Source organism: Rathayibacter sp. VKM Ac-2928 (assembly GCF_022815545.1).
Taxonomy (GTDB): Bacteria; Actinomycetota; Actinomycetes; order Actinomycetales; family Microbacteriaceae; genus Rathayibacter; species Rathayibacter festucae.
In genome coordinates this window covers 498,611-554,633 of record NZ_JALGRU010000004.1, presented here as the reverse complement: position 1 = coordinate 554,633, position 56,023 = coordinate 498,611, and the positions used below count along the sequence as shown (strand labels likewise).

Sequence of the window (56,023 nt, the reverse complement as noted above, 5' to 3'; positions counted from 1 at the left end):
GACTCGTGGTCCGAGAGTCGACCTTTCCGCCGGCCGACCGAGGCGGGGGCAAGGCGAATCGGTGACGGGGCGAGCCCTTGCGAATGGTCCGCTTCCGGCCTCGCGTCATTCCGCGCCGTGGCGACCTCCGTACGGCCCCGACCAACTCTGCTTACTTACCACCCTGGACCTGGCACCCCGGTCCCCGAGGAAACTTCGACCGTCCTCCGATGAGCACGACGGAGCAACGCTCCCTTACGACCTCGGAGCGGCACCGCGCTACCGGAGCGGTCCGAACGGCGAAGGGGCGTCTCAGTTCGCCGTGGCGAGATGAGCGGGCTTTCCAGAATCATCACCTCTCCGTGCGACGGCGGCGGTTCTCGCGCCATGGACGATTATGAGCCCGGAGCCGATGATCGCCCAGCAGGCGAGGACGAGAACGGACTGCGAGACCGCGCTGCCGTCGAAGTACCCTGCAGACTGGAGGGCGCGGACCGCCGCACCCTGCGGTAGGACATCGGACAGGAACTGCGCCCATCCCGGCAGCAGATCGAAGCCGATCGAGGCACCACTGGTCGCGTTCCCGGCGACCGTCAGCAGCAGGACGGCGATGCCGATGCCGGGTGGACCGAGCCAGGTGACAAGAGCCTTCGTGCCGAACGCGCTCGCTGCCGAGAGCAGCACGAGGACACCCGCGAGCTCGGGCAAGGGAGTCGTCACCGCGCCGTAGACGGGGCCGGCGAGCGTGGCGGCCGCGATCCCGATCAGTGCCGCGAACGCACTCAGGATCACGAGTCGGTGTCGGAGACGCACGCGTGCAGCATTGGCGCTCAGCGACTGGGCGAGGATGAATGAGGAGAGCGTGACACCGAAGACGACGTAGAAGCTGACGAGACCACGGCTGTCGAACTGAACGAGTGGCACGATATCCCGCTCAGCCAACGTGAGGTGAGCTGCCGCCGCGATCCCCTGCACCATCGAGCGGACGGCGCCGGACTCGCTCAGACCCGCTGCACTCGCGTAGTCGAGTTGCATGCTCCCCGCCCCGTCGCCCGCTATGACACCCACGGCAGAGCCGCGTTCGACGAGGCTGTGGCCGGCCGAGAGTGAATCCACGTTCGAGATGTCGACTCTCTCGCCGAGCCCTGTCGCAACCTGGTCCTGCAGGCTCGCCCCCACTACAGCAACGGGGATTCGAAAGGGTTCCGGAGCTCGTTGCAGGCCGACGTAGACGGCCACGAAAGCCATGCCGACGACGAGCGCCGTGACGGTCGGCGCGATCCACGCCCGGTGCAGTGTCCGAGTCGAACCGTCCTTCGAGCGGTATCCGCTCATGGCATCCTCCAGCTATCGTGGTTTGAATGGCAAACCATTCTGATAGTACCGAAAGCGGTTTGGAGATCAAACCGAACGCGGATGCGCTGAGTGTTGCTCTCGACGCGGTCAGCGATCGCTGGTCGCTGCACATCGTCCGAGTGCTCGCGCTTGGGGCGCACCGGTACACGGAGATGATCCGAGCGCTCGGGATTCCTCGAGACGTCCTCGCCGGCCGATTGCGACGTCTCACCGAGGAGGGCATCGTGCGACCGGTTCCGGGCGGCGCAGGCGGTCGTCCTCGCGGTTACGAGTTGACCGAGAAGGGGAACGATCTCGGTCAGGTGATCCTGGTGCTCAAGCGCTGGGGTGACCGCTACGGCGCTCCAGACCTGACCCGTCGGACGATCCTGCACGTGCAGTGCGGTCATCCGTTCGTCGCCGACGTACGCTGCCAGGAATGCGGGCACGGCCTGGGTGTCCGAGACTTGCAATCGCCGGAGGCGACCTGAAGTCGCCCGTGACCCCTGACTCGCCCTTGACCAGTGCCACGGTGCGACCATGACGAGCACGACCCTGTCGGTGCTGTCATCGGTACGTCGCTACCCGCGACGCCTCACCTGTGCTCCTAGGCGCCGGCCTGCGAGCCGGACGTCGCAGTCGGGGCGAGCTCGGTCATCGCGATGGTGAAGGCCGGGGACGCAGCGACCTTAAGCCACTCCGTGGCGTGCTCCGGCGTCGGAGCACTTACAGTCCCTCCGCAGTCACCCGGCCCGTCCGCGCTGGAGGCACCGTATTGCTCGTCTACTTCTGGCGCTGGAGCTGCGGAGGGGGGGGCTTAACTAATCCAGCATTGTGGGATAACGTTCCCGTGCAAGCCCACCAACCGCGGGAGAGCCGCGGCTGCAGTGGAGGCTCGGACGCACTCGATGGAGAGGCAACGGATGACCAAGAACATGCTGACGACCGCGACGGAACCGGCGAGGGTTTCTCCTACGGGGACGATCAGAACGAAGCCGCAGACCCTCAGAAAAGTGACGCTCGCCGCTTCGGTGGGGTCCGCGATCGAGTACTTCGAGCTCGTGATCTACGGGGCGATGGCTCCGTACCTGGCGGAGGTCTTCTTCCCGTCCGACGATCGCACTGCCGCCCTTCTCAGTACCTTCGTCGTCTTCGCCATCGCCTTCTTCGCACGACCGCTCGGGGGCCTGATCTGGGGTCCGATCGGCGATCGTGTCGGACGGAAGAAGGCGCTGGTCGCGATCATCATCCTGATGAGCCTCTCGACGGCAGTGATCGGCATCCTTCCCGGCTTCGACGCCATCGGGCCGCTGGCGCCGGTCCTCCTCGTGCTCATGCGGCTCCTTCAGGGGATCTCGGCCGGAGGGGAGATGCCGGGAGCAGCGACACTCGTCGGGGAGTACGCGCCGAACGATCGTCGCGGACTGCAGACGAGCTTCCTCCACTGGGGAGTCGTCAGCGGACAGATCCTGGCTCTTCTCGTCGGTGCAGCACTCGCCATCGGCATCCCCGCCGAGCAGATGCAGGCCTGGGGTTGGCGGCTACCGTTCCTTCTCGCCATCCCACTCGGCGCGGTCGCTCTCGTCATCCGGTCCCGGGTCGACGAGTCTCCGGTCTTCGAGCGGCTCGCTGCTCTGAGCACTGCCCGCGAGAACCCGCTGCGCACTCTGCTCACCACAGCGCGCGGATGGAGGATGCTGGGCCGAACGGCCTTCATCAACCTTCCGGCCAGCGTCCCGGCGTACATGCTGATGACGTTCATGCCCGCCTTCCTCCAGAACAGTCTCGGCTTCGGGAGCTGGCAGGCCCTGATGGCGGTGCTCGCCGGGGTGCTCTTCACCTTCCTCTTCGTGCCCCTTTCCGGCACTCTCTCGGACCGCATCGGTCGACGCCGGATCCTGTTCGCCCTCTGCCTCCTGCAACTCGTGCTCGCGTGGCCGACCTTCGCGATGCTGACGTCCGGCAACGCGGCGCTGGCGGTGCTCGGTCTCGTGCTGCTCGGGACGATGAACGGGACGGCGATCGGAGCGCAGTCCGCACCGCTGCTCGAGACCTTCCCGACCTCGATCCGCTACAGCGGATACGCACTGGCGCTGGGACTCTCCACCGCACTCATCGCGGGCCCGACGCCGTACGTCGCGACATGGCTGGTGGACACGACCGGCAGCACCATGGCGCCGATGTGGTTGATCATCGGATGCGCCGTGCCCTCACTCATCGGTTCCCTCTTCCTGCGCGAAACCGCCGGCAAGCCGTTGGTCACCGACCTCTCGCCGTCCGACGCTCCGTGAACCAGCGGGACTTCCGCGCCCCCGAGCCGACCTTCTGAAGGAGGAGAGATGCCGACGATCACCGCCGTCGAGACGATCCCGACGACCATCCCCTACCACCACGCGATCGAGGCGTCCTCGGGCGTCCTCGACCGGGCGGAGCACGTGCTGATCCTCGTGCGCACCGACGTCGGCGCCACGGGCATCGGCGAGGCCGTATCGAGGTCGTTCGTCTACGGAGAGTCGCAGGAGTCCATCGTCGCGGCAGTGCAGAAATGGATCGCACCGATCCTCGTCGGCGAGGACCCCTTCGCCGTCAACGCGCACCACGAAGCGCTGGCCTGGATCGCCGGCAACAACACCGCGCTGGGGGCCGTCGACATCGCTCTCCACGACCTCCGCGGCACGCTCAGCGGGCTTCCCGCGTGGAAGCTCCTCGGTGGCGAGAAGCGGCCGATGCGAGTCACCCGCATCCTGTCGATGGGCTCGCCCGCCGACAGCGCTCGCGAGGCCCGAGCGGCGGCCGAGACCCACGGCATCAGCAGCTTCAAGGTCAAGGTCGGAGACGACGTCGCCGACGACCTGAGCCGCGTGACGGCCGTCCGAGAGGCCGTCGGCCCGCAGGCGACGGTCTACGTCGATGCGAATCACGGCTACACGGCGGAGCAGGCCGTGGAGATGATGAACGCGGCGGCCGAGTTCGGCGTGACGCTGATCGAGGAGCCGACGCCCGCGGAGGACCGCCTCGGTCGGCGCCGATTCGGCACTCACACGACGGCCGCCATCATGGCGGACGAGAGCGCACCGACCCTCGCCGCCACCGCCGCGGAAATCCTCGAGGGCGGCGCCCGGGCGATCAGCATCAAGACCACGCGGACGGGATTCACGGAATCGGCCCAGATCGTCGCCCTCGCCCGAGCTCTCGGAGCCCGAACCCTCCTCGGCAGCCAGGCCGACAGCATGATCGGAGCGGCCGCGTCCCTCTGCTTCGGCTCGGCGCATCCCGCCGTCGTCCGAGAGCCCGCGGAGCTCGACTACTACACCACGCTCACCGACACCCTCACCTCGGAGCGCCTCGTGGTCTCGAACGGCGTCCTCCATCCCTCCGACCGTCCCGGCATCGGCGTCCTCCTCGACGAGGAGAAGGTCCGTCGCTACCGGGTCGACTGACCGACGGCCGGTCAGCCGAGGGTGACGACGACCTTCCCGGCGGACCTGCCGGTGCGCAGGTGCCCGAGCGCGTCGGGCGCGCGCTCGAAGTCGTACGTCGCCGCGACCACGGGCCGGAGCCGACCCGCGACGATCGCGGGCAGCAGCGTCCGGGCGAGGCCGTCGAGGAGATCGCCCAGCACCTCGGGCGGGGTCAGCCCGTACGACACCGACCGGAGAAGGACGTGGCGGCGGGCGAGAGCGAACAGGTCCAGAGCGCCGGTCCCACCAGCCAGCCGTCCCACACTGACGACGGTGCCGCCGTCGCGGGCGGCTGCGACGGCGGAATCCAGCGCATCGCCGCCGAGGTGGTCGAGGACCACGTCGGTACCGACTCCGTCGGTCGCCTCGAGGGCCGCCGCGGCGATGCCGTCGTTGGCGGTGAGGAGCACCGCGTCGGCACCGGCGTCGGCGAGTGCGCGGATCTTGTCCTCCGATCTGGTGGTCGCCAGGACGCGCCGCGCCCCGCGCTCCTTCGCGACCTGCACGGCGACGAGTCCGAGTGCCGAGCTTCCGCCGGTGACGAGCACGGTGGATCCCTCCCCGATCGCCGCCGTCTCAGCGGCGCCGAACTCGGTCGTGAAGGCCGTGGGCGTCGCGGCGGCGTCGACGTCGCTCAGCGCGTCGGGAGTCACGAGCACGTGGCGGTGGTGGGCGACGACGTACTCCGCGAGCGTCCCCTCCGCGATTCCGAAGACCCGGCGGCGGAGGAGATCGGCCGGAGCGGTGGCTCCGACGGCGACGACCTCGCCGGCGAATTCGAAGCCGGCGACGTGCTCCTCCCCCGCTGCGGTGAGGTCGCCGTTGTTCAGGGCCGCGGCACGCACCCGGATCAGCAGCTGCTCGGCTTGCGGGACGGGAATCGGCAGGGTCGCGCGCTGCAGCGGCACGCCCTCTGCGCTGGTCCAGGCCTGCATGGAGCCGTCGGGCGTGGTCGGGGTCGTGTGCGTCATAGGAGTCCTCACTCACGTCGTCTCCTCGAGTGAAGCAGCCGCACCCACCGGGAGACAGGTTCAGGCAGAGCCCCCCTCGTCGCCCTCGGACGAGCGATTCGGAGGTCAGTCGTTCTCGAGAGAGAACGAGAGGATCCGATCGTCGTCGGTCTCCGGGTCGCCGCGACCGTCGGTGTTGCTCGTCGCGACCCACAGCCGCCCGTCCTCGGCGACGGTGACGTCGCGCAGCCGGCCGAACTCCCCCACCGCGTGGTCGGTCGAGGTGCTGGGCGCGTCGACCGGCACGGCACGCAGCACCTGGCCGCGCAGATTGGCGAGGAAGAGCGTGCCGCCGATCTCGGCCATCCCGCTCGGGCTCGCCTCGTCGGGCCCCCACTGCTGCACCGGGTCGACGAAGCGGTCGTCCTCCGCGATCCCCTCCACCGTCGGCCAGCCGTAGTTCGCGCCGGGCGTGATGATGTTGAGCTCGTCCCAGGTGTCCTGGCCGAACTCCGTCGCGAAGAACGTGCCGTCCTCGGCCCAGGCGATGCCCTGAGGGTTGCGGTGGCCGGAGCTGTAGACGAGCGAGCCGGGGTACGGGTTGTCGTCCGGGACCGTGCCGTCCGGCGTCATCCGGAGGATCTTCCCGCCGAGCGAGTCGAGGTCCTGCGCTCGCTCCGAGCGGCCCGCGTCGCCGACGGTGGCGTAGAGCATGCCGTCGGGGCCGAAGGCGATCCGCCCGCCGTCGTGGTAGCTCGCTGACGGCAGTCCGTCCAGCAGCGTTTCTGCGGGGCCGAGCTGCAGAGCACCGGCCTCTCCCGTCACCTCGAAGCGCTGGATGCGGTTGCCGTCGCGGCCTGTCGAGTAGGCGTAGAGGCGGTCCTGGTAGACGGCGAGGCCCAGGAGGCCGCTCTCGCCCCGCGCGAGCACGCCGTCGATGCCACCGACCACTCGACTCGAGCCGTCGGCACCCAGCTCGAGGACTTGCGCGGTGTCCCGCTCGCTCACGAGCGGAACACCGCGGAGGGACACGATGGACCAGGGTGCTTCGAGTCCGTTGGTGACGACCTCGGGCTCGCCCAGCGAGAGCGGCGCGACCGTCGGCTCGGCCGTGGCGCTGGTCGGAGCGTCCGGAGTGGTCGACGGCGCGGTGCACGAAGCGAGAACGGTGCCCAGTGCGAGAGCGGCGGCGGTAAGCACGACGCGGACGGGCGTTCTGGTCATGAGCGTCTCGATTCTGATGAAGGAACGATGGAGGGGAAGGGAACGGCGTGCCCTAGGGGACTCGATGGCCGCGCGGGATCGCCGCGATCTCGATCCCGAAGACGCTTCTGAGAAGCGAGGCGAAGCGTCGTTCGAGCTCGGAGCAGATCGGGTCGCCCTCCGCCCAGATCCGTGCTGCCCTGCAGGCGTCCTCGAGTCGTTCTGCAGTCACCGTGGACCACCAGGCGGGCTCAGCAGCGGCAGCGAGGAGGAGTCGTGCGGCATCGACCTCGAGTCGGAAGCGGGCGAGAAGGCGACGCATCGAGTCCGGGTCGGACTTCGCCGCCCAGAGGTCGTCGATGTGCGCATCGAGCTCTGCGTCGCCGAGGCAGCATGCGTCGACGACCACCTCGCGTGCTCTCCGGCGCGACAGGGAGGAGGTCTCTCGGAGGTCGGTCACGGTCAGCATCGCTCGTCGGTGATGCGCCAGATCATCTCACCAGTGGTGGATTCACTTGAGGACGCAGAGGCCACGCTCTGGCCGATCGACCCCATCGCCAGTACTCCGAAGACTGCTGCCGCAATTGCGACGAGCACCCACAGAGCGGCTATGGACGGGCGGGGCTGCCGGGACGTCGTCATGAGTCTCCTTAGGGACGGAGGAACGCGAGCGGCGGCACCGGAGCCCCTGTCCGAGCCGCCGCGAGAGGGATAGGGGTCTCTCCCGCGGACTGGGACACGATGCTCTCGTCACCGGGGCCTTCACGCGACGTCCGCGCCATGGGAAACGCGAACGCCGTCCTGTGAGGCCGAGTGGGGGTGTGACGGTCGATGGCTCCGGTGCCGCTCATCAGCGACGGTATCCGGGGCCTCTCTCAGTGAGCGAGGGGCTGACAGAGCCTCCCTCCCGGGCCGTGCACTCAGGTGTATGCCAGGAATCGTCCGGCGAAGACCACCCCGGTCCAGGCGATCAGCGACAAGCCGGCGGCGACCAGAGCGGCGGGCGGAGGAGAGGCCTCCGCCCAGTCCTCGACCCGGCGGTAGGCGCCCCGGTGGAACACCAGGACGTTCAGCCCCGCTACGAGCAGGAGTCCCAGCTTCCAGGGCGCGGCGGCGGAGCCGGCGACCACGGTCGTCTGTGCGCTGAACAGCGCGACTCCTGTGAGGAGGGCGACCGCCAGGCCGACGTGGGAGACCGGCAGGAGCGAGCGGGCGGCCGTGGTGACGGAGACGAGACGGCGCCCTACTCCGAGCAGGCGGAGATCGAAGGCGAAGGCCGGGCCGATCAGCAGGGCGATCCCGACGATGTGGATGCTCTCGAGCGTGGGGTACAGGAACGGAGTGCCCCGCACGGCCTCTCCGACCGCCGTGCTCTGGAGCCATGCGAACGCCGTCTCGAGCCACTGCGGCATCTGCGAGCCGCTCAGCTCTGCCCGGCGCGGCGTCGCAGGTAGAGCAGCCCGCCCACGGCCGCGCCGAGGACCACGGCGCCGAACGCCACCCAGACGCCTGTCGTCGCGACACCGTTCTGTCCGGACGCCGCTTCGGCGTCGGACCCTGGGGACTCCTCCGCGTCCTCCATCGGATCGGCCGCGGTCGATGTCGAGGCGGGCGCAGGCGTCGACTCCGCGCCAGACGACTCGGGCAGCGGTGCGCGGACCGGGAGCATGTCGCCGAGCACCTGGTTCACCGGCACGTCGTCGTCTCCGTACCAGAAGGCGACGGGGCGGAACAGGGCGTCGTCCGTCCGGTCGATGTAGCCGACTCCCTGGAATCGCTCTCCGATCTCGAGCGGCCGATCGAGTCCCCATCTGCCGGTGTAGGCGGGCGGAGCGATGGTCACTTCGAGCTCGTCCTGCGAGCCGGAGTACGCGAGCGCAGCCTCGACGCGGACGCTGTCCTCGGGGCCCTGCAGCTCCTCGGGGATCGTCAGCTCCGGGGTGTCGGCGGGGAGCTCGCCGTCGAGGGTCGTGTCGAAGTACGAGTGCGGTTCGCCCCAGCTGCCCTCGGAGGAGACCGTGCCCGCGATGTACACCAGGTGGTCGGTGTCGAAGCCGTCCCAGCCGTGATGGGCGGCGGCAGGTGCTGCCGGTACCAGGACCAGCGCTGCGGCGGCGGCGCCAGCGAGGGCGGCGCCCGAGAGCCTGTTCGGGGGAAAGCGGGTGGGCGTCGTCGTGGCCATCGTCAGTGAACCTTCCAAGTCGGTTGTGGACAAGGCCGACGCTAAAGGGCCTCCAAGGGTTTCTGAGAGGTTCTCTCAGAACCCCTCACTTCACTGAACCCGGACCTCCACAGAGCCGTCGCTCGCGTCTCGGAGCGCGTCGACGTCGTCGAAGACGCCGAGCGGCACGATGCCGGAGTACGCCCCGACGCTCTCGTAGTAGAGGACGAGGCCCTGGTCGGGCGCGTAGTAGCCGAGGGTTCCGGCGGGCGCTGCCGCCCGATCCGTGGCACCGGTGAGATCGAGCGGCGCGGAGAGCGTCGCGATCTTCTCCTGCCCGCCGTAATCGCTGAAGTCGAGGGTCGCCGGCAACTGAGCGAGGAGAGAGCGGGAGGCGGCGGAGTCCTCCAGGGTGGCCCGGATCTCGCGGTCGCCGAACCGGAGCGTGAGAGAGGTCCGGGTGTCGGACGGCGCGGTCGTCGTGGGAGCTGCAGCGGTGGCCGGGGCGGACTCCGTGGGCGGGGCCGACGTCGGACCGGTCGGCGCGCCGGACGACGGGCCCGCGGGGACCGAGGAGCCGTTCATCGCGGGTTCGGCACTGCCGTCCGAAGCACTGCACCCGGAGACGGACAGGACGAGACCGACCAGTGACGCGAGGAGGACAGGAGTCCTGCGGCGGGATCCGGGTCCGGCAACGGTTCTCTGGCAACGGCGGTCGTTTCTCATGGCTCCTCCTCAGGATCGTGACGATCGAACGGCCGTTCGTGTCACTCCCCCATCGAAGTCCTCACCCAGCAATCCAGCGAGGTGCTGCCGTGACGGGTCACGGCAGCGCCCCGCTGGACGATCGCGTCGCTGTCGCCGACTCGTCGCGTCAGGTCTCGGCGGGTGCGGCCGCGTTCACCTGCGCGAGCGCGTTGAGGGTGCGCGGGTAGCCGATGTACGCGACCAGCACGGTCAGAACCTCGAGGAGGTCGCCCCGGGTGCTCCCGACCTTCAGGTTCGCGGTGACGTGGCTCTTGACCTGACTGTCGGCACCGCCGAGTGCCGCGAGCAGCGCGAAGGTGACGAGCTCGCGCTGCTTCACATCGAGACCGGTGCGGGTGTAGTGGTCGCCGAAGCAGTGGCCGGCGAGGAACTCGGAGAAGCGCCGGGTGTCGGCCGGCCCGGCGAAGAGGCCGTCGACGACTTCCGGTCCGAAGATGCGTGTCTGCACGTCGAGCCCTGCCTCGCGCCGGGTCTCGGGAGTGGTGGTCGACTGTCCCTCGAGGGGCAGGGCGATCCCGTGCGCGGTGAGGATCTCGTTGCTCAGAGCGATGAACTCGATCCCCCGCGCGCTGCCGACGTAGGCGACGGCCTGATAGGTCACCTCCTTCACCTGGACGGGAGGGACTCCGACCTCGAGCGCGACGCCGAGAAGCACCCGGAACTCACCCGCCGCCCCGACCGCGATGCAGGCCGCGAGCTGGTAGAGAAGCCGCTCTCGCCGATCGAGGTCGACATGCCCGAGCGTCTCGCCGAACGCGAAGTCCCGGTAGAAGGCGAAGAACTCCGGGTCGGTCGCACCGAGCGAGGTGCCGTCCGGGTCGGGTCGTGCAGGGAACAGGATCGCGAATTCCGCGAGAGCGTCCTCGTGGGCGGTCATGACGACGTCCTTCCGGTGAGCGGGTCTGCGGCGTTCACGCATCGGCGCCGAAGCACTCGGCGTCGGTGACGTGCTCCAGCCAGGTCGTGGTCGTGGCGGGATCGTCTCCGTTCTCGGTCATGGCGATGTGCTCCATGAAGCGGTCGCGGGGCGCCGAGTGCCAGTGCTCCTGGCCGGGCGGGGTGTAGACGGTCTCTCCGGGGCGGGCCTCGATGACGACCCCGTCGCGGGTCCCGAACCGGCCCACGCCCTCGGTCACTCGGAGGTACTGCCCGCGGGCGTGCGAGTGCCATGCGGTCCGAGCGCCCGGGGCGAAGCGGACGGTGGCGACGGTCATGTGCTGGCCGTCCTCATGCGGGACGGCGATCATGTCGAGCCAGACGTCGCCGGCGAACTGCTCGGGAGGATTCTTGGTCGTCGGGAGGGAGGGTTCGATGTTCACAATGTTCTCCTTCATCGTTCCGGAGGTGAGGGGAGCAGGCGGTCCCACTCGGTGCGGGGTCGCAGCGTGATCAGAAGGTGATCATCGCCTTGAGCACCTGGCGGTCGTCCATGGCGCGGTAGGCGTCGGGGACCTCGTCGAGTGCCACGGTGCGGTCGAACACCCTGCCCGGGTCGATGCTCCCGTCGAGGATCGCGGGCATGAGCTGCTCGATGTAGCCACGGACCGGGGCGGGCCCACCGGTCAGGGTGATGTTGCCGCCGAAGAGGCTCCCGAAGCCCACGGGAGCGTCCTCGTACTGCGGAACACCGACGCGGCTGATGACACCGCCGGGCCGGACGATCTTGTACGCCTGCTCGTAGGCGGGCATGTGACCGACGGCCTCGAGGACCTTCCGCACTCCGACACCGCCGGTGAGGTCCTTGACCCTCGCGATGCCCTCCTCGCCGCGCTCGGCGACGACATCGGTGGCTCCGAACTCGATGCCGAGATCGGTGCGAGCCGTGTGACGGCCCATCAGGATGATGCGCTCCGCGCCCTTCTGCTTCGCCGACAGCACGGCCATGAGCCCCACCGCTCCGTCGCCGATCACCGCGACGGTGTCGCCGGGCGAGACCTGGGCGCTGGTGGCGGCGTGCCAACCGGTGCCGTACACGTCCGACAGGGTCAGGAGCGAGGTCAGCAACGGCGACGACTCGTCGACGCCGGGAACCTTCACCAGAGTGCCGTCCGCGAGAGGCACCCGGATGGCCTCCGCCTGCCCGCCGCCCATGCCGGGCATGTCCCAGAAGCCGCCGTGCACGCAGGAGGTGAAGAGCCCCTCCCGGCAGAACTCGCAGGTGCCGTCCGAGAAGGAGAACGGAGAGATGACGAGGTCGCCGACCGCCAGCGTGCGGACCTCCGCACCGATCTGCTCGACGACGCCGATGAACTCGTGACCCATCGAGACTCCTTCGGAGCTCTTCTCCATCCCGTGGTACGGGTGCAGATCGGATCCGCAGACACAGGCGCGGACGATGCGCACGACGACGTCCGTCGCCTCCTGCAGGACCGGGTCGGGTGCGTCGATGATGCGGACATCGCCGGCGCCGAACATATAGGCGGCCTTCATGGGTGACTCCTGTCTTTCGGGCGGCGCGCTGACGGTTGTCAGCGGGCGTGTCGGAGGGTGACGCGGGTTCCGTCGGCGAGGTCTTCGACGGGGCCGAGGTCGTCGAACTCTCCGAGCGGCACGATCCCGGAGAACGTGCCGACGTGCTCGTAATAGAGCACGAGGTTCCGAGTGGGGCTGTAGTAGCCGATCGTGAGCGGCTGAGCATCGCTGCGCGGCGGTGCGCCGTCGAGGCTGAGAGCCACTCCGAGGTCGGCGAGCTTCTCCTGCCCACCCATGTCGCGGAAGGACAGTGTCAGCGGGAGCAGGGCGAGGAGGGACTCACTCGTCGCGCTGGCATCGAGTCGCCCGGAGACCTCGACCCCGTCGATCTCGAGGACGATCGGCGTCGGGGCGCCTGGGGCGGTTGTCATCGGCAGACTCCTGTCCAGGAGTGTCAGCGCGCGTCGAGGTGGTCGACCGTGAACGCGGACCGGCGGCCGTAGAGGGTGATCAGCAGAGCGACCACTCCGAGCCCCGCCATCAGCACGGCGAGGGCCAGGGCGTCGACGCTCTCGAGCAGCACCGCGCCGAGCACCCCCGCGGCGAAGATCGCGAGGTTGAACGCGACGGGGAGGAACGAGTTCGCGACGTCGGAGTTCTCGCGACCGGAGCGGCTGAGGGCCGACTGGAGCTGCGCGGAAGCGCCGCCGAAGGTGACGCCCCACAGCACGCTCGCTGCGAGGACGGCCGGCGGGGCGCCGCGGCCCAGGAGCAGGACGAGCGCCGCGACGATGAACAGCGCGAGGCTGCCGTGCAGCAGGCCGCGAGGATAGCGGTCGATGGCCGCCGCCGTGATCGCGACTCCGACGATCGAGGAGACGCCGTAGACCAGCAGCACGAGGTCCGGGGCGAGGCCCGAGCCGCCCTCGCGCAGGAACGGCGCGATGTAGGTGTAGATCGTGTTGTGCGCGAGCATCCAGACGAAGATCGTCAGGCAGACGATCGCGACGCCGGGCATCGCGAAGACGCGGGCGAGCGGCAGGCTCCCCGCCGCGGTCTTCGGCTGGCCGGGCGCGTCCGGCACGAAGAGGGCGATCAGCACGAAGGTGATCAGCGCGATCAGGCTCAGCCCGCCGAAGGACCAGCGCCAGTCGAACGTCGTCCCCAGCCACGCACCGAGGGGTGTGCCGAGGGCGAAGCCGACGGGAGCGCCGACCGAGACGACCGACAGCGCCAGCCCCGAGCGGTTCCGGGGGCTGATCCGGCGGCCGTAGGCGGCGAGCATGCCCCAGATGATCCCGGTGAACGCGCCCGCGAAGAAGCGGGACACCAGCGACAGCACGACGTCGCTCGAGAGGGCTGTGACGGTGTTGGCGGCGATGAGGCAGGCGATGGTCACGAGGATCAGCGGCTTGCGGCGGAGTCCGCGGGTGAGGCTGATCGCGGGGATCGTGACGATCACCGTGCCGAGTGCCCAGACGCTGATGAACTGACCGACAGTGCCCTCGCTGGTGCCCATTCCGTCGGCGATCACAGGCAGGAGGCCTGCGGGCATCGTCTCGGCCGCGACGAGGACGAACCCCATCGTGGCCAGAAGAGCGAGGGCGAGCCACGGCATCTTCCGCGGCTCGGCGCGATCGCTCGCATCGGGGAGGAACACCGGCATGGTGGAGGTCATTGCATCCTTCGAGATCGGGGTCGGGGCGGGCGGCGCCGCGGAAGACGGGAGCTGTCCGCTCGCCGGCGGGAGCGCGTTCAGCTCGCAGAGCTGGGGGCGAGGCGCGCGATGTCCTCGGTCGCAGCCCAGGTGGCGAGCAGCCGCAGCTTGTCGTCGGTCGGGCTGCCCGGCACTGCCGGGTAGACGGTGATCGAGTGACCCGGGTCGTCCTGCAGCTCGGTCGCCTGGAACGTCAGCTCCAGCAGGCCGACGACGGGGTGGTTGAACTGCTTCAGGCCCGTGTAGTGCCTGCGAACGTTGTGCTCGGCCCACCGCGCACGGAAATCATCGCTGCGCATCGAGAGCTCGCCGATCAGGGCGGCGAGTCGCTCATCGTGCGGGTTGCGTCCGGCGTCACGGCGGAGGATCGCGACGTTCACGTCTGCGGCCCGCTCCCAATCGGGATAGAAGACGTGCGCGCGCGGGTCGAAGAAGATGAATCGGGAGTGGTTCGCGGGCCGGGCGCTGCTCTTGTACATCTCCGAGTAGAGGGCGAAGCCGAGCGCGTTCGCCGCGACGATGTCCATTCGGGTGTTCGAGACGAACGCCGGAGCACCGGTGATCGCGTCGAGCAGATACTGCACCTCGGGTCGGACCTTCACTGCCGCGGCGGGTCGTCTGCGCGAACGCAGGCCGGCCTCGTTCGCGGTCCGGGCGAGATCGTGGAGGTGGTCGTGCTCGGCCTGGTCCAGCTGCAGAGCCCGCGAGATCGCGTCGAGGACGGAGTCGGACACACCCGAGAGATTCCCCCGCTCGAGACGCGTGTAGTAGTCCACGCTCATCCCCGCGAGTCGCGCGACCTCGTCTCGGCGCAGACCGGCGACCCTGCGCCGTCCGCCGGTGGGCTCGACTCCGGCCTGCTCCGGTGTGATCCGTCCACGGCGCGTGGCCAGGAATTCGCGTACCTCGACTCGGTGATCCATGGCTGTCACGGTACGAGCACCAGGGCAGCGCGTGAAGGGTTCTGCTGGTACCTGCCTGGGCAGGACACCCTCCCGGACGACCTCTCCCGGATCCTGATGCCGGAGGCTGCCGTCGAGGAGGAGCTCGCTCGCTCGCCCCTCCTCGACGTCCGGGTCACGCGAGCGTGGCCGCGTCGATCACGAAGCGGTAGCGGACGTCGGAGCGCAGGACGCGCTCGTACGCGTCGTTGATCTCGTCGGCGCGGATGAGCTCGGTCTCAGGGACGATGCCGTGCTCGGCGCAGAAGTCGAGCATCTCCTGGGTCTCGCGGATGCCTCCGATCGCCGACCCCGCCCAGCTGCGGCGGGCGGGGATGAGGGCGAAGGCGGGGACGGAGAGGGGCTCGGAGGGGGCGCCGACGTTGACCATGGTGCCGTCGATGTCGAGCAGGCCGAGATAGGCGCCGATGTCGAGCTTCGCCGAGACCGTGTTGATGATCAGGTCGAAGGTTCCGGCGAGGTCGGTGAACGTCGCGTCGTCACTCGTCGCGTAGTAGTGGTCGGCGCCCAAACGCAGCCCGTCCTCCTTCTTCGAGAGGGTCTGCGAGAGCACGGTCACCTCGGCGCCGAGGGCGTGGGCGATCTTGACGGCCATGTGGCCAAGACCGCCCATACCGACGACGGCGACACGGGTACCGGGGCCAGCGTTCCAGTGCCGCAGCGGCGAGTAGGTGGTGATGCCGGCGCAGAGCAGCGGGGCGACCTTCTGCTCGTCGAGGCTCTCGGGGACGCGGAGGACGAAGTCCTCGTCGACGACGATCGCCTGGGAGTACCCGCCCTGGGTGATCGTGCCGTCGGCGGGGTCGACGCCCGCGTAGGTCTGGATGTTGCCCTCGGCGCAGTACTGCTCGTCCCCGCGAAGGCAGTAGACGCACTTGCCGCACGAGTTCACCATGCAGCCCACCCCGACGAGGTCGCCGACGGCGTGCTTCGTCACCGTGGAGCCGACCTGGGAGACGCGCCCCACGATCTCATGGCCGACGACCTGCGGATACTGGATCGGGCCCCATTCGCCGCGAACAGTGTGGATGTCGGAGTGGCAGACGCCGGCATAGCTGATGTCGATCATGACGTCCGTCGGGCCGACGTCTCGCCGTTCGATGGTGGTCTTGATCAGCGGCTCGGTGGCCGACGGTGCTGCGTAGGCGTTGACAGTGCGCATGGTGTCCTTCGTGTAGAGAGTGGTGGGATGTCGTTGGGCGCGAGCCCGGCGCGGTGAGTTCTCCGTGCAACGAGTGCGGCGAGGGGGCAGGGCACCGATTGCCGCACGGACGGCCGCGGACGGGTCCATACCGCGTTCTCCCGCCGGTGGATCGGTACCGCCGTGTCCGGTCGGACTGATCGAGTCGTTCCGGGCTGATCGGCGTCGGCCCACTGCACCACGCTAAACCGCGTCCGGGCCCGCTGAGAGGGTCTGTCCCAACCCCTCGGAGGGGTGGCGCCGGTGCGGGTGACCGACTCCGACGGCGCGGTACGAGACGACGTCCCGCTGAGCTGCGACCCTCGATCTCTCCGCGACGAGGGCGACGCCGGTCAGAGGTTCTGCGTGAAGAAGTCGGCGAGCCGGTCCCACGGGATCAGGTCCACGCGGTCGTAAAGGTCGACGTGGCCCGCTCCCGGCACGATGTACAGCTCCTTCGGCTCCGCCGCCCGCTGGTAGGCGTCCTCACTGAAGTAGCGCGAGTTCGCGACCTCTCCATGGACGAGGAGAATCGGGCGGGGCGAGATCCACTCGATGCTCTCGAACGGATGGAACCGCATCAGCGCGCCGTTGCTCGTCAGCGACATCTCGGTCGTGGAGCGGGGGTGCTGCCCGCGCGGGGTGCGGTAGTAGTCGTAGAACTCTCGCGCGACGGCGGGCGAGTCGGCGGTGATCGTCTCGGGAGTGCCGAGCACGTACTCGGTCTCCTCGCCGCGGGCCTCCGCCCAGCGCTGGCGGCTCATGACGTCGACCTGCTCGCGGCGCTGCTCCTCCGTCATCGTGTCGCCGAGCGCCTGCCGACGGTCTCTACCCATGTCGTACATGCTCACGGTCGCGACGGCCTTCATCCGGGTGTCGGTCTGTGCCGCGGCGAGCGAGAATCCACCACTGCCGCAGACTCCGAGGACGCCGAGACGGTCAGCGTCGACGAGGCGGTGCAGTCCGAGGTAGTCGGCGGCCGCGCTGAAGTCCTCCACGAAGGCTTCGGGCGAGGCGATGAAGTGGGGCGTCCCGCCGCTCTCGCCGTTGTAGGACGCGTCGAAAGCGAGGGTGACGAAGCCGCGTGCCGCCAGGGTCTGCGCATAGAGCCCGGAGGTCTGCTCCTTCACGCCGCCGAACGGGTGGCCGACGATCAGCGCCCGGGACGGCGTCGAGGCGCTGACGCCTCGGGGTGAGTAGAGGTCGCCGACGAGCGTGAGACCGAGACGATTCGTGAAGGTCACCTTCTCGTGGTCGACGTCGGGGTCGCGCGGGAAGGTCTTGTCCCAGTCCTCCGTGGCAGTGCGCCCCTCCTGGGCCTCGCCGACGCCATCGGGCACCAGTCCGCCGAGGGCGGCCGCGCCCAGTGCGGCCGCTCCGCCCGCGCCGGCCAACGCGAGCAGGTGGCGACGGCGTAGTCCGCGCGGTCCGCGGTCCTCGGTCTCCGGTGTGGTCGTGTTCTGATCGCTCATGACGTCTCCTCGGTCGGGGGATCGGGGTCTAGCTCAGGTGGGCTGAGCTCTCAGTGAAGTGCGGTCGCGGAGCGGCCCGGGAGGGGTCCAGCAAGACGGGTTCCCGCAGAACCCCCCTCTTCTCGAGCGCCGCGACACCACCACTTCGGCGCATCGGCGGGGATTCCTGATGTCGCGGAGGTCACCCCCGTCCGCGAGGACCGTTCGAAAGTTCTCAGCCGGCGCACAGACAAGCGGCGCCGATACCACTGGTCGCCTCGATGAGGCGTGCAGTGACAGAGCCTCCCTCGCGGGCGCCAGTCCCCATAGCCTCGACATCCACCGCCACTCTCTCCACACCCCGCGAGGTACCTCCACGATGACGAATCCCGCCACGTCTCCCCCGTCCGCGAACACACGCACCCTCGGTCGTGACCTCGCGGTGTCGAGCATCGGCCTCGGCTGCATGACCATGACCGGCGGCTACAGCGGCCGCCCGGATCGAGAAGCCGTGATCGACGTGCTGCGAACCGCCGTCGAGCTCGGCGTCACCTTCTTCGACACGGCCGAGATCTACGGACCGCACCGGAACGAGGAGCTCCTCGGTGAGGCGCTCGCCCCCTTCCGCGGACGGGTCGCGATCGGGACGAAGTTCGCGATGCACGTGGATCCCGAGACGCGACGGCCCTCCGGGCGGATGCTCCGCCCGGAGGAGATCGTCACGGCTGTCGAAGGGTCGCTGCGCCGTCTGGGTGTCGAGCGCCTCGACCTCTACTATCAGCACCGGATCAATCCGGACCACCCGGTCGAGGACTACGCGGGCGCCGTGCGCGATCTGATCGACGCCGGCAAGGTCGCGCGATACGGCATGTCCGAGGCGGCCGAGGCGACGATCCGCCGTGCCCACGCCGTGCAGCCGGTGACCGCCGTGCAGAGCGAGTACTCGCTGTGGTGGCGCCGGCCCGAGGAGGGGGTGCTCGCTGCCTGTGCCGAGCTCGGCATCGGCTTCGTCCCCTACAGCCCGCTCGGGAAGGGGTTCCTCACCGGGACCATCGACACTGCCACGACCTTCGACGACGACGACCTCCGCGCCCGGATCCCGCGGTTCGCCGAGGAGGTCCGCGCGCAGAACCTCAGGCTCCTCACCGCGGTCACCCGGATCGCGTCTCGTCACGGATCGACACCGGCGCAGGTCGCGCTCGCCTGGCTGCTCTCCCGCAGCGAGTCGATCGTGCCGATCCCCGGCACGACGAAGAAGCACCGGCTCGTCGAGAACCTCGGCGCGGCCTCGATCGTGCTGGCTCCTGAGGACCTCGCGACCCTGTCCGCGCTGTCGTCCGGGATCGTCGGCGGTCGCTACCCGGCCGACCTCGAGGCGCAGACAGGGCTCTGACAGTCGGATCCCCGCCGAACCCGATGCCTCCCTCGCACCGGTCCGGGACGGAGTGGCCGCTGCTCGTGATCGAGTGCGACCTCTCCGTCCTCTCCCGCGGATCGTCCTCTCAGCCGGCGGTCTGCCCGCCGTCGACCACGAGCGTGTGCCCGACGGTGAAGGACGCCTCGTCGCTGCTCAGCCAGAGCACGGCGGCGGCGATCTCGTCCGCGCGGCCGAGACGCCCGATCGGCTCCTGCTCGACCATCGACTCCGAGTCGCCGTCGGTGACGCGTTCGATCATCGCCGTGTCGATCACGCCGGGCGCGACCGCGTTGACCCTGATGCCCGCGCCCACGTACTCGAGAGCAGCTGACTTGGACAGCCCGATGACCGCGTGCTTCGCGGCGGAGTAGCCCGCCTGCTCGGGGATGCCGACGACGCCGGCCCCGGAGGTCGTGTTGACGATCGCACCACCGCCGTGCGCCTCCATGTGCTGGATCTCGTGCTTCATGCAGAGGAACACCCCTCGCACGTCGACCGCGAACAGGCGGTCCCAGTCATCGACCTCGGTCTCGGCCAAAGCGGTGTTCGGCTGCTCGATCCCGGCGTTGTTGAAGGCGACGTGCAGGCCTCCCAGCTCGGAGACCGTGCGCGCGACGGCCGCCGCGACCTGCTCGGCGTCCGCGACGTCGCACTCGAGCGCGATCGCCGTTCCGCCTGCGGCCGCGATCTCCTCGCGGACGCCCTGCAGGCCGTCACCCGCCAGGTCGACGACGGCGACCTTCGCGCCTTCCCGGGCGTAGGCGAGCGCGGTCGCCCGTCCGATGCCGCTAGCAGCTCCGGTCACGAAGGCGACCTTCCCCGTGAATCGCTGTGCTGTGCTCATACTCGTTCGTCCTTCTCTTCTCAGGCCGGCCGGACCCGCGCGACCGTCTGGTCGTGCCGGTTCACGGCCCTTTCACTCTCGAAGTCAAGGTCGGATCGGAGCGGCTAGGCAGGGGTCTGACAGAGCCCCCCTGCGTCGCGAGGTCACCCTCGGGTCGCTGCGCGGAACGCCCTCGGCCTCGGCTGCGCCCATCGCTGCCTCCTCGGCGTCAGGTGGCCAACAGCCTCAGGATGTCGCGGACGTCAGTCACCGACTCGAGGGTGCGGAGGAGCTCGGCCGCGCGGTCGACCCGAGACGCCTTGAGCGGCGACGCAGAGGCGGCAGCGCACTCGGCGAACTTCACCGAGAGCTGCTCCCAGGTCAGTGGGTTCCGACTGCTCCCAGGGACGCTCGCGCCGACCCGTCTCGCCGTGCGCCCATCGCGCGTGACGATCTCGACCCGCCCCGCCGGAAGCACGTCCTTCCAGTCGAGAGCGGGATCCGGAACCGGCGTCACCCGCTGCGCCATCGCCAGGACGGCCGGGTCGCGCAGACTCTCCTGCGTGAAGTCGCGCAGGCCCACCCCACCCCTGACGGCCGCCAGTGCGACCAGGAACGGCAGGCTGAACTTCGCATCGGCGACCGACGACGGATTCCTCCTGCTGGCGAGCGGCCTGCACATCACGGCGTGGTAGTCCCCCACGTGCACGCGCAAGGACTCGATACCGTCGGCCGCGATGCCCAGTTCGTCAATCAGCTGCAGCGTCGCGTGGATGTGGCTGTGCGACGTCCCGACGGACGGCCAGAGCTTGTAGAGCGTGCCGCAGCCGCGGAGATCCGTGCCGAGGTCGCGGAGGATCGCCTCTCGGTCGTACTCGCCGCGGAAGTACGTCGCGAGCACCCCGGACTCCCCCTCGAACAGCTCCGGGACGCCGGAGAGTCCTCGCTGCGCCAGGAGCACCGAGGTGACCGCACCCCGCGCCGAGAACGCGGCGTACATCCCGCGCAGGTCGCTCCCGCTGCCGGCGATCATGTTCATGACCCCGCTCGAATGCATGCTGGCGATGCCCAGTGCGTGCTCGATGCGCTCAGCCGAGAGCCCCAGCACCCGGCCCGAGGCCGCCGTCGCCGCATAGACGCCGAGCACCGACGACAGATTCCAGTCCTTCCGCCAGCCGACGTGTCGGCGCAGCCGAGCGAAGAAGTCCTGACCCACAGCGACGGCAGTCATAAGTGTCGCGCCGGACACGCCGCCGACGCGCTCTGCCAGCGCGAGCGTCGCGGGCACGATCGAGCTCGCGGCATGCTGGCCCCACGGGGTCTGGTCGTCGAAGTCGAGCGCGTGCGCGAGCGCTCCGTTGACGAACGCCGCGTCCGCCGAGGCCGCTCGACCCCCGTAGCCGAGCACTGTCGCTTCGGAGCCGGACCCCTCGCGGACGAGCGCGAGGACGCTGCGAGCTGCGGGTTCGAGACCGGAGGCGGCCAGGCTCACTCCGATCGTGTCGAGGATGCTCTTCTTCGCGGCCTCCGCCGCCTCCGCAGGCAGGGCCGCCGGGTCGATCCCGGCAGCGAGGTGGGCGAAGTGACGAGCGAGATCGTCCGAGAGGGCGGGAGTCACTCGCCGCTGCTTCGGAGGGGAAGGCCGATGGACCTGATCTCGGTGTAGGCGTCCAGGCCCTCACGACCGTTCTCGCGCCCGATCCCGCTCGCCTTGAATCCGCCATTGGGTGCCACCACTCCCGCGGGGTTGCCGTCGACCTCGACGGTGCCGGTGCGCAGCCGTCGCGCCAAAGCGACTCCGCGCTCGATGTCCGCCGTGTACACGGCGCCGCTCAGCCCGTACGTGGAGTCGTTGGCGATGGCGATCGCCTGATCCTCATCGGAGTAGGCGATCACTGACAGGACCGGGCCGAAGATCTCCTCCTGCGCGATCCGCATGCCGGGGTCGACTCCGGTGAAGACCGTCGGCTCGACGTACCAGCCTCGGTCGAAGCCGGCTGGCCGGCCGCCGCCCACAGCGAGCTTCGCGCCCTGCTCGCGTCCGCTCGCGATGTACGACTCCACGATGTCCCGCTGCCGGCGGCTCACCATCGGCCCGATCTGAGTGGCCGCGTCGAGCGGATCGCCGACGGGCATCGACGCGATCATCGCGACCAGACGCTCGGTGAACTCCGGAAGGCGCCGCTCCGACACCAGGAGGCGCGTCTTGAGGCTGCAGACCTGGCCGCTGTTGCGGAACGACCCGAGCCGGAGCTTCTCGACGGTGCGCTCGAGATCGGCGTCGTCGAGCACGATCCCCGCCGACTTGCCGCCGAGCTCGAGCGTCACCCGGCGAAGGGCCTGGCCGCAGAGCGACGCGATGCGCCTGCCGGCGGCGGTGGATCCGGTGAAGGCGACCTTGTCGACTCCGGGGTGTGTGACGAGGTGCTCGCTGACCTCCCGCTCGGCCACGCAGACGTTGAACGCCCCGGCCGGCAGCCCGGCGTCGCTCAGCAGCTGCGCGAGGAAGTACGCGTCGAGCGGAGTTTCGGGCGAGGGCTTGAGGATCACGGTGCAGCCGGCCAGCAGCGCGGGCACCATCTTCTGGACCGCGGCGACGAGCGGCATGTTCCACGGGACGACGGCCGCGACGACGCCGACCGGCTCTCGGGTCACCAGCGCTCGCGTTCGATCGGTCGTCCGCTCAGTCTCGAACGGGTAGCTGTCGGCCAGGTCGAGGAACGCCGCGATCACGGCGCTCGCGTTGCCGACCTGGATCGCTCGCGACTGGGTGATGGGCGAGCCCATCTCATCGGTGATCAACCGGGCGAGCTCGTCGCCGTGCCGGAGCAGCCCCTCCTCCAGGCGGCGGAGGACCGCGACGCGATCCGCGAGCGGGAGTCGAGGCCACGGCCCGGAGTCGAAGGCCTCGCGGGCGGCGCCGACGGCTCGGTCGACCGCCTCGACATCGGCGGCGGGCACAGAGGCGAACTCCTGCTCGCTCACGGGAGAGACGACGGAGATACGGTCGGGCGACGAGGGCGCCCACCACTCTCCTCCGATGAACATCCGGTCGGAATATCGTTGCAACGACATGCGCTGCCTCTCGGTCGGGGAGCGAGCTCAGCTAGATATTGCTAAATAGATCCCGCAGTTCAGGATATCTGCGATTGCCTTGGTGCCTCAAGGCTGCCAGTGGCGGAATCGACGGTCGACGTGCCGCTCGCGCGAGGGAGGATCGCCCCGCAGCACGGCCAGAATCGCTCGTGAGTGCATCCGATACTGTGAGACTTCCAGCAGGAAAGTAGGGAGACCGGCATGACACAGGTGGCTCCGTCGTTCAACGCCCTCTCTGATTCCTCCGACGGCGCCGGCAGCCTGGCTCGGATGCTGGCGATCCTGGAGCTCTACACCGAGGAGCAGCCGGTGTGGTCGACCGCCGACCTGATCACGGCGCTCGACGCCTCACGCTCGACCGGCTACCGGTACATCAAGACACTGCACGACGCGGGCCTCCTCACCGCCGTGAAGAACGGCTACTACCGGCTCGGCCCTCGCATCATCGAGATGGATCTGCAGATCCGCCAGACCGACCCCCTGCTGCTCGCCAGTCACGGAGTGCTCGAAGATCTGGTCGAGAAGATCGGCCACTCGGCGCTGCTGTGCACCGCCTTCCGCGACTCGGTCCTGTGCGTCGCGGAGTACCGCGCCCCCCTGAGCCCGGCGAACCGCTTCAGTCGGGGGCAGCGGCGTCCGCTCTTCCAGGGCGCGGTGTCGAAGGTGATCATGGCCCACTTCCCGCACCATCGCCTCAAGGCGATCTACCCGCGCCAGAGCGCGCAGATCGAGGCCGCGGGCCTCGGCAGCGACTGGGGCGAGTTCCGAGCCGCGCTGGGCCAGATCAAGAAGGACGGCTATCTCGTCACCCGCGGAGAGTTCAACCCGGGAGTCTGGGGCTGCGCTGCGCCGATCCTGACCGAGCGGAAGACCGTCCTCGGGAGCGTCGGAGTGGCGTGGGACGAGAACGAGCGCCGCGACGTCGAAATGGGGCAGGCGATCCTCGCCGTCAGGGAAGCTGCCGAGACCATCTCAGAGCGACTCGGCGACGCGGACGTCCTGCTCTGAGGTCGAGGCGGATCGCGGCTCGGTCGACATGACGATGCCGCGGAGTCGTGAGACCCCGCGGCACCGTCATCGTGCGACTTCCCCTCAGAAGCGGTGCAAGACCGTCCGCAGGAAGGTCGTCGGCTCGACGGCCTCGAGCGCGACGGGGCCCTCATTGGCGAGGAACTCGTACCCGGTTTCGGGTCCGTAGGTGTCGCCCTTGGCCGTCACCTTCCCGTCGATCTGGAAGAGGATCTCGATCGAGTCGAACTGGCCGGCCTCGTAGACGGCTCCTGCCTCCAGGCGGAGGAAGCCGATGCGGAGGTCGCGCTCGGTGAAGCGGCCGAGCCATTTCTCCTCGACCCCTTCGGCACCCTGGGGTGTCCAGGCGTAGGCCTCCGGGTCCATCGCGATCACGTCGGTGTAGCGCGGGGGCGCGAACTCGAGAGGGTGGCCCATCGCGTGCTCGAAGATCGCCTGAGATCCGTCGACGCTCTGCTCCACGCCGTTCTCGTCGGTGAAGTAGTAGAGGCCCTTCTTGAACTCGCCTTTCTCATTGAGCTCGGCATTGGTGGCCTCGCGCTGAGCGACGCTGAGGTAGCCGCCGCCGCTGGCGCCGCCGCTCTGCAGCACCATCGTGCGCAGGCCCTCGGCGCGTTCCTGGGGTCCGTAGTGGACGCTCTCGGGGAAGTAGCCGACCCAGCCCTCCTCGAGGACCTCGGTCTCGGTGTAGGGGAGCTTCCCCTTGATCACGTAGCGGATCTGATCGAAGGTGTGGCGGTGACGCGGGGTGCGCCATCCGCCGCCACCGGTCTGACCCATGTTGAGGTCGTAGTTGTTCGGCGAGCCGTCCTCGCCGAACAGCAGGTGCTTCTGCTCCAGTACTCCTTCGCGCATGGTGCCGACCTTCTCGACGTCGGTGTCCGCTGCTTTGCTCACGCGCATGTCTGCTCCTTCACGAATCGATGCACCCCCCGGCGAGAGCCGATGGTCTGCGATGTCCGGCCCCCTCCTGCTCCGGGAGCCGAGGTGCCGCTGATTGACAGTATCCCAGATGACGGGATATGTTCAATGGCAGAAGCGAGGTCGCTTCCGAACCGTCTCCGACTCGGAGGCGGTGCGCGGAAGGGAACGGCGCTAGAGACCTCTTCCATTCGCACACCAGCCCTCCGAGGATTGACGATGACGACGATTCCGCTCACTCACACCCCTCAGGACTCGGGAGTCCCCGCCTCCGCTCGCGACTTCAGCGTGGAGGGACGAGTGGTGATCATCACCGGCGCCGCTCAGGGCATCGGCCGCGAGCTCGCCCGCCAGTTCGCGGCGGCAGGCGCGCTCAGTGTGGTGGCCGACCTGGACCTCGCGAAGGCGCAGTCGGTGGTCGGCGAGATCGAGAGCGTCGGGGGCAGTGCTCTCGCGGTCCGGGTGGACGTCTCGGACGAGCCGTCGGTGACCGCGATGGTCGCGTCCGTCCTCGAGAGGTGGGGCCGGGTCGACGTGCTGATCAACAACGCCTCAATCTTCGCGACGATCGAGAAGGCCCCGTTCGATCAGATCCCCCTGGCGAAGTGGGAGCAGGTGCTCGACGTCAACATCACCGGGAGCTACCTCTGCGCCCGCGCCGTGGCCGCCCCGATGCGCGACGCCGGATTCGGCCGCATCATCAACGTCTCCTCCGACGCCGTGACCAACGGCACCGTCGACTACCTGCACTACGTCACCTCGAAGTCGGCGGTCATCGGCATGACCAACTCGCTGGCGCGCGAGCTCGGCCCCTTCGGCATCACGGTCAACTGCATCCGCCCGGGAAGCGTCGCGACCGAGGTCGAGCGCACCGTCAACCCGACCGTCGCCGTGCGCGAGCGCGCCGCCTCGCGGCAGTGCATCCCCCGCGGAATGGTCCCCACCGACCTGGTCGGGATCATGATCTTCCTCTCCGCCGCGGCATCGGCGTTCATCACGGGCCAGACCATCGCCTGCGACGGCGGCTACACCCACAGCAGCTGACGCCCGCTGCAGCCGCCCCCGCCACGTCCCGCCCGTCCCGAGGAGGACCACGCTCATGAAGCAGTACCCGCATCTCTACATCGACGGCCGCTGGGTCGAGCCGATCACCCCGCGCACCACCGACCTCATCGACCCGACGCGTGAGGAGCCGTTCGCACGCGTCGCGCTCGGCGGCTCAGCCGATGCCGATCTCGCGGTCGCCGCCGCGCGCCGCGCCTTCGATACCTTCTCGGTCACCTCGGTCGAGGAGCGCATCGCCCTCATCGACCGAGTGATCGAGGTGTACGAGTCGTACGAGGAGGAGTTCTCGCAGCTCATCGCTCGCGAAGTCGGGATCCCGGTCGGCAATCGCGCCCAGGTCGCCGGCCCCGCGGAGCACATGCGGGTGGCGCGCGACATCCTCCGCGACTACCCCTTCGAGTCGCGCGTCGGCCGTGCCATCGTGCGCCGTGAGCCCATCGGCGTCTGCGCTCTGATCTCGCCGTGGAACTGGCCGGTGCAGACCGGCGTGATCAAGGCGATCTACGGCCTCGCCGCCGGTTGCACCATCGTCGCCAAGCCCAGCGTCGTCTCAGCCGCGAGCGGGGCACTCCTCGCCCGGGTGATGCACGAGGCCGGAGTGCCCGCGGGCGTGTTCAACCTCGTCAACGGCCCGGGCCGCGAGGTCGGCGACACCCTCTCGCGCCACCCCGACGTCGACATGATCTCGTTCACCGGCTCCACGGCCGCCGGCGCCCAGGTCGGCGCCGCCGCCTCCGCCACGGTGAAGCGCGTGTGCCTCGAGCTCGGCGGGAAATCGGCGAACATCGTGCTCCCCGACGCCGACCTCGAGCAGGCCGCCCGCTGGAACATCCAGCGCGGCTTCTTCAACGCCGGCCAGTCCTGCCACGCCCCGACGCGGATGCTCGTGCACGAGAGCCGGATCGACGAGGTCGTGCCGTTCCTCGTCGACGAGGCCCGGCGCTTCGTCCTCGGTGACCCGCTCGACGAGTCGACCACCATGGGTCCGATGGTCAGCGCCGCCCAGCGCGACTCCGTCCGCGCGCACATCCGGAGCGGCCTCGACGAGGGCGCGCAGCTCGTCACCGGCGGCCTCGATCACCCCGAGGGCCTGGAGCGCGGATACTTCGTGCAGCCCACCGTGTTCGTCGGAGTCACCCCCGACATGACGATCGCCCGCGAAGAGATCTTCGGACCCGTGCTGGCCGTTCTGCCCTACCGCGACGAGGAGGAGGCCGTGCGCATCGCCAACGACTCCCCCTACGGCCTCGCCGGCTTCGTCTTCGCCGGGGAGGCGGAGGACGCCCGGCGCATCGCGAACAGCCTCCGTGCCGGCCGCATCAGCTGGAACGGCGCGGCGACCGACTCCTACGCCCCCATGGGCGGCTACAAGCAGTCCGGGACCGGCCGCTCGATGGGCCGGTTCGGGTTCGAGGAGTACCTCGAGGTCAAATCCGAGTACGGCTTCGACGACGAAGCGCAGACTCTGCCGACGCCCTTCGGCTGAGAACCCCGATCAGGAGATCACCCCACCATGAACGACGACGTCCCCCGCATCCTCGTCAACCGCGCGAAAGACAAGCTGAGCAAGGGCGAGACGGTGTACTCGATGACCGTCCGGCTCGTCCGGACCGTCGACATCGCCTCCATCGCCGCGACGGCGGGGTTCGACTCCGTCTACATCGACCTGGAGCACAGCAGCGTCTCCCTCGAGGACGCCGGCCAGATCTGCATGGCCTGCAACGCCCTCGGAGTCACTCCCCTGGTCCGGGTCCCCGGACTCGACGCTCCCCTCATCGCCCGAGTCATGGACTCGGGGGCGATGGGCATCATCCTGCCCGGCGTGCAGTCGGCCGAGGAGGCGCGTGCGCTGGTGCGCGCCGTCAAGCACGTGCCGGTCGGCGAGCGCTCGCTCGCGGGTGCGGCGCCCCAGCTGAACTACCGGACCTACCCGCCCGAGCAGGTCATCCGCGAGATCGACGGCGCCTCCCTCGTCGTCGCGATGATCGAGTCGCGTGTGGGCCTGGAGGCCGTGGAGGAGATCGCGGCCGTCGACGGCGTCGACATGCTGCTGGTCGGCGCGAACGATCTCAGCGTCGAGCTCGGCGTCGCCGGGCAGATGGACCATCCGTCCGTGCACGAGGCCTACCTGCGGGTGATCGCCGCCTGCAAGGCCTCCGGCACCGCGATCGGCATCGGCGGGCTCGGCGGATGGCCGGAGCTCATCGAGAAGTACCTCGACCTCGGGGCGAGCTACGTCTCGACCGGGAACGACATCTCGTTCCTTCTGAGCGCGGCGACCGCGAAGCGCCGGCAGTTCGAGGATCAGGCATGACCGGAGGAGCACGCGCATGAAGGTCTGCGTGTACGGCGCGGGCGCCGTCGGCGGCCACCTCGCCGGGCGTCTCGCGTCCAGCGCGGTCGAGGTGTCGCTGATCGCCCGTGGAGAGAGCCTCGCCGCGGTCCGCGAGAACGGGCTGCGGGTCGAGACCCGCGAGGGGACGCTGCTCTCGCATCCGCTCGCCACCGACCGACCGCAGGATCTGGAACCGCAGGACGTCGTCGTCGTCGCGGTCAAGGCCCCGGCCCTGCCGAGCATCGCCGAGAACCTGGCCCCCCTGCTCGCGGCCGACGGCGTCGTGCTGTTCGTGACCAACGGGGTGCCGTGGTGGTACTTCCGCTCACACGGCGGTCCCCTCGAGGGGACGCCCCTCCCCCGCCTCGATCCGGGCGGCGTTCTCGGCACGCAGCTCGCAGCCGAGCAGATCGTCGGAGCCGTCGCCTACACCGCCTGCACGGCCGTCGCACCCGGCGTCATCCAAGCCGAGAACCCGCGCAACCGGCTGGTGATCGGCCGGCCCGACGGGCGGGACGACCCTCGTCTCGCTGCGTTCGCCTCGGCGTTCGACGGCAGCGGTCTCGAGGTGTCGGCCACTGCGTCGATCCGGGACGCCGTCTGGAAGAAGCTCGCGATGAACATGATCGGAGGCTCGCTGGGCGTGCTCACCGCTTCGGCCATGCAGGACGCTCTCGCCGCCCCCACCGTCGCCGCTCTCGCCGAGTCGATGGCCGCTGAGGCCGGTGCCGTTGCACGGGCTCTCGGCTGTGACCCGGGCGACACCGGCGCGGGCGTCGCACACCTGAAGACGTCGCACCACGTGCAGAGCGTCGTGCAGGATCTGCTGTCCGGTCGCGCGATGGAGGTGGACGCGCTCTTCCGCGTCCCTCTCGAACTCGCTGACCTCGCGGGGGTCGACACTCCCGCCCTCTCGCTCGTCATCGAGCTCGCCGTCCAGCGGGCCCGTGCCGCGGGCCTCTACCGCGACGCCGTCCCGGCGTGACTCGCCACCGTTCCCGCACGATCGAAGGAGATCCCGACATGACTGAGAAGACCCGCGCATGAAGGCCGTGGTGTTCCTCGGCGAAGGCGAGCTCGAGCTGCGCGACTACCCCGATCCGGTTCCCGGACCGGACGAGGTGGTCCTCCGTGTCAAGGCGTCGGGGATGTGCGGAAGCGACCTGCACCACCTCCGCGGGCCGCGCCGCTCCGCGTCCGAGCAGGTCATCGAAGGCCACGAGCCGTGCGGAGTGGTCGAGCTCGTCGGCGACGCGGTGCGCCCGAGCGAGGCCCGCGTCGGCGACCGCGTCATGGTGCACCACTACGACGGCTGCCGCACCTGTCGGTTCTGCCGCTCCGGCTGGACCCAGTACTGCCCGAACGGACGCACGGTGTTCGGCGGGCTCGACGGCGACGGCGCGCACGCGGACTTCATGAAGGTCCCCGCGCACACGCTCATCCGGTTGCCCGACTCGCTCTCCTTCACCACCGGAGCGGCGATCTCGTGCGGCACGGGGACCGCGTGGGGCGCCCTGCAGCGCGTCGAGCTGACAGCCGTCGACACCGTGGTGGTCTTCGGGCAGGGTCCCGTCGGGCTCAGCTGCACGATGCTCGCCAAGGCGCTCGGCGCTCGCGTGATCGCGGTGGACGTCGACGCCTCCCGGCTCGCCATGGCCGCGTCGTTCGGCGCCGACCACCTGGTCGACTCGAGTGCGACCGACGCCGTGACCGCGATCCGCGCCCTCACCCGCGACGGCGCGGGGGCGGACAAGGCGATCGAGTGCAGCGCCGTCTCGGCCGTGCGCCGTCAGGCGATCCAGTCCGTCCGTCCGTGGGGCACGGCCTGCATGGTCGGCGTCTTCGGCTCGTTCGACCTCGACAGCGACGAGCTCATCCACCGGCACAAGACGATCCTCGGCTCCCTCACCTTCAGCAAGAACCAGCAGGAGGAGTGCGCCCTCTTCGTCGCCGAGCGCGGCCTGGACGTCGAGTCCCTGTTCACCGACGACTTCCGGCTGGAGGACGCCGAGCGCGCCTACGACCTCTTCGACCGCCGCCAGATCGGCAAAGGCGTCTTCCTCTTCGACTGAGCGACGCTCCAGACCACAGGACGCTCCAGATCACTGGATGCTCCGGACCACTGTGAAAGGACTGTCATGACCACCACCCACGGCGATTTCCCCCTCGGCGACGAGGCGCGCCGCTTCCTCGAGCGTCCCGAGCACTTCCTCGTCATCGACGGCGAGCTGGTCCCCGCCGCCTCGGGGCAGACCCTGTCCACCGTCTCCCCCTCCAGCGGAGAGGTGCTCGCGCGCTTCTCGTCGGGCGACGCCTCCGACATCGACCGCGCAGTCGCCGCCGCCCGCGCCGCGTTCGAGGGCGAGTGGAGCGCCTGGACCCCCTATCAGCGCCAGGCGCTGCTCCACCGCGTCGCTGCCGTTCTGGAGGAGCGGTTCGAGGAGCTGGCGCAGATCGAGTCGCTCGACATGGGCACGCCAATCGCCCGAGTGCGCGCCTCGAAGGCGACCATGAAGAAGATGCTCGCGTTCTTCGCCGCCCAGGCGCTGACCATCTCGGGCGAGACGCTGATGAACGGCCTGCCCGGCGACGTCGCCACGATGACCTTCAAGGCACCGGTCGGCGTGATCGGCGGGATCATTCCGTGGAACGGCCCGCTGAACAGCCAGCTCTGGATCATCGGCGCGGTCCTCGCCAGCGGCTGCACGGCCGTGCTGAAGCCCGCGCAGTACGCGTCGCTGTCGGTGCTGCGTGTCGCAGAGATCCTCCTCGAGGCCGGCGTCCCCGCCGGCGTCGTGAACGTCGTCACCGGCAGGGGCAGCGAGGCGGGAACCGCGCTCGCGGCGCACACCGACGTCGACCGGGTGGCCTTCACGGGCTCGACCGAGACTGGTCGCCGGATCATCGAGGCGTCCACCTCGAACATCAAGAAGCTCCAGCTCGAGCTCGGCGGCAAGTCGGCCGACATAGTCTGCGTGGACGCCGACCTCGACACCGCGGTGCCGGCTGTCGCCATGGGCGTCTTCGCGAACTCCGGGCAGATCTGCTACGCCGGCACCCGCGTGCTCGTGCAGCGCTCGATCGTCGACGAGTTCACGAAGCGCCTACTGGCTTACGTCGAGGGGCTCCGCGTCGGGCACAGCCTCGACGACTCCGCCGCCCTCGGGCCGGTCATCTCGGAGTCCCAGCTGGACACCGTGCTGTCCTACGTCGAGATCGGCGTCGCAGAGGGAGCCGAGCTCCTCTCCGGCGGCAACCGGCTGACCGAAGGAATGGGGAACGGCTACTTCATGGAGCCGACCGTCTTCGGCGGAGTGTCCAACAGCATGCGCATCGCGCAGGAGGAGATCTTCGGCCCGGTGCTGTCGATCCTGCCCTTCGACGACGTCGATGAGGCCATCGCCATCGCCAATGACAGCGAGTACGGCCTCGGCGGAGCGGTCTGGTCGCAGAGCATCTCGACCGCGCTGCGCGTCGTCCGCGGAGTGCACACCGGAACGATGTGGGTGAACTGCTACGGACTCGTCGACCCGATGGTCGGGTTCAGCGGCACGAAGACGAGCGGATACGGAGCCAAGGGCACCGCCGCGCACCTCGACACCTACCTCTACACCAAGAGCGTCTACATCCAGCTCTGATCGCGGGCGTCCGGGGCAGTCCTACCCGGTCCTAGTAAGCGGTCGCCCTGCCGTCGGCGAGTTGCAGAATCCAATACTGCGGGATATTGTCATCCCGTTGTGAATCGAAGGAGATCACCATGTCGAAGAAGATCGCGATCCTGCACACGAGCTTCGTGTTCGTCTCAGTGGAGCCGGTGATCAACGATCTCATCGCCGAGCTCATCCCCGATGCCGAAGTCCTGCACTTCGTCGACTCGGACGTCCTCGCCACTGTCGTCCGCGAGCAGGGCATCTCCCCCAAGAGCGAAGCCCGCATGGTGCACCTCGCCAAGGCAGCCGAGGACGCGGGCGCCGACATCATCTTCTCGGCGTGCTCCTCCCTCGGCCCAGCGCTCGACGTCGCCGCGCAGAACGTGCACACGCCCGTCCTGAAGATCGACGAGGCGATGGCCCTGCTGGCCGCCCAGCAGGGCACCCGCATCGGCGTCCTGGCCACCGTGCCCACGACGCTGGGGCCGACGTCGGACCTCATCCAGGCAGCGGCCGACGGGATCGGCCGCGAGGTCGCCCTCGAGCAGCGTCTCTGCGCCGGCGCGTTCGACACGCTGATGGCGGGCGACCGAGAGGAGCACGACGCGATGATCCTCGAGCAGGCGCTCGACCTCGCGCGGACGGTCGACCTGATCGTGCTGGCCCAGGCCTCGATGTCGCGACTGGCGCCCGCGCTCCAGGAGAAGACCGGACTTACCGTCCTCGCAAGCCCGCGCATCGGTGTCGACCTGCTCGCTCAGCGCGTCGCCGAACTCGCCGTCTGACACTCCCCCTGTGCTCCGGCGGCGCGCACTGACGCGCGCCGCCTCCGATCCGAGAAGGACCCCGCCATGACCACAGAGCAGTTCGCAGGAAAGGTCGCCTTCGTCACGGGCGGCGGATCGGGGATCGGTCGCGCCACCGCGGTCGCCTTCGCCGAGGCCGGTGCCGACGTCGCCGTCGCCGACCTGAACGAGGAGTCACTGAGAGCAACCGCCGCACTGATCGAGGCCGCCGGTCGCCGCGCTCACACCGCGGTGTGCGACGTGTCCGACAGCGCGTCCGTCGAGGCGGCCGTCGCCTCGACCACGGCTGTCCTGGGTCGGCTCGATTTCGGCGTCAACAACGCAGGAGTCGAGCAGCCGCCGAAGGAGCTCGCCGAGACGAGCGACGAGGAGTGGGATCGCCTCATGAGCATCAACCTCCGGGGCGTCTTCGTCTCGATGAAGCACGAAGTGATCGCGATGGGCGAGACCGGCGGCGCGATCGTGAACATCTCCTCCGGAGCCGGTGTCGTGGGGATCAGCGGTCAGGCGGCCTACTGCGCCACCAAGTGGGGCCTGATCGGGCTGACCAAGGCCGCCTCACTCGACTACGCAGCCCGCGGCATCCGGATCAACGCGATCTGCCCGGGAATCATCGAGACCCCGATGATGGACCGCTTCTCCGGCGGCACCCCGGAGGGCCGCGCGCGAGTAATCGCGCAGGAGCCGATCGGCCGGATGGGTCGCCCGGAGGAGATCGCCTCCGCGATCCTCTGGCTCTGCTCCGACCTGGGCGGATTCACACTCGGCCATGCGCTCGTCGTCGACGGCGGCCAGACGGTGGGTCTGTGATGAGCGACTCGACCCACCGCCGCGTGCTCGTCGGGCTCGACGACGACGGCCGATCGACCGTTGTCGGCGACGCCTTCGATCTGCCGATCGTCCGCCCCTCGGCGCACGTGACCCTGCAGGAGATCTGGCGCCAGGACAGCATCCCGGCCCGTCTGGACGACGCGACCGACCCGCGGCGCGAGGGCTCCCTCCCGGCGCCGCCGAACGGGGCAGTGGTGCGGATCCTCACGATCGCGCCCTTCAGCGGTGTCTCGACGGAGTGGGCCGCCGACCTGCACTTCGACGACTCCCTCCACATCATCACGATGACGACGGGTCTGCTCGACATCGTGCTGGAGGAGGGCGAGGTCTCGCTGGCGCCCGGCGACAGCATCGTGCTGCCGGCGAGCATGCACGACCTGCGCAACACCTCCGGCGCACCCGCGACCTTCGTGTACACGTCGTTCCCCCTCGAGCGCTGACAGCTCTCCCCTCCACTCCTGAAAGGCAGGGTCGCCGTGCGCGCGCGTCCGGAAACGACGAAGTTGCTGACCGAGTACTACGCAGCGATGGAGGCGAACGATCCCGACCTGTTCGGCTCCTACTACGCAGAGGACATGACGCTGACGTTCAACAGCGGGTCCGAGATCCGCGGCCGAGAGCAGGTCGTCTCCGCCTTCAGCGCCATGCTCGACCGGGTCGTCTCGCTGGGTCACGAACTCGTGAACGCCTGGGAGGAGGACGGCGGAACCGTCTTCTTCGAATCGATCGGCCGGTGGACACTGCACAGTGGCGTCGTCCTCGAGGTGAAGGCCGCCTCGCGGATCACCATCGTCGACGGGCACTTCACCGATCAGCGGATCTTCGTCGACAACGCCGAGGTCGAGGCAGCGCTCGCACACGAGATCCGCGCCTCCGCGGCTCCCGAGCCCGGCGAGCACCGCTCGCTGCGCTCGCGCCTCATCGTCACCGGCGTGGACGGCGACGGAAGATCGGTGTTCCTCAGCGACGAGCCGACGACCGACCGCTTGGTCGGCGACGGCTACACCCGCAACCAGCTCTGGCAGGGCCTCAGCGTCCCCACGCCGGTCACCGCACCCAACGGGCCCGGAGACGCCTCGGTCATCCCGCCTCCCCCGAACGGATACGGCTACGACATCACGGCGTTCGCCCCCGACAGCGAGTGGGACTACCAGGCCGGCTACGCCCGGCTCCTCGCCCAGTCCGGAGTAGTTCCTGAACCGGGTGACGCACCAGGCATGCACATCACGGACACGATCGACATCGTCTCGGTGATGTACGGCGAGGTCCATCTCCTCGTCGACGCGGGCGAGAAGCTCCTGCAGGCCGGCGACACGACGGTCATCCGCGGCGTGAAGCACGCATGGAGCAATCGGAGTGACCGCCCCTGCGTCATCTCGGCCGTTCATGTCAGCGCAGTCCGCTGACCGAGCAGCGCAGCCTCTCAGCGGGAAGGATCGACCATGATCAAAGAGTCAGCCGCGTTGGCCAACTACCCCGTGGATGTGCCTGTGAGCGCCGGCGACGTGCGCAGCGCGATAGAAACATCGGCTCGTGTGCTCATCGTCCTCGATGACGACCCCACCGGCACCCAGTCGGTCGCCGACCTGCCAGTGCTCACGCAGTGGGATCCGAGCGACTTCCACTGGGCTCTGAGTCTCGGACGTCCGGCCGTCTACGTGCTCACGAACACACGGAGTCTGGACGCCGTCACCACTGCTCGCCGCAACCGTGAGATCGTGCGCAATGCAAGCCTCGTCGCCTCGGACCTCGGACTCCGTCTCGCCTTCGTCAGCCGCGGGGACTCCACCCTCCGAGGCCACTTCCCGCTCGAGACGGACGTCATCGCAGATGCCCTACGAGAACTCACGGGCGCGGAGATCGATGCGATCGTGCTGGTCCCCGCCTTCCCGGACGCGGGGAGAATCACCGTCGGCGGAGTGCACTACATGCGCGACGCCGATAACCTCATCCCGGTCTCCGAGACGGAGTTCGCTCGTGACGCCACATTCGGGTACCAGAGCTCCGATCTCCGGGATTACGTGACCGAGAAGACCCAAGGCCGCGTAGCCGCCGAGGACGTCGTTCTGCTCGATCTCTCGATCGTGCGGTCAGGGCCCGAGGCGGTCGCTCAGGCTCTTGCCGGCCTGACAGGCGGAACCTATGTCGTCGTCGACGCCGTGACCGAGGACGACTTGCGTCTGCTCGCACTCGGGCTCGACCGCGCGGAGCAACGAGGCGCCACTCTGCTGTACAGAGTCGGCCCCCCTTTCGTTCGCGCCCGGGTCGGGCAAGAGATTCGTGCCCCTTTGACGGCGGGGGAGGTCTACGGCCCGGCCGGGAGCGCCTCTGTCGGCGGACTGATCGTTGTCGGCTCTCACGTCGGTCTCACCTCGCGGCAACTCCTCGTCCTCGGGAAGGGCGGCCAGGTCGAGACGACTCTCGAGGTGGATATCGCCGCCGTGCTCGACGGCGACCGAGCCGGTGATCAGATCGACTCGATCGCGAGCCGTGCGATCGACGCGCTCGGGCGTGGAGATGTCGTCGTGCACACCAGTCGCACCCTCGTGCGAACGAGCGATCGGGAGGAGAGTCTGGAGATCTCCCGTCGCGTGTCTGCCGCAGTGGTCCTGATCGTGCAGCGCATCCTGGCAGCACGGGCACCTCGCTATGTCATCGCCAAAGGTGGGATCACCTCGAGTGACGTGGCCGCCTTCGGTCTCGCCATCCGACACGCGATCGTGCGCGGCCCGATGCTGCCCGGTCTGGTCTCCCTCTGGGAGCCGGCTGACGGACCGGCCGCGAACATCCCTTACGTCGTGTTCGCAGGCAACGTCGGCGACGACCAGTCCCTCGCCGCAGTAGTCGCCACCCTGGCCCGGCCATCCGAGACGAGATGACCGTCGCTCTCTGACGGGTAGGTGTCAGCGCTGCCCGCATCACTGCGCAGCGCGACAGCGTTGACCGCAATCCACGGCGGGCACCACGCTCGGCACATCGGCGAAGAATGATGTCGAAACTCGTTGACAAGTCCCACAGTGCGGGATAACTTCAACGTCAAGCAGCCAAGCTTCGTGGTGAACGGGAGAACCCGGCACGGCCGTCGCGCTGTGCAGAGATCTACTCCGCTCCCCCAGCCGTGGGGAGTCGACTCCCCTCATACCGATGGAGGCACCGGTGCCACTCGCCGAGCACGATCGCAGCTTCGACATCGAACTCGCTGCCGCCCCGACCGTCCACCGGACGAACAAGCGCTGGCTGACCGACCTGAAGTACCGGCTGCCGACGCGCTACCTCGCCGCCTGGGCCGCCCTGGCCCTGCTGATCCTCGTCGCAGCCGCCTTCGCGCCCTCGAGCATGCGCGGGCCGTCCATCTCGGTGGTCACCGCGCTCGCGGGCATCCTGACCTTGGCGGCGCTCGGGCAGATGCTGATCCTGATGATCGGCGGCCTCGACCTCTCGGTCCCCGCCATGATCGCGATCTCGGCCGGGATCGTCGTCCGCTACGGCGTTCCCGGCGCGAACCTCCCGCTCGTGATCGCTCTGGCCCTCGCCGTCGCCGTGGCGTTCAGCCTGGTCAACGGTGTGCTGATCTCCGTCCTCCGGCTGAACTCGCTGATCGTGACGCTCGGCACCCTGGGCATCGCGTCCGGTGCGATCGGCCTCTGGACCGGCGTGTCCTTCTCGATCACCGGAGCCGCTCCCGCAGCGCTGACCGATTTCGCCCGAACGTCCTTCCTCAATGTCAACGTCTGCTTCCTCGTCGCGATCGTCGTCGCGGTGCTGCTCGGGCTCAGCCTCTCCCGCACCCGGGCAGGACGCATGGTGGGAGCGGTGGGTGCCAACCGGCGAGCCGCACGCACCCTCGGCACGCACGTGCTCGCGATCGAACTCGGCGTGTTCGCTCTGGCGGGGCTGCTCTACGGCCTGGCCGGCGTCCTCGTCGCCTCGTTCATCGGCACTCCTGACACCTCGATCGGCACCCCCTACCAGCTGGCGACGGTCACCGTGGCCGCCATCGCCGGCGTCGCGATGAACGGCGGGCCGGGCAGCGTCGCACCCGTCATCGCCGCCAGCGTCTTCCTCCAGCTCCTCGACCAGGTCATCGCGATCGCGGGACTCCCGACGGGAGTCGGAACGATCTTCCAGGGCGTCTCCCTGGTCGTGGCCGTCGCCGCGATCGCCATCTGGCGGGCGCTCCACACCGGAGCGCGCCGACTCGGCAGCCTCCGCCGTACGACGTCCTGAAGTCCGCGGTCCACATCACCTCGGGATCGCAGGATCCTCCTTCCCCACCACGACATCCCCACCCCCCTTAGAGAAGAGACCCGACAATGAAGTTCACCTCTCTCGGGCAGGCACGACGCAGCCGTCGCCTCGCCCTGAGCGCCCTCGCTCTCGGAGGAGCGCTCACCCTGATCCTCACCGGCTGCTCGACCACCACGAGCAGCGGCGGGGGTGGCGAAGCGGCCCAGGTGTCCGACGAGACCACGACGATCACCCCCGAGAACGTCGACCAGGAGCAGTTCGCGGCCACCATCCGCAAGGCGTTCCTCACCGACGTCCCCGTCTCCGATCTCGACCCGATCGTGGCCGATGCCCTCGCCGTCGCCTCCGAACCGCTGAGCGACGAGAACCAGGCCCTCTTCGAGGAGTGCCTGCGTCAGCCCGTCTGCGAGACCGGACACGGATCGCTGAAGGTCGGCATCCCCATCTTCGTGACCGCGAACGCCTACACCAACGTCAACCGCGCCGAGACGACCGCGCAGCTGCTCGCCTACCCCGAGGTCAGCGAGATCCACTACAGCATCTCCAACGGAGACATCGCCGCGTCGATCTCGAACGTGCAGAGCCTGATCACCCAGGGCGTCGACGTGATCATCGTCGACCTCGCCCTCGGCGGGGCCATGAACTCGGCGCTGCAGGAGGCCGCCGACGCCGGCATCACCATCATCAACGTCAACACGCCGGTGTCCGACGACACCTCGACACTGCTGACGACGGACTTCCCCACCGGCCTCTGCCAGACCTACACCAACGGCGTCGAGGCGCTGACGAGCTCGATCACCGAGCCGTCGACGTACATGCTCTTCACCGGCATCGCCGGCAACGACAACGCCGGCGCCTGGCAGCCGTGCGCGCGGGAAGCCTTCAACGCGGCGGGCTGGACCGAGCTCCCCGGCGGATTCACCAACTGGAACTCGCAGGGCGAGGCTCAGGCCGCCAACGCCCTCCGGGCCTCCGGCCAGGTCCCCGGCGCAATCGTGTACGACTTCTCCGCCGACCGTCTCGTCCAGCCGTTCATCGACGCCGGCGAGACCCCGCCGGCCGTCATCTCGGGCGTCTCGACCTACGCCTGGCTCACCACAGTGCAGAACGCCCAGGACGCCGGCGTGCAGCTCGACTCCTGGGTCTCGAACGGACACGTCTGGTTCGGCCGCCTCGCCGTGACCGCCGCGATGCAGCTCGCCCACGGCGAGGACGTCTCCTCAGAGGTGACCATCGACCTGCCGATGGCGCCCACCAGCGACGTCCTCGACACCGACTGGCAGGACATCCCCGCCGACGCCATCATCTCGAGCCTCCTCACCAACGAGCAGATCTCGCAGGCGCTCGCCGCCAACTGACCAGGCGTCGCCTGCACCCCATCTGGTGCGGGGTTCTGAATCATCGGACCCCGCACCACCCCACTCCGGTCCTCGACCACCACGTCCTGAAAGGTCCCGCCCATGGCCGACACCCTGTCGACACCGCTGCAGGAAGCGCCGAACCTGACGGTCCCCGCGCTCTCCCTCCGCGGAGTCACGAAGACCTACCCGGGCGTGAAGGCCCTCGACCAGGTCGACTTCGAATGCCGTCCCGGCGAGGTCCACGCTCTGGTCGGCGAGAACGGCTCCGGCAAGTCGACTCTGATCAAGGTCGCTTCCGGCGTGCTCACCCCCGACTCGGGTGAGGTCCGCATCGGCGGCGAGCTCTCGACCGGGAGCGGCGTGAAGCGCGCCCGGATCCTCGGCCTCGGCACCGCCTACCAGGACACCTCGCTCGTCCACGAGCTCTCGGTCGCCGACAACATCGCCCTCTCCTACAACGCGATAGGGAAGCCCTGCCCCGACGATCTCGTGTCGATCCTCGGGACGTACGCGGCACCCTTCGCGCCGACCGACATCGTCGACGACCTCGGCCCCGGTTCCCGGCAGCTCCTCGAGGTCGTCCGCGCCATGATCCAGAAGCCGCACGTGCTCATCCTCGACGAGCCGACCGCCGCCCTCGACATGAACCTCGCCGCGCACCTCGAGCACCTCATCCAGCTGTGCCGAAAGGACGGCATGGCGATCATCTACGTCAGCCACCGCCTGGCCGAAGTCCGGCGTCTCGCGGACCGCCTGACCGTCATCCGCTCCGGAGTCATCCAGGGGACCTATGACGCCGACGACTGGGACGTCGACACGATCGTCGAGCTGATGGTCGGCGTTCCCGCCGACCTCAAGTTCCCCGACCGGCTCGCAGCTCCCAGTGACAAGAACCGCCTCGAGGCGGTCGATCTCACCGGACCGAGCTACGGCCCCGTGTCCTTCTCCGTGCGCGGCGGCGAGATCGTCGGCTTCGCCGGCGCCGAGGGCAACGGGCAGCGCGCCCTCCTCCGCGGCGTCATCGGCCTCGAATACGACAGCGGGACGATTCTCATCGACGACGCCGCACTGTCCTCGCCCAGCCCCTCCTCGGCCCTGAAGGCCGGCATCAGCTTCCAGAGCGGTGATCGCGCGATCGAATCCGTCTTCGCCCCCCTCTCAGTCATGGACAACGTCACCACCCAGCTCGGCTCCGATGCCGGACCGGTCGGTACCGCGCCGGGAGGACGCCTCCGAACGGCGTTCGCGGCCGCCTCAAAGCAACTGAACATCGTCGCCGCCTCGCCCTACCAGCCGATCGGCGCCCTCTCCGGCGGCAACCAGCAGAAGGCGGTCCTCGCCCGGCCCGCGCTCAAGAAGCCGAAAGTCCTCATCGTCGACGAGCCCACTCAGGGCGTCGACGCCTTGGCGCGCATGGACATCTACCGCATGCTCGTCAGCGCCGCCGAGGAGGGCGTCGCCGTCGTCGTCAACTCCTCGGACGCCGGCGAGCTCGCCGGACTCTGCGACCGCGTCTACGTGATGTCGCGCGGACAGATCGTCGAGGAGATCATCGATCCGCCCTCCGAGGCCGCCATCGTGCGCAGCTTCGTCAACACCACCGACACCGCCGCCACCCGCACGATCCGCAAGCCCACCTTCTTCGAGAAGTGGAAGGCCCGACTCCCGATCAACGTACCCGTTCTGATCCTGGTCGCCCTGATCGCCGTCGTCGCGATCTACACCGGCATCAACTCCGACGTCTTCTGGAGCTCGCGCAATCTTGCGAACCTCCTCCTCGCGACCCTCCCCCTCGCGATCGTCGCCCTGGGCCAGCAGCTCGCCCTGCTCTCCGGAGGATTCGACATCTCCATAGGCTCGACGATGAGTCTCACGGTCGTGGCCATGTCCTTCACGCTGCCGAGCCTCGAGGGCGGTCCGATCCTCGTCACGGTGCTCGTCCTCCTCGCTATCGCGCTGGCCATCGGCGGACTCAACGCCCTCATGGTGATCGGCTTGAAGGTCAACTCGGTCGTCGCGACGATCGGAACCCTGGGCATCGTCGCCGGCACCGCCATCGTGCTCCGCCCCCAATCAGGCGGGATCATCGCTCCCGACCTCGGATCACTCGCGAGCCTGGGCGTCGCCTTCATCCCAGCCCCGTTCGCGGTACTCGTCGCCGTGGCCATCGGCCTCGAGATCTGGCTCACCCGGAGCACCTCGGGCCTCGCGCTGCGCGCCGCCGGCTTCAACGAGGAGGCGAGCAGCCGCATCGGCTGGAACGTCAACGCGATCCGCTCGCGCGCCCTCATCCTCTGCGCCCTCGGTGCCGTCGTCGCCGGCGTCTTCCTCGCCTCGCAGACAGGAGTCGGATCGAACGCGGTCGGCAGCAGCTACTCGCTCGCCTGCTTCACCGCGGTGTTCCTCGGCGGCGCTGTGATGACCGGCGGGCGCGGCTCCTTCATCGGAGCACTACTCGGCTCGATCTTCATCTCGCTCCTCAACAACGCGATGCCCTTCTTGAACGTGCCGCCCGCGGTCTCCCAGATGGTGAACGGAGGCATCCTGGTCATCGCCATCTCCCTGTACGCGATCCTCGCGCGGGCGCGGGCACGCAGATGAGCCCGAGTGCTCCAGCGGTACTGGCGCGGCTCGCACCGGCATCACCGGTCCGACCGGCCCTGGTCGGACGTGCTGCTGATCGACCGCCGGTGGAAGCACCGTGCTCGCCTGACTGCGTCTACTGCCGTGGCCCGGAGACGGACTGAACGCACCGTTCCCGTCGCCAGACGAGGGCCATGACTTTGTTCGCCCGTCGGCCTGACACAGCCGCACGAACGATACTGAGTGGTCCCCGCGCACGCCATCAGCAAGGCGCTCTGTGAATCAGACAGGACGACACCATGACCACGTGGCTCATCACCGGCGCCTCCTCCGGCCTCGGCGCCTCCCTCGCTCGAGAGGTCCTGAGAAGTGGCGACAATGCTGTCGTCACGGCCCGCGATCCTGACCGCCTGCGCGACCTCGTCACCGCGCATCCGGACACAGCGCTCGCCGTCCGCCTCGACATCACTGACCACGATGAGGTCACCGCCGCCGTCGAGGCGGCGTCGGCGCGGTTCGGCGGCATCGATGTACTGGTCAACAACGCGGGCCGCGGTTTCCGGGCCGCGGTCGAGGAAGCCGGTGCCGACGAGGTCGACGCGCTGTTCGCGACGAACTTCTTCGGCCCGGTCGACCTGATCAAGCAGGTCCTCCCGCAGATGCGCGCGCGTCGCGCGGGCACCATCGTCAACGTGTCCTCCATCGCAGCTCCGCGCTCAGGTCCTGCCTCCGGGTACTACTCCGCGACGAAAGCCGCCCTCGAGGGGGTTTCGGACGCCCTCTACCGGGAAGTGGGACCGTTGGGCGTCCGCGTCGTCGTCATCGAACCCGGAGGGTTCCGGACCGACTTCGCCGGCCGCTCGCTCACCCAGTCGAGGACGATCATCGACGACTACGCCGAGACGGCGGGTAGGCGTCGCAAAGAGAACGACACCACTCACGGCACCCAGCCCGGTGACCCCGACCGCGCCGCGCGCGCGATCGTGCAGGTCGTCCGCGCCGACTCCGCACCGTTCCGGCTGCTGCTGGGCTCGGACGCGGTCGATGGCGTCCAAGACGCGCTGCGCGACCGCCTCGCCGAGATCGCTCGATGGGCCCCTCTCAGCACCACGACCGACTTCGACTAGCAGTAGGTCTAGGTGTCTCACCTACCGAAGTCCGCCATCAGGTGGCCTCGCCCCGATCGGTTTCGAATCATGCCGAGCACCCGAGCCGATCGGTAGTTGTGGGCAACCTCGGGCGTTGATAACGGGGACTGGACGGACAACGGACGGCGATGTCCGCCCCGATTAATCAAATAGTGGTTCACGCCGCGCGGATCGGAGCTAAGGCTGCTTGTCGGTATCGAACATGCCGGCGGGTGGCTCCAAGTAGGGCAGCGGGTCACCCGGGAGATTCTCGTCCGTCGCACCCGTGAACGGCCCGTCGGTGGACAGGAGGGCCGCCATGTGTGGCTCGGCGTGGTTGATCCACCAGGCGCTGATCCCGAGCCCTGCGTCGAGGCGGGACGCTTCCCAGCTGCGCCAGAGCGCTTCGATGCGTTGCACGGCCTCATCGATGGTCCACCAGTCGGCGCGCCAGCGTCCGGTGCCCTGACCCTTGGTGGAGACGCGGCGGCGGTACGTGTACCGCCAGTACTTCCTCAGCCACTCGTCCGCGGATCCGTAAACGAGGGTCGGGGAGGAGTCCTCTTCGAACGAGCGCTGCACGGCCGCTTCGGCGCGGGCCTGCATCAACTCGACCCGCTCGGGAGTGAGCGCTCGTTCCAGGGCCTCTTTCGTCATCCCGGCGATGATCCCGGTGATGACGTCCGCGACTTCTCTGGCGGCGATCGCGTCGACGTCGAATGCGCCGAGCAGCGACGCAGCCGCGGTGTCTCGGTCCCCGTCGACGGCGGCCGGGAGGCCCGCAGCCTCTTGCACGTCTTCGCCCGCGAGCGGATCGTCGTCAGTCACGCTGCGCCTGCGTCCGCTTGGCGTCCTCGTTCTCCATCAGGGTCCGCATCGAGGCGGCGAGGTCGATCGTCGGAGCCGGTTCGACGCTCGCCACGACCGGCTCGGCGCCGGTCGCGACCGGCTGCGCGGCCGTCGCTACGAGAGGAGTCGGCTCGTCGCCGCGTGCCGGCGCGGTCGCGGGGTCGTGGGCGGCGATGGAGGCCTTGATCGCTGCGACCTTCTCCTTCGTGCCCTCGTACCAGGGCACGGTGCGCAGCAGCGCGGCTCGGGATCCGGTGGAGAGCATCACGGCGCGGCCGCGGGGCATCGCTCCGAGCTCGTCCACGGTCAGGATCCGTTCGCGCTTCAACGCGGTCGAGGTCGAGCGGACGCCCTTGTTGTAGCTGGCGGAGGTCGTTTCGCGGTCGTAGTCCCCGACGAGCTCGGAGACGTTCTGGAGGAAGTCGTTCTCCTTCACGCTGCCGAGGTAGAGGAACGCGTTCGATGCGCTCCACAGCTTCAACATGCCCTCCTTTCCGAACACGGCGACGCCCTGCGACCAGGACTGGAACACCGACATGATCGGGATGCCTCGGGAGCCGAAGTGCGAGTAGAGGTCGGGGAGGTCCCGCCACCGGCACACGTTCGCGGCCTCATCGAGGATCCCGACGAGGGGAGTGCGCAGCCGTCCGCCGGGCGAGGTGTCTGCGAGGTCGGTCGCCGCCCCGAGAGTGGCCGCGGTGAGTGCGGTGACGAGGGGGCCGGCGGTGCCGGCGCCCTCCTTGGAGTCATTCGCCACGGCCTAGGCCGTCGTATTCGGTTCTCCCGCCCCCAACTCGCCGCGTCAGACGCCTTCCTTGCCCAGTCGCTGCGTGTACAGCGGCGGTTGCAGGTCGGGCGGGAACGCGCCCTCGATCGGTGCCTCGTAGGGCAGTGCCTCCCCGATTCGGTTCTCGTCGGTGGAGTCTGCGAACGGCCCGTCCGGGGAGAGCAGGACGCTCATGTGCGGGTCGCAGTGGTTGATCCACCACGCGCTCATCCCTGCTTTCGGGTCGGCGCGTGCGGCCTCCCACGCCCGCCACAGCGCTTCGATGCGCTGCTGCGCTTCCTTCGATTCCCACCAGGCCGCTTTCCACCGCGAACTGCCGCCGGAGCCCTGTGCCATGACTCGGCGCCGGTAGGTGCCGATGAGCTGCTTGCGCACGAACTCGTCCGCGGATCCGAAGTGCGTCGTCGGCTCCTCCCCCGCCTCGAGGTCGACGCTCCTGGCCGCGGTGGCGGGCTCGTCGGCGCCGAACGGGTCGTCGTCGTAGCCGCTCATGCGGGAGTCACCGGCGTGAGGTCGTGTCCCTGCTCAGAGGCCGGCGTGGGTGTCGGCGCCGGCGCTGCGCCAGGTCGGTGGTTCGCGAGGGAAGCGTTGATCGCGGCGACGAGCGGCTTGGGGCCGTCGAACCACGGCAGGGTGCGCAGGATGGCGGCGCGGGAGCCGGAGGACATCAGGATCGCCCGCCCGATCTTGCGTCCCTTCTTCGGCGTGGGGAGGTTCGCGAGTTCGGCGACGTCGAGGATCAGTTCGCGCTTCAAGGCGCTGGTGGTCGAGCGCACGCCCTTGTTCATGCTCGCGGAGGTCGTCTCCCGGTCGTAGGTGCCGATCAGCTCCGACACCATCCGCAGGAACCCCGTCTCGGAGATTCCGCCCGCGTAGATCTTCGCGTTCGCGGCCGACCACAGCTTGTCCATGCCCTCCCGCCCGAAGACGCTGACGCCCTGCGACCAGGACTGGAACACCGACATGATCGGGATGCCTCGGGAGCCGTAGTGGCTGTAGAGGTCGGGGAGGTGGCGCCAGCGGCAGACGTTCGCCGCCTCATCGAGGACGCCGAGCATCGGCGTCTGCATCCGGCCGCCGGGCGACACGGCCGCGAGTTCCTCCGCTGCCTCGACGGTCGCGGCGGTGAGGGCGAGGACGAGGGGGCCGGCGCTGCCGGCGCCCTCCTTGGACAGGCTGTAGCGCGTCCCGGTGGAGCGGACGAAGGCGCCCGGATCGAACTCCGGCCGGGTGTCGTTCTCGCCGGTGCGGTTCACCCACTGGCGGGTGCCGGAGTCCTTCAAGCAGGACGCCATACACCGGGCAGTGGAGTACACCGATCCGCGCTCCCGGTGCTCCAACCGCGTCGCGCCCTGCAAGCTCTTGGCCATCAGCGGGAAATCGCGCGAGGCCAGGATGTCTCCGGCCGTCTCGTCGCCGGGTTTCGTCGTCCACTCGTAGACGTCGGTGATCGGGCGGCATGCGGATGAGGGGCTGCAGGCTGGCGCTGAGGAGGGCCGACTGCCATTTTTGGGCGATGATCGAGATCATGTCAGTTTGATCTTGTTCCGGAAGCGTGTGATTGTCGTCGACGCCTCGCTGCTCGGCAGTCGCGGTCGCCAGTGCCGGCGTCCTCGGCAGCTGCGTCGACCCCGACGGCGGCGACGCCCTCCGTGCGGCTACCGCCCCGCCCGCAGGCCCTGATCCTGCAGGTGCGCACTCACCACCGCGTCCGCCACGCGCCCGGCCGCGCTCGTCCCAACGAGCGGGCCGCCGCGCAGCCGCATGGCGAGCTCACCGGTCACGACGAGCAGGAGCTCCTCCGCGAGCCGCGGCGCCTCCTCCCCCACCAGCGGCTCGGCGAGCTCGGTCAGCCGTCCGCGCAGGGACTCCGTGTCGGCGCGGACCGCGTCGGCGAGCTCGGCCGGCGGGTCGAGGTACTCCGCGGACGACGCGAGGAACGCGCACCAGCGGGCGCCGTGCGGCCGCTCCCGGAAGCGCTCGAGTGCGGGGAGCACGGCCAGCAGTCGCTCCCGGTCCGAGTCCGCCCGCTCGATCTCGGCCTCCCAGGTCTCGAGCCAGGCCGCCTGCCGACGGGCGAGGGCGGCGGCGACCAGCGCCTCCTTGCTGGAGTAGCCGCGGTAGAGAGTGGCGGCCGAGACGCCGGCCAGTGCCAGCACCGCGTCGATCGGCGTCGCGGCGATCCCGCGGCTGAAGAAGAGCTCCTCGGCCGCGTCGAGCAGCTTCGCCTCGGTGCGGGGCCTGATCGAAGCGGCTCGGAGTGGAATGGACATACCTCCAGCCTAGATTCTCAATATGAAACGCACGTTTTCGTTCTCGTCTCCGGCCCCCCTCGTCCTCGCCGCCACCGGGCTCATCGCGGCGACCTACGGTCTCGTGCGCTTCGCCTACGGTCTCCTGCTGCCGGAGATGCGCTCCGAGCTGGGCTTCGACGCGGCCACGGCGGGCGGTGTCTCGGCCGGCGCCTCCCTCGCCTACTGCCTCGGCGCGGTCGCGGGCTTCCTGCTCGCCTCCCGCGCGGCCCGCGTCCTCGTGCTGGCCGCCGGTGCGACGGCGGGCGCCGGCGCGCTCGGGATGGCGCTCAGCCACGAGTTCGTCCCCTTCGCGATCGCCGCCGTCGTGAGCTCCGTCGGCGCAGGACTCGCCTCCCCCGCACTGGTCGACGTGCTCCGACGGGGCGTCCGCCCGGGACTGCAGGCGCGGGCGCAGACGATCGTGAACTCCGGGACGGGCCCCGGACTGGTCGGAGCGGGTGCCCTCGCCCTGACGCTGCTCCCGGGCTGGCGCACGGTGTGGGTGGTCGCGGCGGTCGTCGTGGTCGCGGCCGCCCTCGCGGTCGCCGTGCTCGACGGCGCCACCCCGCGCCGCGAGACCCCGACCGCGCTCTCCACGGCCTGGCTGGGCGCGCATCGCGGGGCGATCCTGGCGGCGGCGCTGCTGGGCGCCGGATCCGCCGGAGGCTGGAACTTCGGCAGGACCCTGCTGGTCGAGCGCGGGAGCAGCACCGCGGAGTCGGTCGTCGCGTGGATCGTCCTCGGGATCGGCGGCACCGTCGCGATCGCCACCGCCCGATGGACCAGCGCCCTGCCGCCGCGCACGGCCTGGACGATCACCACGGCGACGGCCGCCGCTGGGACCCTCGGCCTGGCGCTCACGGCCTCCTCGCCGCTCGCCCTCCTGGCGTGCCTCCTCTTCGGCTGGGGCTACACCGCCGGCACCGGAGCGCTCATCGCCTGGACCACCGCCCTGGACCCGGACCGCGCGGCGACCGGCACGGCACTGCTCTTCGTGGTGCTGATCGCGGGTCAGGCCGTGGGCGCCGTGGGCCTGGGAGCGCTCCTCGACGGGCCGGGCGCCACGGTCGCCTTCGCCGTCGCAGCGGTCGCGACGGCCGCCGCCGGAGTCGGCCGCCCAGCACCGGCGCGGAGGATCGAGGCGGGGAGCGGAGGCGCCGATACCGGTAGCCTCGCGGCATGACCTTCGCGAACGTCGGCACCCTGGGGGCCGCACCCGGCAGACGCGACGAGCTCGTCGCCCTCCTCACCGAGCACAACGCCGCCCTCGTCGGCGCCGGCTGCCTGGCCTACGAGGTCGGCGTCGACGACGAGCAGCCCGACACCGTCTTCGTCGTCGAGCTGTGGGAGAGCGCCGAGGCGCACCGGGCCTCCCTGGCCCTCCCCCAGGTCCAGGCCGCGATCGAGCGGGCGCGCCCGCTGCTCAGCGGCGCCTTCGGCGGCCACCGCTTCGACGTCGTGGGCTCTCCGCTCCGCAGCTGACCTCCGGCGCCGGCCCCGGAGCTGACCTCCGGGACCGGCCTCCACAGCCGACCTCCGGGGCCGGCCTCCGCCGAGGGCTCGATGCGGGCTGCGCGGACGTCTCCCCCGGACGTCGACGCCGTCGGTGATCGCGCCTCCGTCCCTCCGCCCGCTGATTCCGATCCCGCCACCCCGCCACCCGAGAGCAGAGCGCCATGATCAGCACCTTCCTCGTCGAGCACGCCGCGCTCGTGCCGATCGGCTTCTGGATCGCGGTCGCGCTGGTCACGGCGCTCGCCTGGCTGCTGCACCGGCGCGGCGCGAGGAGGACCCTCCTCGTCCTCGCCGCGGTGGCCTTCCTCGCGGGCATCGCGCTGACGATGTACCCGCCGGACGGCACGCCGCTGGTCTTCTGCACCGTGCAGTTCTCGGTGCCGTTCGACGGCATCGACACCCTCGCGAACATCGCCCTCCTGCTCCCCGGGGCCCTGCTGCTAGCGGTGGCGGTCGGCCGCCCCGTGCTCGTCGCCGCCGCCGTCTCCGGCCTGTCCGCCCTGATCGAGCTGGTCCAGGCGAGCGTCCCGGCGATCGGCCGCTCCTGCGACACGAACGACTGGTTCATGAACACCATCGGCGCCGTCCTCGGCGCGCTCCTCGCCGCCGTGATCCTCGCGATCGAGAACCGGCGGGCCGGTCGACGCGTGTCGCGCTGACGCCGCCTCCTGTCGCGTCGCGCTCGACGTCTCGACGCCGGGTCAGTGCGGGGGGCGCAGCGACTCGGCCGGGCTGAGAGCCGTGTCGGCGGTGCAGCCGAGCTCGCCCGGCTGGAGCAGCACCGGCGCCACCACGACGCGGGTGACGGCGCCCGCCTCGCGCTTGACGAGGACGCAGTCCTCGGCGTGCCCCATCGCCACTCCGACGTCCGTGCCCCGCAGCACGACCGTCGGCTGCGCGGCCACCTCCCGAGGTCCCGTCGGAGTCGCCAGACGCTCGCTGATCGCGGCGGCGATGTCCTCGATCGTGCCCGGGTCCTCGGGCAGCGCGGTCAGCACCTCGACCGCGGCCTCCTCCGCGTTCGAGGCCGGCACGACGACCTCGCGCGTATCGGGCGGCGCAGTGACGCTCGGCGTCGACGCATCGCACTCGACGTCCTGCACCCCGGTCGTGGTGCCGAAGACGGTGACGCCGTCGACGCTGTGCCGGCCGTAGAAGTCGAACTCGATCCGGAAGCAGTAGGGCTGTCCGTCCACGCCGACCGTGCGCGTGGTGAGGGCACCGAACGCATCGTCGAGCTCGGGCGCGTCGAAGGACTCGATCCCGACCAGGTCGGCGCCCTCGGCAGCGGCCTCCCTCGCGACCTCGTCGATATCGTCGGGCCGGTCGGTGCCGATCCGATCCGCCAGCGCGGCGGCAGTCTCGCGCGCGGTCGTCTCGGCGACCTCCGTGGTCGCGTCACCGGGGCCGTAGAGGGTCGGGGCGCAGCCGGTGAGCAGTGCAGCGGCCGCGAGGCCCGCCAGAAGCGGCACGGCGCGAGAGCTGCGCGTCACGATCGATCCTCCCCGGTGGCGAGCGGTACGGGCGAGCCTAGACGGGACCGGAGCGGGCGACGGCCCACCGGCCTACGGACGACGTCTGCCGACGAGGTGGACCCTGACGGCGGGCGCAACGAGAGTGCCGATCGCGAGGAGGAGGAATCCCCACCCCTCGGGGATCCCCGCCGCCACGACCAGCGCGCCGACGGCGGTCAGTGCGCAGGCTCCGATCACGCCCAGGATCACGGAGACGGTTCGCGCGCCCCGGCGGGCAGCGAGGACGAGCTGCGCGTCGCGGCGGCGGTCGGGATCGCGGAGTCGGATCAGCGGGAACGCGACGACAGCGAGCAGCAGCACGAGGGAGAACCAGGGGAACAGCTCCCACGCGAACGCGTCACGAAGCAGCGGACCGCGTGTACTCACGAGCAGAGCCTACGGACCGAGGCGGGGTCCCCGACGACCGAGTCCGGCTCAGGGCGTGCTCGCGGTCCGTCTCACCCGCCCTCTAGTGTCGGCAGCGATGGGGGCACGCCGCCCCCGCTGAGGGGATCACATGTCTTCGCTCCCGCGCGCCGCCGTCCGGCGCACGCTCGCTCTCGCCGCCGCCGTCCTGGTCGCCGCCTCCGCACTCGCCACTCCCGCGTCCGCCGCCGATCAGGGGCCCGCGGGCACGATCACCGGGCGGCTCCTGCTCGAGGGGACGCCCGACACGCCTGCGGCCGTCGGCACGGAGGTGCTTCTGCGCCCGACCAGCACCAGCGAGGTGAAGCCGCTCGTCGTCGCGACGACGGACGCGGCCGGGGCCTTCGAGGCCGCCGTCGTGCCCGACGAGACCTACACGGTCAGCGCGCTCGTCGAGGACGGCCTCCACGTCCAGCGCAACCTCGGCTCGGACCGACCGAACGCCGCGGGCACCGTCTTCTCCGTGAGCGCCGGCAAGACCCTCGCCCTGCCCGAGTACGTGCTCCCGCTGGGAGCCACGATCAGCGGCCACGTCGACACCGATGACGGGGTCTCCGTCCCCGTCACCGCCTTCAACCGGCCGCCGTACGGCAGCTACGTCGAGACCCGCACGGACGCGAACGGCGACTACACGATCCGTGGCCTCGACCTCGACTTCTACAACGTCTCCTTCGACGACCGCACCGGCGACCCGAAGGAGTGGTGGCCCAACAGCCCGACCCAGGACGGCGCCGCGCGCATCGTCATCACCAGCCTCGACCAGGCCGTCACCGGCATCGACGCGGACCTCCGCACGGCGCGCGCGAACCCGCTCGACCCCGCCCCCTGCCTCGACCGCTCGACGCTGACCGTCGCGAAGGCCACCTCGGCCGCCCGCGCGTACCTGCGCACCCACGATCTGGACGCCCTGAAGACCCTCACGCGCGCCGATGTGAAGCAGTACCTCGCCCGCTGCGCCTGAGCACGACCCGCCCGAGAAGCGGCCGCCGACACCTCGCGGGCGGCCGCTTCGTCGTGGACGACAGGCAGCGAGAAGCCGAGCGGGTCATCGCGATCGGGTAGCGGGGAACGGTCACCGGTGAGTCCGAGCGCCGACGCTGGTCCCGGCGGATCGCTGTCCCGCGGGCCCGACCTCACCGTCACCTACCCTGGGCGGATGGACGGCACGGTCGATCTGCTCACACGACGACTCCGGCTCCGGCGACTCACCCGGGAGGACGAGGCGGCGGTGACGGCGTACCGGGGTGACGCCCGCGCCTCCCGGTTCCTCGGTCACGGTCCGCTCGCGGAGGGGCAGTACGCCTCCTGGTTCGAGGAGCGGGACGCCGAGTGGGAGCTGCGCGAGCCGGGTCACCGCCGCTTCTACGGCATCGAGGTCCGGGCGACGGCGGAGCTCGTCGGTGACGCCGTCCTCGTCCGATCGGCGGACGGGCAGCAGGGTGAGATCGGCATGTTCCTCCACCCGGACACGGCCGGCCTGGGCTACTCGCTCGAAGCGGGCGGCGCTCTCCTCGACGTCGGGTTCGGGTCGCTCGGCCTGCACCGCATCATCGGACGCGCCGCAGCCGACAACCGCGGCTCCGTGCACGCGATGGAGCGGCTGGGACTGCGGCGCGAGGCCCTCTTCCTGCAGAGCGAGAGACGCGGCGAGACCTGGATCGACTCAGCGGTCTACGCGATCCTCGCGGACGAGTGGAGACGCAGGAGGCACGCAGCGGAATCGACCGGTTGACGGTTCTTCCACGGGTGCGGGGCGCGCCCTCTCACGGCCGCGAGGAGACGGAGAACGACGTCCCCGTGCAGGTGTAGGTGGAGCCGCCCACGACGTGGACCCCCTCGCCCAAGCGCGAACACGTCTGTGCCGCATCCACGAGGATCGGGACCAGGACGGCGAGAAGCACCGCGATGAAGGCCACTCCCACTGCCGCGATGATCACACCAGCGAGGGCCAGGCCGTTCCTCTGACCCGCTCGCCGGGATCGGATCAGCGCGATAAGACTGAGGATCAGTCCCGCCACATTGAGGAAGCCGATGAACGCGAGGACGAATCCGACGATCGTCACCACTCGATTCGAGCGCTGCTGGCTCTCGGTCATCGTCCTTCGGCCGCTGGGAGAAGCGCTCTGAGCGGGAGGAGAGCTTTCGGTCGTCACTCGGGAAACCTAGCGGAGAAGCAGTCTTCCCGACGTGATCCCGACCGTCCGATTCGTCGAGAGAACCGAGCTCGTTCGCCAGCGAATGGCCGAGATCGCTCGACCTCGCCGCGAGTCGACCACCGACAGATATTGCTCCTCACAGATTCACTCCCTTCGCGGGGTGATCACCACTCCACTGGAAGGAGCGCTCGCACGAGCGCCCGGTCCGAGAACCGGTGACGGCGACCGGCTCCACCCCTGAGGAGGACCCTGCTGATGTCCGCTCCTTCGGCGGGACGCCGCTCCCCCGTCAGGTCGCTTCGCGCAGGCCGGTCCGATCGTGGAGAAAGGTCGCAGGAGGGACCGGTTCGGCAGTACGGTCCAGGCAGGAGAGACGTCGACCGGCCCGTCGCCACCACGAAGGCCGTGTGGTTGAGCCGGGACGTATCTGTCGGACGGACGGCGAGCCAGCGTGCGGCGTCGCTCTGGGAGACGGGGTACTGATGAGAGTCACGAGGATCACGCTCGGCATCGCCGGCGCCGTGCTTGCGGCGGCGGCAGTGGCGACGACGATGGGCGTCTCGGCTGCGCAGGACGGCGGAGACGGTCCGAGCACTCCCGAGCAGACCGCTCGCACTGAACCCGCCACTGCTGAGCCCGCCGTCTCACGGGAAGAAGCATCCGCAGAACGCGTGGAGAACTTCCCTGCACTTCAACCGTACGACGGCTCTCAGCCTCTGGTGCCCGTCGCCGAGCTGGTCGGCTCCGCACGAGCGGTCGTCGACGTCGGCGCCGAGAAGAGCCCTGTCTACGCAGCCCTCCTGTCCTACGGAGATCTGCGGGTCGCCCTGCCGAGTCTGGCCTCGGACGTGCAGATCTCTGCCGACCGTCCGGTCTACGTACTGACGGTGCACCACACGATCCAGAACTGGGGCGCGCTCTCGGGCACGGTGGCCAAGACCTGGGACGTCTACACACTCGTCTGCGATGGACCCACGGGGGACACGATCGCCTCCGGCACGGGGACGGACATCGAAGCGCTCGGGATCGAGGGAGAGTACGTCGAATAGCGCCGACGAGCGCGCCCTGCGATGCGGCGGCGCCTCGGCTTGTCCTCACAGGGGACGAGCGATGATCGCCTCCCGGCGCCGGCGCTCGTCCTCAGCCCGCAGGGGCACCTGGAGGAGTGGTCACGAGCAGGTACCGTGCCGCGCCTCCAGCGTCCGCCGGCACCGACCAGCGGTGCGGGCGTGACGTCTCGATCGTGATCGACTCGCCGGCAGACACCGTGTGAGACGCTCCGTCGGCGTAGGTCAGCATCGCGGTGCCCTCGGTGACGAAGACGAACTCCTCGCCCTGATGCACGAAGTCGACGTCGTCGGACTGCCCCGGCTGCGCAGTGAAGAGGTACGCCTCCGTCCGCCGGCCCGGGCCGCCCGCCACCAGCCGAGCGCGCGGGGCGTGCGGCTCAGTCGTCTGCCCTGAATTACATCCCTACAGCCGAGCGGGTCGCAGCAAAATCCGAGCAACGGCGGCAGAAGTCCGGGGGGCGACAACCCGGAGTTCGAATCTTAGAAGGCCCGTTGGTCCCCTCAGCGGAGGTGAGGTGTGAGCAAGACGAAGACCCGGTCGAGGACCCAGCCGACGAGGTGATCGAGCAGCAACATCGCGTTCTCCCCGTCGGACGTCAAACCGGGGACGTCGAGGCGAATTGTCGCATGCCGGAGTACGGCGACGTTATCGAGATCTACGTCATTGGCGAATTCGAGAACTACGGCAGATCCGATGCCGGCTACCGTCTGGCCGGTGACGTGAGCTTCAGAAACATGCAGCATTACGCCGTCTGCAGGCGAGAAGCCCTGCGTGCCCGTCGTGGATGTCGTGAGCAGCTCTGAGTGATGGCGCTGGGTCTTTGCGAGCTCCGATAGAAGAGCCAGTACGTGAGTCTCGGGAGCCTCCGGTGTTCCGGCGTAGGGCTGAAGGGAAAGGACGTCGGCGCGGGCGCTCTCGCTGAGCAGGTGTACCCGGCGCCGGACCCAGACTTCTTCCTTCAATGCGGCCGGAAAACCAACTCCCGTCTTCTGCGCGGCGGTGAGCCTGCCCTGCTCGTGGACAGCGAGGGCCATCGCGAGATGTTCGAGAGAGAACTGGAGATTGATGAGGATGTTCTGCACCAGCTCGCCGGCTCGGTCTGGGAGGTCCTCGGCCACCTCGACTATGACCTGGGTCATCTCGTCTCCGCGCTCGAAGCGCATACTGCTAGCCCGTTCGTTCCAAGAGACGACGATGTCGCCGAGCTCAGCGAAGTCCCGCCGCGCCCGCTCGTAGAGGCGCATAAAGCTCTCGCCCTTGAACTCGTCCCGGATGACATCCAGCCTCGCCCGATTCGCCTCGGCACGCCGTTCGTCCTCTGCCTCCCACTCGGCCTGCTCCCGAAACATCTGCTCGTACGCGGCGACCCCATCCCGCTCAGCCCGGGCCTGGGCGTTCCTCTCGTCCCGCTCCGCGCGCCGCCGAGTGGTACGCGCTTCCCTCGCTGCTTTGCGCGGATCCACCACAACGACACCCCTTCGTCATGCCATCCGTCCGACGGCGGCACGACACTACCGGCCGGGCGACCGATGAGCCACAGGGGGCACACCCCGCCGCGGTCCGCGGGTGGGACTGCTGCAGGCGGAGCCCTCTGCCGGTTCTCAGTCGGGCAGGCTCTGCCAGATCACCGACTCGACGGGGTCGCCGTCCGACGTGCACTCGTCCGGAGTGTCCTCGAGCGTGAGGTAGCCGCCGCCGCCCTCCACGACGTCGCCCGTCGTCAGCGCTCCTCGACCAGGGACGTCGATCGTCCGGCCGTCGCCACTGAGGCGCGAGCCGACCGGGAACACCAGCGGGAGGGCCGTCCCGTCGTTCTGCACGGCCAGGCAGCCCTCGTCGGTCGTCGTGAGAGTTCCGGCGATCGACGCCTGCATCACCAGGTCGGGGGCCTCGGAGGCGACCATCGCGGTGACGCCCTCGCTCCGCTGCACCGCGGCGTCGGAGCCGGAGCACGCCGTGAGCGTCATGGCCGAGGCGGCGCACAGCAGCACCGTCAGTGGGCGGAGTCGTCGACGAGGAATCATGAGAACAGCCTACGAATCCCTCCTCGGCGGAGTCGTACCGCTCAGCACTCCCCCGCTGGACACTGCACCGCGCGGGGCGGGTGACCGGTAGCCGAAGGGTCGCTCACCTGCCCGCACAGGGTCGCTCCACGGGCCGACGGCCGGCAGGGTCAGCACGGCACCCACCGCAGTGACCGCCGCGAGCAGGACGCCGACCGGGACAGCGACACGGGGACGGTAGGCGCCGATGACGAGGGTGGAGAAGGTCAGGAGCGCGCCGACTCCGACGAGCGCGAACCATTGGACGAGCGGCCAGGCCGGCCCGGCGAGGCAGTCGACGGGCGGGTCGTTCACCTCGAGGAACGTGCTGCGGTAGTCGCCCGCGCAGCCGAGGAGGATGAGCCAGTTCGTCACGGCGCCGAGCCCTGCGAGGACGACGCTGGAGACGGCGCCGACGACTCCGATGAGCGCGAGGATCGACGCGACGGCGTCGGAGGCGGCCGTCCTGGTGGTCCGCCGGCTCATGGTCCTCCAGGC

General features: G+C 69.6%; 57 protein-coding genes (1 of these 57 only partly in view). 27 read left to right on the top strand and 30 right to left on the bottom strand.

Annotation, left to right across the window (positions count from 1 at the left end):
- Nucleotides 1-65: the end of a LacI family DNA-binding transcriptional regulator gene (locus MT350_RS17165; RefSeq protein ID WP_243616314.1), read on the top strand. It extends 928 nt beyond the left edge of the window; only the last 65 of its 993 coding nucleotides appear in the window; the start codon falls outside the window, past its left edge; its stop codon occupies nt 63-65.
- 226 nt (nt 66-291) lie between these two features.
- Here the strand turns inward: MT350_RS17165 and MT350_RS17160 are convergent, their stop codons facing one another.
- Complete coding sequence (locus MT350_RS17160; protein ID WP_243600179.1) at nt 292-1,314, bottom strand: hypothetical protein; 1,023 nt, start codon at nt 1,312-1,314, stop codon at nt 292-294.
- A gap of 26 nt (nt 1,315-1,340) precedes the next feature.
- Here MT350_RS17160 and MT350_RS17155 point away from each other — a divergent pair, with 26 nt between their 5' ends.
- The 3 genes from MT350_RS17155 to MT350_RS17145 all read left to right on the top strand — a co-directional run bounded on the left by MT350_RS17155 (nt 1,341) and on the right by MT350_RS17145 (nt 4,754).
- Nucleotides 1,341-1,805 (top strand): helix-turn-helix domain-containing protein, encoded by a 465-nt coding sequence (locus tag MT350_RS17155; protein ID WP_243600178.1) that lies wholly within the window; start codon nt 1,341-1,343, stop codon nt 1,803-1,805.
- Between the two features lie 432 nt (nt 1,806-2,237).
- A complete protein-coding gene (locus MT350_RS17150; protein ID WP_243600177.1) occupies nt 2,238-3,605 on the top strand; it encodes an MFS transporter in 1,368 nt (455 codons plus the stop codon).
- 48 nt (nt 3,606-3,653) lie between these two features.
- Complete coding sequence (locus MT350_RS17145; RefSeq protein WP_243600176.1) at nt 3,654-4,754, top strand: mandelate racemase/muconate lactonizing enzyme family protein; 1,101 nt, start codon at nt 3,654-3,656, stop codon at nt 4,752-4,754.
- Nucleotides 4,755-4,765: 11 nt separating this feature from the next.
- Here MT350_RS17145 and MT350_RS17140 read toward each other — a convergent pair whose 3' ends face one another.
- The 13 genes from MT350_RS17140 to MT350_RS17080 all read right to left on the bottom strand — a co-directional run bounded on the left by MT350_RS17140 (nt 4,766) and on the right by MT350_RS17080 (nt 17,600).
- A complete protein-coding gene (locus tag MT350_RS17140; RefSeq protein ID WP_243600175.1) occupies nt 4,766-5,746 on the bottom strand; it encodes a zinc-binding dehydrogenase in 981 nt (326 codons plus the stop codon).
- Between the two features lie 105 nt (nt 5,747-5,851).
- Nucleotides 5,852-6,949, bottom strand: a complete 1,098-nt coding sequence (locus MT350_RS17135; RefSeq protein WP_243600174.1) for a sorbosone dehydrogenase family protein — start codon at nt 6,947-6,949, stop codon at nt 5,852-5,854.
- A gap of 899 nt (nt 6,950-7,848) precedes the next feature.
- Nucleotides 7,849-8,340: a hypothetical protein gene (locus MT350_RS17130; RefSeq protein WP_243616313.1), complete on the bottom strand. Its 492-nt coding sequence runs from the start codon at nt 8,338-8,340 to the stop codon at nt 7,849-7,851.
- Between the two features lie 11 nt (nt 8,341-8,351).
- On the bottom strand, nt 8,352-9,110 hold the full coding sequence (locus MT350_RS17125; RefSeq protein ID WP_243600172.1) for a hypothetical protein: 759 nt from the start codon (nt 9,108-9,110) through the stop codon (nt 8,352-8,354).
- Between the two features lie 90 nt (nt 9,111-9,200).
- Complete coding sequence (locus tag MT350_RS17120; RefSeq protein ID WP_243600171.1) at nt 9,201-9,674, bottom strand: cyclophilin-like fold protein; 474 nt, start codon at nt 9,672-9,674, stop codon at nt 9,201-9,203.
- 289 nt (nt 9,675-9,963) lie between these two features.
- On the bottom strand, nt 9,964-10,734 hold the full coding sequence (locus tag MT350_RS17115; RefSeq protein ID WP_243600170.1) for a carboxymuconolactone decarboxylase family protein: 771 nt from the start codon (nt 10,732-10,734) through the stop codon (nt 9,964-9,966).
- Between the two features lie 34 nt (nt 10,735-10,768).
- A complete protein-coding gene (locus MT350_RS17110) occupies nt 10,769-11,176 on the bottom strand; it encodes a cupin domain-containing protein (RefSeq protein WP_243600169.1) in 408 nt (135 codons plus the stop codon).
- A 70-nt stretch (nt 11,177-11,246) separates the two neighbouring features.
- Entirely contained in the window at nt 11,247-12,287 is a 1,041-nt protein-coding gene (locus MT350_RS17105) for an alcohol dehydrogenase catalytic domain-containing protein (RefSeq protein WP_243600168.1), read from the bottom strand.
- A gap of 38 nt (nt 12,288-12,325) precedes the next feature.
- Nucleotides 12,326-12,700: a cyclophilin-like fold protein gene (locus tag MT350_RS17100; protein WP_243600167.1), complete on the bottom strand. Its 375-nt coding sequence runs from the start codon at nt 12,698-12,700 to the stop codon at nt 12,326-12,328.
- 23 nt (nt 12,701-12,723) lie between these two features.
- Nucleotides 12,724-13,947, bottom strand: a complete 1,224-nt coding sequence (locus MT350_RS17095) for an MFS transporter (RefSeq protein ID WP_243616312.1) — start codon at nt 13,945-13,947, stop codon at nt 12,724-12,726.
- A 77-nt stretch (nt 13,948-14,024) separates the two neighbouring features.
- Complete coding sequence (locus tag MT350_RS17090) at nt 14,025-14,909, bottom strand: helix-turn-helix transcriptional regulator (RefSeq protein ID WP_243600165.1); 885 nt, start codon at nt 14,907-14,909, stop codon at nt 14,025-14,027.
- A gap of 154 nt (nt 14,910-15,063) precedes the next feature.
- Nucleotides 15,064-16,110, bottom strand: a complete 1,047-nt coding sequence (locus MT350_RS17085) for an NAD(P)-dependent alcohol dehydrogenase (protein ID WP_243600164.1) — start codon at nt 16,108-16,110, stop codon at nt 15,064-15,066.
- A 371-nt stretch (nt 16,111-16,481) separates the two neighbouring features.
- Nucleotides 16,482-17,600 carry an alpha/beta hydrolase gene (locus MT350_RS17080; RefSeq protein WP_243600163.1) on the bottom strand — a complete coding sequence of 373 codons (1,119 nt, stop codon included), beginning with the start codon at nt 17,598-17,600 and terminating at the stop codon, nt 16,482-16,484.
- Between the two features lie 358 nt (nt 17,601-17,958).
- Here MT350_RS17080 and MT350_RS17075 point away from each other — a divergent pair, with 358 nt between their 5' ends.
- The gene (locus tag MT350_RS17075) at nt 17,959-18,972 is read left to right on the top strand and encodes an aldo/keto reductase (RefSeq protein WP_243600162.1); all 1,014 of its coding nucleotides are present in this window, start codon (nt 17,959-17,961) and stop codon (nt 18,970-18,972) included.
- 109 nt (nt 18,973-19,081) lie between these two features.
- On the opposite strand, the gene MT350_RS17070 is transcribed toward MT350_RS17075, so the two are convergent.
- The 3 genes from MT350_RS17070 to MT350_RS17060 all read right to left on the bottom strand — a co-directional run bounded on the left by MT350_RS17070 (nt 19,082) and on the right by MT350_RS17060 (nt 22,867).
- Nucleotides 19,082-19,840, bottom strand: coding sequence for an SDR family NAD(P)-dependent oxidoreductase (locus MT350_RS17070; RefSeq protein WP_243600161.1), 759 nt, complete (start codon nt 19,838-19,840; stop codon nt 19,082-19,084).
- 208 nt (nt 19,841-20,048) lie between these two features.
- A complete protein-coding gene (locus MT350_RS17065; RefSeq protein WP_243600160.1) occupies nt 20,049-21,437 on the bottom strand; it encodes an MmgE/PrpD family protein in 1,389 nt (462 codons plus the stop codon).
- Nucleotides 21,434-22,867, bottom strand: coding sequence for an aldehyde dehydrogenase (locus MT350_RS17060; RefSeq protein WP_279392501.1), 1,434 nt, complete (start codon nt 22,865-22,867; stop codon nt 21,434-21,436). The genes MT350_RS17065 and MT350_RS17060 overlap by 4 nt, the downstream gene beginning before the upstream one ends.
- A gap of 249 nt (nt 22,868-23,116) precedes the next feature.
- Between MT350_RS17060 and MT350_RS17055 the strand changes: the two genes are divergently transcribed.
- Nucleotides 23,117-23,923: an IclR family transcriptional regulator gene (locus MT350_RS17055; RefSeq protein ID WP_243600158.1), complete on the top strand. Its 807-nt coding sequence runs from the start codon at nt 23,117-23,119 to the stop codon at nt 23,921-23,923.
- An 84-nt stretch (nt 23,924-24,007) separates the two neighbouring features.
- Here MT350_RS17055 and MT350_RS17050 read toward each other — a convergent pair whose 3' ends face one another.
- Nucleotides 24,008-24,847 (bottom strand): hypothetical protein, encoded by an 840-nt coding sequence (locus MT350_RS17050; RefSeq protein WP_243600157.1) that lies wholly within the window; start codon nt 24,845-24,847, stop codon nt 24,008-24,010.
- Nucleotides 24,848-25,084: 237 nt separating this feature from the next.
- Between MT350_RS17050 and MT350_RS17045 the strand changes: the two genes are divergently transcribed.
- The 15 genes from MT350_RS17045 to MT350_RS16975 all read left to right on the top strand — a co-directional run bounded on the left by MT350_RS17045 (nt 25,085) and on the right by MT350_RS16975 (nt 42,871).
- The gene (locus tag MT350_RS17045; protein WP_243600156.1) at nt 25,085-25,909 is read left to right on the top strand and encodes an SDR family NAD(P)-dependent oxidoreductase; all 825 of its coding nucleotides are present in this window, start codon (nt 25,085-25,087) and stop codon (nt 25,907-25,909) included.
- Nucleotides 25,910-25,964: 55 nt separating this feature from the next.
- Nucleotides 25,965-27,416 carry an aldehyde dehydrogenase family protein gene (locus tag MT350_RS17040; protein WP_243600155.1) on the top strand — a complete coding sequence of 484 codons (1,452 nt, stop codon included), beginning with the start codon at nt 25,965-25,967 and terminating at the stop codon, nt 27,414-27,416.
- Nucleotides 27,417-27,443: 27 nt separating this feature from the next.
- A complete protein-coding gene (locus tag MT350_RS17035; protein WP_243600154.1) occupies nt 27,444-28,244 on the top strand; it encodes an HpcH/HpaI aldolase/citrate lyase family protein in 801 nt (266 codons plus the stop codon).
- Nucleotides 28,245-28,260: 16 nt separating this feature from the next.
- Complete coding sequence (locus tag MT350_RS17030) at nt 28,261-29,250, top strand: ketopantoate reductase family protein (protein WP_243600153.1); 990 nt, start codon at nt 28,261-28,263, stop codon at nt 29,248-29,250.
- Between the two features lie 58 nt (nt 29,251-29,308).
- Complete coding sequence (locus MT350_RS17025; RefSeq protein WP_243600152.1) at nt 29,309-30,337, top strand: zinc-binding dehydrogenase; 1,029 nt, start codon at nt 29,309-29,311, stop codon at nt 30,335-30,337.
- 66 nt (nt 30,338-30,403) lie between these two features.
- Nucleotides 30,404-31,903: an aldehyde dehydrogenase gene (locus MT350_RS17020; RefSeq protein ID WP_243600151.1), complete on the top strand. Its 1,500-nt coding sequence runs from the start codon at nt 30,404-30,406 to the stop codon at nt 31,901-31,903.
- Nucleotides 31,904-32,022: 119 nt separating this feature from the next.
- Complete coding sequence (locus tag MT350_RS17015; protein WP_243600150.1) at nt 32,023-32,700, top strand: aspartate/glutamate racemase family protein; 678 nt, start codon at nt 32,023-32,025, stop codon at nt 32,698-32,700.
- A 66-nt stretch (nt 32,701-32,766) separates the two neighbouring features.
- Nucleotides 32,767-33,531, top strand: coding sequence for an SDR family NAD(P)-dependent oxidoreductase (locus MT350_RS17010; protein WP_243600149.1), 765 nt, complete (start codon nt 32,767-32,769; stop codon nt 33,529-33,531).
- Nucleotides 33,531-33,992, top strand: a complete 462-nt coding sequence (locus MT350_RS17005; protein ID WP_243600148.1) for a hypothetical protein — start codon at nt 33,531-33,533, stop codon at nt 33,990-33,992. Before MT350_RS17010 ends, MT350_RS17005 begins: the two co-directional genes overlap by 1 nt.
- A gap of 36 nt (nt 33,993-34,028) precedes the next feature.
- The gene (locus MT350_RS17000) at nt 34,029-34,958 is read left to right on the top strand and encodes a nuclear transport factor 2 family protein (protein ID WP_308197401.1); all 930 of its coding nucleotides are present in this window, start codon (nt 34,029-34,031) and stop codon (nt 34,956-34,958) included.
- A 36-nt stretch (nt 34,959-34,994) separates the two neighbouring features.
- Complete coding sequence (locus tag MT350_RS16995) at nt 34,995-36,431, top strand: four-carbon acid sugar kinase family protein (protein WP_243616310.1); 1,437 nt, start codon at nt 34,995-34,997, stop codon at nt 36,429-36,431.
- Between the two features lie 277 nt (nt 36,432-36,708).
- Complete coding sequence (locus tag MT350_RS16990; RefSeq protein WP_243616309.1) at nt 36,709-37,779, top strand: ABC transporter permease; 1,071 nt, start codon at nt 36,709-36,711, stop codon at nt 37,777-37,779.
- A gap of 86 nt (nt 37,780-37,865) precedes the next feature.
- Nucleotides 37,866-39,158: a substrate-binding domain-containing protein gene (locus MT350_RS16985; RefSeq protein WP_243600144.1), complete on the top strand. Its 1,293-nt coding sequence runs from the start codon at nt 37,866-37,868 to the stop codon at nt 39,156-39,158.
- A gap of 102 nt (nt 39,159-39,260) precedes the next feature.
- The gene (locus MT350_RS16980; protein ID WP_243616308.1) at nt 39,261-41,762 is read left to right on the top strand and encodes an ATP-binding cassette domain-containing protein; all 2,502 of its coding nucleotides are present in this window, start codon (nt 39,261-39,263) and stop codon (nt 41,760-41,762) included.
- A gap of 281 nt (nt 41,763-42,043) precedes the next feature.
- Nucleotides 42,044-42,871, top strand: a complete 828-nt coding sequence (locus MT350_RS16975; protein ID WP_243616307.1) for an oxidoreductase — start codon at nt 42,044-42,046, stop codon at nt 42,869-42,871.
- Between the two features lie 198 nt (nt 42,872-43,069).
- Here the strand turns inward: MT350_RS16975 and MT350_RS20535 are convergent, their stop codons facing one another.
- The 5 genes from MT350_RS20535 to MT350_RS16950 form a co-directional block, all read right to left on the bottom strand.
- Nucleotides 43,070-43,699 carry a DUF4913 domain-containing protein gene (locus MT350_RS20535; RefSeq protein WP_243600142.1) on the bottom strand — a complete coding sequence of 210 codons (630 nt, stop codon included), beginning with the start codon at nt 43,697-43,699 and terminating at the stop codon, nt 43,070-43,072.
- Nucleotides 43,692-44,477, bottom strand: coding sequence for a TraG/TraD/VirD4 family protein (locus MT350_RS16965; protein ID WP_243600141.1), 786 nt, complete (start codon nt 44,475-44,477; stop codon nt 43,692-43,694). The genes MT350_RS20535 and MT350_RS16965 overlap by 8 nt, the downstream gene beginning before the upstream one ends.
- Nucleotides 44,478-44,522: 45 nt before the next feature.
- Nucleotides 44,523-44,999: a DUF4913 domain-containing protein gene (locus MT350_RS16960; protein WP_243600140.1), complete on the bottom strand. Its 477-nt coding sequence runs from the start codon at nt 44,997-44,999 to the stop codon at nt 44,523-44,525.
- The gene (locus tag MT350_RS16955; protein WP_243616306.1) at nt 44,996-45,790 is read right to left on the bottom strand and encodes a type IV secretory system conjugative DNA transfer family protein; all 795 of its coding nucleotides are present in this window, start codon (nt 45,788-45,790) and stop codon (nt 44,996-44,998) included. Before MT350_RS16955 ends, MT350_RS16960 begins: the two co-directional genes overlap by 4 nt.
- 375 nt (nt 45,791-46,165) lie before the next feature.
- A complete protein-coding gene (locus MT350_RS16950; protein WP_243616305.1) occupies nt 46,166-46,780 on the bottom strand; it encodes a TetR/AcrR family transcriptional regulator in 615 nt (204 codons plus the stop codon).
- A 22-nt stretch (nt 46,781-46,802) separates the two neighbouring features.
- On the opposite strand from MT350_RS16950, the gene MT350_RS16945 reads away from it, so the two are divergent.
- From MT350_RS16945 to MT350_RS16935, 3 genes are all read left to right on the top strand, one after another.
- The gene (locus MT350_RS16945; RefSeq protein ID WP_243600137.1) at nt 46,803-47,984 is read left to right on the top strand and encodes an MFS transporter; all 1,182 of its coding nucleotides are present in this window, start codon (nt 46,803-46,805) and stop codon (nt 47,982-47,984) included.
- Nucleotides 47,981-48,283, top strand: coding sequence for a putative quinol monooxygenase (locus MT350_RS16940; protein ID WP_243600136.1), 303 nt, complete (start codon nt 47,981-47,983; stop codon nt 48,281-48,283). The genes MT350_RS16945 and MT350_RS16940 overlap by 4 nt, the downstream gene beginning before the upstream one ends.
- A gap of 194 nt (nt 48,284-48,477) precedes the next feature.
- Nucleotides 48,478-48,975 (top strand): VanZ family protein, encoded by a 498-nt coding sequence (locus MT350_RS16935; RefSeq protein ID WP_243600135.1) that lies wholly within the window; start codon nt 48,478-48,480, stop codon nt 48,973-48,975.
- Between the two features lie 42 nt (nt 48,976-49,017).
- Here the strand turns inward: MT350_RS16935 and MT350_RS16930 are convergent, their stop codons facing one another.
- Together MT350_RS16930 and MT350_RS16925 are read right to left on the bottom strand one after the other, a co-directional pair.
- Nucleotides 49,018-49,809 (bottom strand): hypothetical protein, encoded by a 792-nt coding sequence (locus MT350_RS16930; RefSeq protein WP_243600134.1) that lies wholly within the window; start codon nt 49,807-49,809, stop codon nt 49,018-49,020.
- 72 nt (nt 49,810-49,881) lie between these two features.
- Nucleotides 49,882-50,217, bottom strand: coding sequence for a hypothetical protein (locus MT350_RS16925; protein WP_243600133.1), 336 nt, complete (start codon nt 50,215-50,217; stop codon nt 49,882-49,884).
- A gap of 130 nt (nt 50,218-50,347) precedes the next feature.
- On the opposite strand from MT350_RS16925, the gene MT350_RS16920 reads away from it, so the two are divergent.
- Together MT350_RS16920 and MT350_RS16915 are read left to right on the top strand one after the other, a co-directional pair.
- Entirely contained in the window at nt 50,348-51,217 is an 870-nt protein-coding gene (locus MT350_RS16920) for a carboxypeptidase-like regulatory domain-containing protein (protein ID WP_243600132.1), read from the top strand.
- Between the two features lie 195 nt (nt 51,218-51,412).
- Nucleotides 51,413-51,988: a GNAT family N-acetyltransferase gene (locus MT350_RS16915; protein WP_243600131.1), complete on the top strand. Its 576-nt coding sequence runs from the start codon at nt 51,413-51,415 to the stop codon at nt 51,986-51,988.
- Nucleotides 51,989-52,019: 31 nt separating this feature from the next.
- Here MT350_RS16915 and MT350_RS16910 read toward each other — a convergent pair whose 3' ends face one another.
- On the bottom strand, nt 52,020-52,352 hold the full coding sequence (locus tag MT350_RS16910) for a TMEM43 family protein (protein ID WP_243616304.1): 333 nt from the start codon (nt 52,350-52,352) through the stop codon (nt 52,020-52,022).
- A gap of 542 nt (nt 52,353-52,894) precedes the next feature.
- Between MT350_RS16910 and MT350_RS16905 the strand changes: the two genes are divergently transcribed.
- Nucleotides 52,895-53,461: a hypothetical protein gene (locus MT350_RS16905; protein WP_243616303.1), complete on the top strand. Its 567-nt coding sequence runs from the start codon at nt 52,895-52,897 to the stop codon at nt 53,459-53,461.
- A gap of 91 nt (nt 53,462-53,552) precedes the next feature.
- Here MT350_RS16905 and MT350_RS16900 read toward each other — a convergent pair whose 3' ends face one another.
- From MT350_RS16900 to MT350_RS16885, 4 genes are all read right to left on the bottom strand, one after another.
- Complete coding sequence (locus MT350_RS16900; protein ID WP_243600128.1) at nt 53,553-53,834, bottom strand: cupin domain-containing protein; 282 nt, start codon at nt 53,832-53,834, stop codon at nt 53,553-53,555.
- Nucleotides 53,835-53,983: 149 nt separating this feature from the next.
- On the bottom strand, nt 53,984-54,949 hold the full coding sequence (locus tag MT350_RS16895; RefSeq protein ID WP_243600127.1) for a hypothetical protein: 966 nt from the start codon (nt 54,947-54,949) through the stop codon (nt 53,984-53,986).
- Nucleotides 54,950-55,084: 135 nt separating this feature from the next.
- Nucleotides 55,085-55,507: a hypothetical protein gene (locus tag MT350_RS16890; protein ID WP_243600126.1), complete on the bottom strand. Its 423-nt coding sequence runs from the start codon at nt 55,505-55,507 to the stop codon at nt 55,085-55,087.
- A gap of 9 nt (nt 55,508-55,516) precedes the next feature.
- Nucleotides 55,517-56,011, bottom strand: coding sequence for a hypothetical protein (locus tag MT350_RS16885; protein ID WP_243600125.1), 495 nt, complete (start codon nt 56,009-56,011; stop codon nt 55,517-55,519).
- Nucleotides 56,012-56,023 lie beyond the last annotated feature (12 nt).

Coding starts and splice junctions, on each gene's coding strand:
- MT350_RS17160 (WP_243600179.1), bottom strand. CDS start 1,314: ATGAGCGGATACCGCTCGAAGGACGGTTCGACTCGGACACTGCACCGG.
- MT350_RS17155 (WP_243600178.1), top strand. CDS start 1,341: ATGGCAAACCATTCTGATAGTACCGAAAGCGGTTTGGAGATCAAACCG.
- MT350_RS17150 (WP_243600177.1), top strand. CDS start 2,238: ATGACCAAGAACATGCTGACGACCGCGACGGAACCGGCGAGGGTTTCT.
- MT350_RS17145 (WP_243600176.1), top strand. CDS start 3,654: ATGCCGACGATCACCGCCGTCGAGACGATCCCGACGACCATCCCCTAC.
- MT350_RS17140 (WP_243600175.1), bottom strand. CDS start 5,746: ATGACGCACACGACCCCGACCACGCCCGACGGCTCCATGCAGGCCTGG.
- MT350_RS17135 (WP_243600174.1), bottom strand. CDS start 6,949: ATGACCAGAACGCCCGTCCGCGTCGTGCTTACCGCCGCCGCTCTCGCA.
- MT350_RS17130 (WP_243616313.1), bottom strand. CDS start 8,340: ATGCCGCAGTGGCTCGAGACGGCGTTCGCATGGCTCCAGAGCACGGCG.
- MT350_RS17125 (WP_243600172.1), bottom strand. CDS start 9,110: ATGGCCACGACGACGCCCACCCGCTTTCCCCCGAACAGGCTCTCGGGC.
- MT350_RS17120 (WP_243600171.1), bottom strand. CDS start 9,674: ATGAACGGCTCCTCGGTCCCCGCGGGCCCGTCGTCCGGCGCGCCGACC.
- MT350_RS17115 (WP_243600170.1), bottom strand. CDS start 10,734: ATGACCGCCCACGAGGACGCTCTCGCGGAATTCGCGATCCTGTTCCCT.
- MT350_RS17105 (WP_243600168.1), bottom strand. CDS start 12,287: ATGAAGGCCGCCTATATGTTCGGCGCCGGCGATGTCCGCATCATCGAC.
- MT350_RS17100 (WP_243600167.1), bottom strand. CDS start 12,700: ATGACAACCGCCCCAGGCGCCCCGACGCCGATCGTCCTCGAGATCGAC.
- MT350_RS17095 (WP_243616312.1), bottom strand. CDS start 13,947: ATGACCTCCACCATGCCGGTGTTCCTCCCCGATGCGAGCGATCGCGCC.
- MT350_RS17090 (WP_243600165.1), bottom strand. CDS start 14,909: ATGGATCACCGAGTCGAGGTACGCGAATTCCTGGCCACGCGCCGTGGA.
- MT350_RS17085 (WP_243600164.1), bottom strand. CDS start 16,110: ATGCGCACTGTCAACGCCTACGCAGCACCGTCGGCCACCGAGCCGCTG.
- MT350_RS17080 (WP_243600163.1), bottom strand. CDS start 17,600: ATGAGCGATCAGAACACGACCACACCGGAGACCGAGGACCGCGGACCG.
- MT350_RS17075 (WP_243600162.1), top strand. CDS start 17,959: ATGACGAATCCCGCCACGTCTCCCCCGTCCGCGAACACACGCACCCTC.
- MT350_RS17070 (WP_243600161.1), bottom strand. CDS start 19,840: ATGAGCACAGCACAGCGATTCACGGGGAAGGTCGCCTTCGTGACCGGA.
- MT350_RS17060 (WP_279392501.1), bottom strand. CDS start 22,867: ATGTTCATCGGAGGAGAGTGGTGGGCGCCCTCGTCGCCCGACCGTATC.
- MT350_RS17055 (WP_243600158.1), top strand. CDS start 23,117: ATGACACAGGTGGCTCCGTCGTTCAACGCCCTCTCTGATTCCTCCGAC.
- MT350_RS17050 (WP_243600157.1), bottom strand. CDS start 24,847: ATGCGCGTGAGCAAAGCAGCGGACACCGACGTCGAGAAGGTCGGCACC.
- MT350_RS17045 (WP_243600156.1), top strand. CDS start 25,085: ATGACGACGATTCCGCTCACTCACACCCCTCAGGACTCGGGAGTCCCC.
- MT350_RS17040 (WP_243600155.1), top strand. CDS start 25,965: ATGAAGCAGTACCCGCATCTCTACATCGACGGCCGCTGGGTCGAGCCG.
- MT350_RS17035 (WP_243600154.1), top strand. CDS start 27,444: ATGAACGACGACGTCCCCCGCATCCTCGTCAACCGCGCGAAAGACAAG.
- MT350_RS17030 (WP_243600153.1), top strand. CDS start 28,261: ATGAAGGTCTGCGTGTACGGCGCGGGCGCCGTCGGCGGCCACCTCGCC.
- MT350_RS17025 (WP_243600152.1), top strand. CDS start 29,309: ATGAAGGCCGTGGTGTTCCTCGGCGAAGGCGAGCTCGAGCTGCGCGAC.
- MT350_RS17020 (WP_243600151.1), top strand. CDS start 30,404: ATGACCACCACCCACGGCGATTTCCCCCTCGGCGACGAGGCGCGCCGC.
- MT350_RS17015 (WP_243600150.1), top strand. CDS start 32,023: ATGTCGAAGAAGATCGCGATCCTGCACACGAGCTTCGTGTTCGTCTCA.
- MT350_RS17010 (WP_243600149.1), top strand. CDS start 32,767: ATGACCACAGAGCAGTTCGCAGGAAAGGTCGCCTTCGTCACGGGCGGC.
- MT350_RS17005 (WP_243600148.1), top strand. CDS start 33,531: ATGAGCGACTCGACCCACCGCCGCGTGCTCGTCGGGCTCGACGACGAC.
- MT350_RS16995 (WP_243616310.1), top strand. CDS start 34,995: ATGATCAAAGAGTCAGCCGCGTTGGCCAACTACCCCGTGGATGTGCCT.
- MT350_RS16985 (WP_243600144.1), top strand. CDS start 37,866: ATGAAGTTCACCTCTCTCGGGCAGGCACGACGCAGCCGTCGCCTCGCC.
- MT350_RS16980 (WP_243616308.1), top strand. CDS start 39,261: ATGGCCGACACCCTGTCGACACCGCTGCAGGAAGCGCCGAACCTGACG.
- MT350_RS16975 (WP_243616307.1), top strand. CDS start 42,044: ATGACCACGTGGCTCATCACCGGCGCCTCCTCCGGCCTCGGCGCCTCC.
- MT350_RS16960 (WP_243600140.1), bottom strand. CDS start 44,999: ATGAGCGGCTACGACGACGACCCGTTCGGCGCCGACGAGCCCGCCACC.
- MT350_RS16950 (WP_243616305.1), bottom strand. CDS start 46,780: ATGTCCATTCCACTCCGAGCCGCTTCGATCAGGCCCCGCACCGAGGCG.
- MT350_RS16945 (WP_243600137.1), top strand. CDS start 46,803: ATGAAACGCACGTTTTCGTTCTCGTCTCCGGCCCCCCTCGTCCTCGCC.
- MT350_RS16940 (WP_243600136.1), top strand. CDS start 47,981: ATGACCTTCGCGAACGTCGGCACCCTGGGGGCCGCACCCGGCAGACGC.
- MT350_RS16935 (WP_243600135.1), top strand. CDS start 48,478: ATGATCAGCACCTTCCTCGTCGAGCACGCCGCGCTCGTGCCGATCGGC.
- MT350_RS16920 (WP_243600132.1), top strand. CDS start 50,348: ATGTCTTCGCTCCCGCGCGCCGCCGTCCGGCGCACGCTCGCTCTCGCC.
- MT350_RS16915 (WP_243600131.1), top strand. CDS start 51,413: ATGGACGGCACGGTCGATCTGCTCACACGACGACTCCGGCTCCGGCGA.
- MT350_RS16910 (WP_243616304.1), bottom strand. CDS start 52,352: ATGACCGAGAGCCAGCAGCGCTCGAATCGAGTGGTGACGATCGTCGGA.
- MT350_RS16905 (WP_243616303.1), top strand. CDS start 52,895: ATGAGAGTCACGAGGATCACGCTCGGCATCGCCGGCGCCGTGCTTGCG.
- MT350_RS16890 (WP_243600126.1), bottom strand. CDS start 55,507: ATGATTCCTCGTCGACGACTCCGCCCACTGACGGTGCTGCTGTGCGCC.
- MT350_RS16885 (WP_243600125.1), bottom strand. CDS start 56,011: ATGAGCCGGCGGACCACCAGGACGGCCGCCTCCGACGCCGTCGCGTCG.